General features: G+C 39.7%; 56 protein-coding genes and 1 pseudogene (2 of these 57 running past the window's edge). 24 read left to right on the forward strand and 33 right to left on the reverse strand.

Annotation, left to right across the window (positions count from 1 at the left end):
* Positions 1–712, forward strand: partial view of a translocation and assembly module lipoprotein TamL gene (gene tamL / locus ACOV1Q_RS06575; protein WP_424493598.1) — the final stretch only. The gene continues 1,592 nt to the left of window position 1, outside the view; the window shows 712 of its 2,304 coding nt (coding positions 1,593–2,304); its start codon lies off the left edge, out of view; the stop codon is at positions 710–712.
* 73 nt (positions 713–785) lie between these two features.
* Here the strand turns inward: tamL and upp are convergent, their stop codons facing one another.
* On the reverse strand, positions 786–1,445 hold the full coding sequence (gene upp / locus ACOV1Q_RS06580; protein ID WP_424493599.1) for a uracil phosphoribosyltransferase: 660 nt from the start codon (positions 1,443–1,445) through the stop codon (positions 786–788).
* Between the two features lie 143 nt (positions 1,446–1,588).
* Positions 1,589–1,984, reverse strand: coding sequence for a hypothetical protein (locus ACOV1Q_RS06585; protein WP_424493600.1), 396 nt, complete (start codon positions 1,982–1,984; stop codon positions 1,589–1,591).
* 200 nt (positions 1,985–2,184) lie between these two features.
* Here ACOV1Q_RS06585 and ACOV1Q_RS06590 point away from each other — a divergent pair, with 200 nt between their 5' ends.
* Entirely contained in the window at positions 2,185–2,838 is a 654-nt protein-coding gene (locus ACOV1Q_RS06590; protein ID WP_424493601.1) for a hypothetical protein, read from the forward strand.
* Positions 2,839–2,874: 36 nt separating this feature from the next.
* On the opposite strand, the gene ACOV1Q_RS06595 is transcribed toward ACOV1Q_RS06590, so the two are convergent.
* Complete coding sequence (locus ACOV1Q_RS06595) at positions 2,875–4,116, reverse strand: APC family permease (protein ID WP_424493602.1); 1,242 nt, start codon at positions 4,114–4,116, stop codon at positions 2,875–2,877.
* A 322-nt stretch (positions 4,117–4,438) separates the two neighbouring features.
* On the opposite strand from ACOV1Q_RS06595, the gene ACOV1Q_RS06600 reads away from it, so the two are divergent.
* Both ACOV1Q_RS06600 and ACOV1Q_RS06605 read left to right on the forward strand, forming a co-directional pair.
* On the forward strand, positions 4,439–4,894 hold the full coding sequence (locus ACOV1Q_RS06600) for a universal stress protein (protein ID WP_424493603.1): 456 nt from the start codon (positions 4,439–4,441) through the stop codon (positions 4,892–4,894).
* A 134-nt stretch (positions 4,895–5,028) separates the two neighbouring features.
* The gene (locus ACOV1Q_RS06605; RefSeq protein WP_424493604.1) at positions 5,029–6,348 is read left to right on the forward strand and encodes a DEAD/DEAH box helicase; all 1,320 of its coding nucleotides are present in this window, start codon (positions 5,029–5,031) and stop codon (positions 6,346–6,348) included.
* A 79-nt stretch (positions 6,349–6,427) separates the two neighbouring features.
* Here the strand turns inward: ACOV1Q_RS06605 and ACOV1Q_RS06610 are convergent, their stop codons facing one another.
* Positions 6,428–7,441, reverse strand: a complete 1,014-nt coding sequence (locus ACOV1Q_RS06610) for a zinc-binding alcohol dehydrogenase family protein (protein WP_424493605.1) — start codon at positions 7,439–7,441, stop codon at positions 6,428–6,430.
* A 415-nt stretch (positions 7,442–7,856) separates the two neighbouring features.
* Here ACOV1Q_RS06610 and ACOV1Q_RS06615 point away from each other — a divergent pair, with 415 nt between their 5' ends.
* The 3 genes from ACOV1Q_RS06615 to ACOV1Q_RS06625 all read left to right on the forward strand — a co-directional run bounded on the left by ACOV1Q_RS06615 (position 7,857) and on the right by ACOV1Q_RS06625 (position 9,017).
* On the forward strand, positions 7,857–8,219 hold the full coding sequence (locus ACOV1Q_RS06615; protein WP_424493606.1) for a hypothetical protein: 363 nt from the start codon (positions 7,857–7,859) through the stop codon (positions 8,217–8,219).
* A gap of 130 nt (positions 8,220–8,349) precedes the next feature.
* A complete protein-coding gene (locus tag ACOV1Q_RS06620; protein WP_424493607.1) occupies positions 8,350–8,829 on the forward strand; it encodes a DUF1569 domain-containing protein in 480 nt (159 codons plus the stop codon).
* Between the two features lie 5 nt (positions 8,830–8,834).
* Positions 8,835–9,017: a hypothetical protein gene (locus tag ACOV1Q_RS06625; protein ID WP_424493608.1), complete on the forward strand. Its 183-nt coding sequence runs from the start codon at positions 8,835–8,837 to the stop codon at positions 9,015–9,017.
* 26 nt (positions 9,018–9,043) lie between these two features.
* On the opposite strand, the gene ACOV1Q_RS06630 is transcribed toward ACOV1Q_RS06625, so the two are convergent.
* Positions 9,044–11,350 (reverse strand): S9 family peptidase, encoded by a 2,307-nt coding sequence (locus ACOV1Q_RS06630; RefSeq protein WP_424493609.1) that lies wholly within the window; start codon positions 11,348–11,350, stop codon positions 9,044–9,046.
* A gap of 346 nt (positions 11,351–11,696) precedes the next feature.
* Here ACOV1Q_RS06630 and ACOV1Q_RS06635 point away from each other — a divergent pair, with 346 nt between their 5' ends.
* Complete coding sequence (locus tag ACOV1Q_RS06635; RefSeq protein ID WP_424493610.1) at positions 11,697–12,416, forward strand: DUF3667 domain-containing protein; 720 nt, start codon at positions 11,697–11,699, stop codon at positions 12,414–12,416.
* 62 nt (positions 12,417–12,478) lie between these two features.
* On the opposite strand, the gene ACOV1Q_RS06640 is transcribed toward ACOV1Q_RS06635, so the two are convergent.
* Entirely contained in the window at positions 12,479–13,213 is a 735-nt protein-coding gene (locus ACOV1Q_RS06640; RefSeq protein WP_424493611.1) for a peptidase associated/transthyretin-like domain-containing protein, read from the reverse strand.
* Positions 13,214–13,511: 298 nt separating this feature from the next.
* On the opposite strand from ACOV1Q_RS06640, the gene ACOV1Q_RS06645 reads away from it, so the two are divergent.
* The 5 genes from ACOV1Q_RS06645 to ACOV1Q_RS06665 all read left to right on the forward strand — a co-directional run bounded on the left by ACOV1Q_RS06645 (position 13,512) and on the right by ACOV1Q_RS06665 (position 18,349).
* Entirely contained in the window at positions 13,512–15,104 is a 1,593-nt protein-coding gene (locus tag ACOV1Q_RS06645) for a Ppx/GppA phosphatase family protein (RefSeq protein WP_424493612.1), read from the forward strand.
* Between the two features lie 856 nt (positions 15,105–15,960).
* The gene (locus ACOV1Q_RS06650; protein WP_424493613.1) at positions 15,961–16,470 is read left to right on the forward strand and encodes a hypothetical protein; all 510 of its coding nucleotides are present in this window, start codon (positions 15,961–15,963) and stop codon (positions 16,468–16,470) included.
* Between the two features lie 461 nt (positions 16,471–16,931).
* Positions 16,932–17,348 carry a hypothetical protein gene (locus ACOV1Q_RS06655; RefSeq protein WP_424493614.1) on the forward strand — a complete coding sequence of 139 codons (417 nt, stop codon included), beginning with the start codon at positions 16,932–16,934 and terminating at the stop codon, positions 17,346–17,348.
* 134 nt (positions 17,349–17,482) lie between these two features.
* On the forward strand, positions 17,483–17,920 hold the full coding sequence (locus ACOV1Q_RS06660; protein WP_424493615.1) for a hypothetical protein: 438 nt from the start codon (positions 17,483–17,485) through the stop codon (positions 17,918–17,920).
* 54 nt (positions 17,921–17,974) lie between these two features.
* A complete protein-coding gene (locus ACOV1Q_RS06665) occupies positions 17,975–18,349 on the forward strand; it encodes a hypothetical protein (protein ID WP_424493616.1) in 375 nt (124 codons plus the stop codon).
* Positions 18,350–18,577: 228 nt separating this feature from the next.
* On the opposite strand, the gene ACOV1Q_RS06670 is transcribed toward ACOV1Q_RS06665, so the two are convergent.
* Positions 18,578–19,123, reverse strand: coding sequence for a DUF4251 domain-containing protein (locus ACOV1Q_RS06670; RefSeq protein ID WP_424493617.1), 546 nt, complete (start codon positions 19,121–19,123; stop codon positions 18,578–18,580).
* A 134-nt stretch (positions 19,124–19,257) separates the two neighbouring features.
* A complete protein-coding gene (locus ACOV1Q_RS06675) occupies positions 19,258–21,294 on the reverse strand; it encodes an aconitate hydratase (RefSeq protein ID WP_424493618.1) in 2,037 nt (678 codons plus the stop codon).
* A 142-nt stretch (positions 21,295–21,436) separates the two neighbouring features.
* On the opposite strand from ACOV1Q_RS06675, the gene ACOV1Q_RS06680 reads away from it, so the two are divergent.
* Complete coding sequence (locus ACOV1Q_RS06680) at positions 21,437–22,000, forward strand: hypothetical protein (RefSeq protein WP_424493619.1); 564 nt, start codon at positions 21,437–21,439, stop codon at positions 21,998–22,000.
* Between the two features lie 172 nt (positions 22,001–22,172).
* Here the strand turns inward: ACOV1Q_RS06680 and ACOV1Q_RS06685 are convergent, their stop codons facing one another.
* From ACOV1Q_RS06685 to ACOV1Q_RS06745, 13 genes are all read right to left on the reverse strand, one after another.
* Complete coding sequence (locus tag ACOV1Q_RS06685) at positions 22,173–22,907, reverse strand: MBL fold metallo-hydrolase (RefSeq protein ID WP_424493620.1); 735 nt, start codon at positions 22,905–22,907, stop codon at positions 22,173–22,175.
* A gap of 81 nt (positions 22,908–22,988) precedes the next feature.
* Positions 22,989–23,570: a 4'-phosphopantetheinyl transferase family protein gene (locus tag ACOV1Q_RS06690; protein ID WP_424493621.1), complete on the reverse strand. Its 582-nt coding sequence runs from the start codon at positions 23,568–23,570 to the stop codon at positions 22,989–22,991.
* Positions 23,567–23,821, reverse strand: coding sequence for an acyl carrier protein (locus ACOV1Q_RS06695; protein ID WP_424493622.1), 255 nt, complete (start codon positions 23,819–23,821; stop codon positions 23,567–23,569). Before ACOV1Q_RS06695 ends, ACOV1Q_RS06690 begins: the two co-directional genes overlap by 4 nt.
* A 68-nt stretch (positions 23,822–23,889) precedes the next feature.
* Positions 23,890–25,158, reverse strand: coding sequence for a beta-ketoacyl-[acyl-carrier-protein] synthase family protein (locus ACOV1Q_RS06700; protein ID WP_424493623.1), 1,269 nt, complete (start codon positions 25,156–25,158; stop codon positions 23,890–23,892).
* Complete coding sequence (locus ACOV1Q_RS06705; protein ID WP_424493624.1) at positions 25,151–25,588, reverse strand: 3-hydroxyacyl-ACP dehydratase FabZ family protein; 438 nt, start codon at positions 25,586–25,588, stop codon at positions 25,151–25,153. Before ACOV1Q_RS06705 ends, ACOV1Q_RS06700 begins: the two co-directional genes overlap by 8 nt.
* Before the next feature lie 68 nt (positions 25,589–25,656).
* Positions 25,657–26,451, reverse strand: a complete 795-nt coding sequence (locus ACOV1Q_RS06710; protein ID WP_424493625.1) for an enoyl-ACP reductase FabI — start codon at positions 26,449–26,451, stop codon at positions 25,657–25,659.
* Complete coding sequence (locus ACOV1Q_RS06715; protein WP_424493626.1) at positions 26,445–27,497, reverse strand: type III polyketide synthase; 1,053 nt, start codon at positions 27,495–27,497, stop codon at positions 26,445–26,447. The genes ACOV1Q_RS06710 and ACOV1Q_RS06715 overlap by 7 nt, the downstream gene beginning before the upstream one ends.
* Positions 27,498–27,510: 13 nt before the next feature.
* A complete protein-coding gene (locus tag ACOV1Q_RS06720; protein WP_424493627.1) occupies positions 27,511–28,236 on the reverse strand; it encodes a methyltransferase domain-containing protein in 726 nt (241 codons plus the stop codon).
* Positions 28,233–29,357 (reverse strand): NAD(P)/FAD-dependent oxidoreductase, encoded by a 1,125-nt coding sequence (locus ACOV1Q_RS06725; RefSeq protein WP_424493628.1) that lies wholly within the window; start codon positions 29,355–29,357, stop codon positions 28,233–28,235. Before ACOV1Q_RS06725 ends, ACOV1Q_RS06720 begins: the two co-directional genes overlap by 4 nt.
* 69 nt (positions 29,358–29,426) lie before the next feature.
* A complete protein-coding gene (locus ACOV1Q_RS06730) occupies positions 29,427–30,122 on the reverse strand; it encodes a YiaD family glycine zipper/OmpA-like lipoprotein (protein WP_424493629.1) in 696 nt (231 codons plus the stop codon).
* Positions 30,123–30,142: 20 nt separating this feature from the next.
* A complete protein-coding gene (locus tag ACOV1Q_RS06735) occupies positions 30,143–30,619 on the reverse strand; it encodes a membrane lipoprotein lipid attachment site-containing protein (RefSeq protein WP_424493630.1) in 477 nt (158 codons plus the stop codon).
* An 83-nt stretch (positions 30,620–30,702) separates the two neighbouring features.
* Positions 30,703–30,864, reverse strand: a complete 162-nt coding sequence (locus ACOV1Q_RS06740; RefSeq protein WP_424493631.1) for a DUF1328 domain-containing protein — start codon at positions 30,862–30,864, stop codon at positions 30,703–30,705.
* 130 nt (positions 30,865–30,994) lie between these two features.
* Entirely contained in the window at positions 30,995–32,995 is a 2,001-nt protein-coding gene (locus ACOV1Q_RS06745; protein WP_424493632.1) for an alpha-ketoacid dehydrogenase subunit alpha/beta, read from the reverse strand.
* 135 nt (positions 32,996–33,130) lie between these two features.
* Between ACOV1Q_RS06745 and ACOV1Q_RS06750 the strand changes: the two genes are divergently transcribed.
* The 7 genes from ACOV1Q_RS06750 to ACOV1Q_RS06780 all read left to right on the forward strand — a co-directional run bounded on the left by ACOV1Q_RS06750 (position 33,131) and on the right by ACOV1Q_RS06780 (position 39,869).
* Complete coding sequence (locus ACOV1Q_RS06750; RefSeq protein ID WP_424494310.1) at positions 33,131–34,078, forward strand: isopenicillin N synthase family dioxygenase; 948 nt, start codon at positions 33,131–33,133, stop codon at positions 34,076–34,078.
* A 6-nt stretch (positions 34,079–34,084) separates the two neighbouring features.
* On the forward strand, positions 34,085–34,438 hold the full coding sequence (locus ACOV1Q_RS06755) for a translation initiation factor (RefSeq protein ID WP_424493633.1): 354 nt from the start codon (positions 34,085–34,087) through the stop codon (positions 34,436–34,438).
* Positions 34,439–34,466: 28 nt separating this feature from the next.
* Positions 34,467–35,402: a DUF1835 domain-containing protein gene (locus ACOV1Q_RS06760; RefSeq protein WP_424493634.1), complete on the forward strand. Its 936-nt coding sequence runs from the start codon at positions 34,467–34,469 to the stop codon at positions 35,400–35,402.
* A gap of 1 nt (position 35,403) precedes the next feature.
* Complete coding sequence (locus ACOV1Q_RS06765; protein WP_424493635.1) at positions 35,404–36,276, forward strand: nucleoside phosphorylase; 873 nt, start codon at positions 35,404–35,406, stop codon at positions 36,274–36,276.
* 68 nt (positions 36,277–36,344) lie between these two features.
* Positions 36,345–38,396 carry a polyphosphate kinase 1 gene (gene ppk1, locus ACOV1Q_RS06770; protein WP_424493636.1) on the forward strand — a complete coding sequence of 684 codons (2,052 nt, stop codon included), beginning with the start codon at positions 36,345–36,347 and terminating at the stop codon, positions 38,394–38,396.
* Positions 38,393–39,244, forward strand: a complete 852-nt coding sequence (locus ACOV1Q_RS06775) for a substrate-binding domain-containing protein (protein ID WP_424493637.1) — start codon at positions 38,393–38,395, stop codon at positions 39,242–39,244. Before ppk1 ends, ACOV1Q_RS06775 begins: the two co-directional genes overlap by 4 nt.
* 31 nt (positions 39,245–39,275) lie before the next feature.
* Complete coding sequence (locus ACOV1Q_RS06780; RefSeq protein WP_424493638.1) at positions 39,276–39,869, forward strand: hypothetical protein; 594 nt, start codon at positions 39,276–39,278, stop codon at positions 39,867–39,869.
* A 25-nt stretch (positions 39,870–39,894) separates the two neighbouring features.
* Here ACOV1Q_RS06780 and ung read toward each other — a convergent pair whose 3' ends face one another.
* The gene (ung, locus tag ACOV1Q_RS06785; RefSeq protein ID WP_424493639.1) at positions 39,895–40,560 is read right to left on the reverse strand and encodes a uracil-DNA glycosylase; all 666 of its coding nucleotides are present in this window, start codon (positions 40,558–40,560) and stop codon (positions 39,895–39,897) included.
* A 46-nt stretch (positions 40,561–40,606) separates the two neighbouring features.
* On the opposite strand from ung, the gene ACOV1Q_RS06790 reads away from it, so the two are divergent.
* Complete coding sequence (locus ACOV1Q_RS06790; protein ID WP_424493640.1) at positions 40,607–42,778, forward strand: endonuclease MutS2; 2,172 nt, start codon at positions 40,607–40,609, stop codon at positions 42,776–42,778.
* A 13-nt stretch (positions 42,779–42,791) separates the two neighbouring features.
* A pseudogene (locus ACOV1Q_RS06795) lies at positions 42,792–43,203 on the forward strand (thiol-disulfide oxidoreductase DCC family protein).
* A gap of 131 nt (positions 43,204–43,334) precedes the next feature.
* On the opposite strand, the gene ACOV1Q_RS06800 reads toward ACOV1Q_RS06795, so the two are convergent.
* The 6 genes from ACOV1Q_RS06800 to ACOV1Q_RS06825 all read right to left on the reverse strand — a co-directional run bounded on the left by ACOV1Q_RS06800 (position 43,335) and on the right by ACOV1Q_RS06825 (position 51,259).
* A complete protein-coding gene (locus ACOV1Q_RS06800; RefSeq protein ID WP_424493641.1) occupies positions 43,335–43,691 on the reverse strand; it encodes a SpoIIAA family protein in 357 nt (118 codons plus the stop codon).
* A gap of 116 nt (positions 43,692–43,807) precedes the next feature.
* Entirely contained in the window at positions 43,808–44,968 is a 1,161-nt protein-coding gene (locus tag ACOV1Q_RS06805; RefSeq protein ID WP_424493642.1) for a peptidase MATCAP family protein, read from the reverse strand.
* A gap of 103 nt (positions 44,969–45,071) precedes the next feature.
* A complete protein-coding gene (locus ACOV1Q_RS06810; protein ID WP_424493643.1) occupies positions 45,072–45,698 on the reverse strand; it encodes a class I SAM-dependent DNA methyltransferase in 627 nt (208 codons plus the stop codon).
* Between the two features lie 185 nt (positions 45,699–45,883).
* Positions 45,884–47,194, reverse strand: coding sequence for a dicarboxylate/amino acid:cation symporter (locus tag ACOV1Q_RS06815; protein WP_424493644.1), 1,311 nt, complete (start codon positions 47,192–47,194; stop codon positions 45,884–45,886).
* 24 nt (positions 47,195–47,218) lie between these two features.
* Entirely contained in the window at positions 47,219–48,283 is a 1,065-nt protein-coding gene (gene aroC / locus ACOV1Q_RS06820; protein WP_424494311.1) for a chorismate synthase, read from the reverse strand.
* Between the two features lie 63 nt (positions 48,284–48,346).
* The gene (locus ACOV1Q_RS06825; RefSeq protein ID WP_424493645.1) at positions 48,347–51,259 is read right to left on the reverse strand and encodes an FAD-binding and (Fe-S)-binding domain-containing protein; all 2,913 of its coding nucleotides are present in this window, start codon (positions 51,257–51,259) and stop codon (positions 48,347–48,349) included.
* Positions 51,260–51,379: 120 nt separating this feature from the next.
* Between ACOV1Q_RS06825 and ACOV1Q_RS06830 the strand changes: the two genes are divergently transcribed.
* Positions 51,380–51,850: a hypothetical protein gene (locus ACOV1Q_RS06830; RefSeq protein ID WP_424493646.1), complete on the forward strand. Its 471-nt coding sequence runs from the start codon at positions 51,380–51,382 to the stop codon at positions 51,848–51,850.
* 46 nt (positions 51,851–51,896) lie between these two features.
* Here ACOV1Q_RS06830 and bshA read toward each other — a convergent pair whose 3' ends face one another.
* The 5 genes from bshA to ACOV1Q_RS06855 form a co-directional block, all read right to left on the reverse strand.
* The gene (bshA, locus tag ACOV1Q_RS06835) at positions 51,897–53,024 is read right to left on the reverse strand and encodes an N-acetyl-alpha-D-glucosaminyl L-malate synthase BshA (RefSeq protein ID WP_424493647.1); all 1,128 of its coding nucleotides are present in this window, start codon (positions 53,022–53,024) and stop codon (positions 51,897–51,899) included.
* A gap of 3 nt (positions 53,025–53,027) precedes the next feature.
* On the reverse strand, positions 53,028–55,961 hold the full coding sequence (locus tag ACOV1Q_RS06840) for a serine hydrolase domain-containing protein (protein WP_424493648.1): 2,934 nt from the start codon (positions 55,959–55,961) through the stop codon (positions 53,028–53,030).
* Positions 55,961–56,446: an ABC transporter ATPase gene (locus ACOV1Q_RS06845; protein WP_424493649.1), complete on the reverse strand. Its 486-nt coding sequence runs from the start codon at positions 56,444–56,446 to the stop codon at positions 55,961–55,963. Before ACOV1Q_RS06845 ends, ACOV1Q_RS06840 begins: the two co-directional genes overlap by 1 nt.
* A gap of 147 nt (positions 56,447–56,593) precedes the next feature.
* Positions 56,594–57,385 (reverse strand): (Fe-S)-binding protein, encoded by a 792-nt coding sequence (locus ACOV1Q_RS06850; RefSeq protein WP_424493650.1) that lies wholly within the window; start codon positions 57,383–57,385, stop codon positions 56,594–56,596.
* Positions 57,386–57,469: 84 nt separating this feature from the next.
* Positions 57,470–57,671, reverse strand: the end of a protein-coding gene (locus ACOV1Q_RS06855) for a 4Fe-4S dicluster domain-containing protein (RefSeq protein ID WP_424493651.1). 1,151 nt of this gene lie beyond the right edge of the window; the window shows 202 of its 1,353 coding nt (coding positions 1,152–1,353); its start codon lies off the right edge, out of view; the stop codon is at positions 57,470–57,472.

A 57,671-nucleotide genomic window follows, 5' to 3' on the forward strand; every position in this document is an offset into this window, starting at 1 on the left:
AATGGTTGATGAGTCTGATACTCATCAGTTCTTCCTTAATACTAACCTAGATCTCGCAGGGAACCTTTTGGGCTTGTTGAGTGGGGGAGGCAGCGCAAATGAACCCAGTACTTTCTTAGGTTTACAATACTCGCAATATGCCCGCATTGACGGAGACTTCAGGTATCATTTTAAGACGGGATCAGATCAAAAAATTGCCACCCGTTTATTTGCCGGCTACGGAATTCCTTATGGAAATTCTGAAACCATGCCTTTCTCGAGGCAGTATTTTTCAGGAGGGCCGTACAGTGTAAGAGCATTTAAAATAAGAGGTCTTGGGCCAGGTACTTTTAACCCTGAAGATTCCGGGCAAAATACATACTTTGATCAGGCTGGTAATGTGCGCCTGGAAGCAAATATTGAATACAGATTTCCGCTTTTTTCTTTCTTTAAAGGCGCCGTTTTTGCAGATGCAGGTAACGTATGGCATACCTACGGTGCCAATGATGTTGAAGACGATTCTGAATACCGCAGTGAAGGAAAATTTGATTCAGATTTTCTCAAGGAGCTGGGAGCTGGGGTAGGTTTTGGAGTACGCGTGGAGATTCAGAGCTTTGTGATAAGATTCGACCTTGCGGCTCCTGTTAGAACTCCCTGGTTGCCTGAAGGTGAACGCTGGAACTTCGAATATGACCAGCCTGTATTCAACTTCGGAATTGGTTATCCATTCTAATAGAAACAATATAATTCAAAAATGACACTTTTATATTATGTTCTGAAGATGCTAAAGAAATTAAGGGTGTTAATTAATGCTGAAGTTTTGGGCCAAAGGCAAGATCTCCGGCATCCCCAAGACCAGGTACAATATACCCACGATCATTGAGCATTTCATCAATAGTAGCGATCCATAAAGTTGCATTTTCAGGGAAATTTTTAGTCACGTATTCAATACCTTCCTGCGCACCAATTACCGAAACTAAATGGATCTTTTTAGGTTTGCCCAATCTTTCCAGGGCTTGCAATACATTCACAAAAGAACGTCCTGTTGCCATCATAGGATCTGCGAGAACGAGGGTTTTACCTTCCAGGGAAGGAGAAGCAATATATTCTACCAGGATTTCAAATTCTTCATCATCATTAGGGTGGTGGCGATAAGCCGAAATAAATGAATTTTCAGCTTTGTCAAAGTAATTTAAAAGTCCGTTATGAAGTGGGATTCCGGCTCTTAAAATAGAGCAAACCACGATCTCGTCCTCAGGAAGATCTATTTTAGCCTTTCCCAAAGGTGTTTTTACTTCCTTTGATCGATACTCTAAGCTTTTACTTAGCTCATAACCCAAAATTTCACCTATTCTTTCAATGTTTCGGCGAAAACGGAGGCGATCCCCCTGCACAGAAACATCCCGCAACTCTGCGAGAAAAGTATTTAGAACAGAATTATTTTCAGAAAGGTGGTGAACGGTCATAAAGCTCAAAATTTTGGGAGCCCAAGTTAGTCAGAAATGGCATTTTATTCAAGCTTTCCCGCTGGAATATTGCTCATAAAAAAAAGCTTCAGAATAGGTTTCATTTTCTGAAGCTCTTTTTAGAATAAATCTTGGCTTATTTCTTAATGACGATTTTCGTCTGGATTCTTCTTATCGTCAATATATTTTTCTGCTTTTTCTCCTTTGTAAATCGTTTCTGTATTTTCGCGCGCATCATCATTGGAATTAGCCGATTCTTTGGGCTTTCTGTTCCTTTCCACATCGTCGGCTTCATTCCGGGTTTGATTGAATTTTTTATCATCCATTTCAGGGAGATCAAGGTCTGCACCGGCGTAATCAATAGGCTCATCTCTGTCTTTGAAATAATCATCCTCACCATCAGCTCTTTTCTCATCCTTACTCTGGTTGTTCAGGATCTTCTTGTCATCAGGAGTAATATCAGGATTATAATCAATATCTTTTGAAGCTTGTTCTCTTTCTTCTCTGTTGCCCTTTGGCATTTGTTCTTTCTTTGTCATAACCTGTGGTTTTTCATTTTATATTCAAATTACGTAATAGGCGGGGTAAACACAATAATTTGCTGGTTAAATCTGCGTTAAAGAAGAGTAGGAGTGGGGTTCGAAAAAGGAGCTTTTACAGCTTAATTATTTATTTTTTAAATTTGGGAAGGGTTTTTGATTATATCAAATACCTGAAGTTTCAGGATAGACCTATAATTATGAGGAAATTTATCTTTACAGTTGCGCTGGCTTGTTTCTCGTTGCAGGTTTCTGCGCAAATCGACCGCAGTACTAAAACAAATACTGTAAAAGGAATGAGCATTCCTGCGGAAAAAACTAATTCTTTATCTATTCCGAAGAGTACGGGACTCTCAATTCCAAGTGCCAACGGACTTTTACCGGCACCAAAAGATCCTTTTTATAATCCCGATGAAAAAAAGCCCATCAGTATGAAAACCGATAATGGACTGATGGAGTACAAGCAGGAAAATTTTAAGCCAAAAGCCTTTAAAGACAAGGATGTTAAGGATGCGCATAAAAAGGACCAGTATTTAGGAGATGTTAAAACCGGCGGAAAGTTTGTTGAAGTATATTGTCGTGATCATGAATTTGTAGATGGTGATCGTGTACGAATTCTTCTGAATGGAGAAGTTCTATATGAAAATTTGGTTTTAGGAGCTTCTTATGCGCCTATTCTGGTAAAACTGAAAGATGGATTAAATACCATTGAATTTGAAGCCTTGAATCAGGGAATGTCTGGGCCTAATACGGCTGAACTGAAGATCCTTGATGAAATGGGTCAGCCTTTAACAAAAAACGAATGGAACCTTTTAACAGGGGCCAAAGCAAATGTTATCGTGCTAAAGGAATAGAAAAACTCCATTTTGAATTGGCATGGCGGTATCTTGTCATAAATTTCCCTGTGTTATATTGTATATGTTATACCCAAACATGATGAGAATTGTAATTAAAGCAATTACCGTAGGAACAGGTATGTTGTTTACGTTCAAGGGGATATGAAAAGCAGGTTTTTCTGAGGGATTTTTGCGGTTCTTATATCTGAAAGTGAGAAGGGCAACATTAACCAGTCCAAAAACTATAAAAATAAAAATGTTGCTTATACTCGCAACAAGTTTAAGATTTCCCAAAAGGCCAAAACCTATAGCCAGAATGGCGATAAGAAGAATGGCGTAATTTGGGGTATTTCCCATTCCCGAAAGGGTTGTGAATTTTTTTAACCAGTCTACGCCACTATCTCGTGCAACATCATAAAGTAATCTTGAGGTGCCCAAAATATTGCTTAAGATGGTTTTACTCGTAGCAAAAAGTGCTACTATCACAAGTCCTGTAGCTCCTATTTGTCCTATACGTGTTTCCACAACCGCAGCCAACGGGCCGTTTGTAGATGAAAGTTCTTCATAATCCATGACACTTATCGCACTAATTGCTATCAGAACATAAATAAGCAGTACTGCGAGTCCGCTATAGAGAACTCCTTTTGGCATGTTCTTCTCAGGATTCTTCGTTTCCTCTGCCATCTTTACAAGATCTTCAAAACCAATATAGCTGAAGAAAATAAGCGCCCCTCCAGAGAGAATTCCGTTCCAGCCTTTATCGCTTAGGGCAGTAAGATCTGTAGTTCCAAATTCAGGGATACATACAGCTACGACTACAGCAAGGCCTAAAAGTGTAATAGTAGTGGCTACAGTGTTGTAATAAGAACTGTATTTTGCACCAATAATATTGAAAAATGCCATTAATGCAACCACGCCAATGACGATGATCCATGAGGGAATTGACACAAGTCTGCTTAAATAATCTGCGAAACTTATAGCTATGGCAGCCGCTGCCACAATTCCTGTAAAAGCCATGAAAACAGCCATGGAGAAAGCGGCTTTGGGCCCAAGACCTTGTTTAATATATTCAAAACTTCCGCCAGAGTCGGGAAAGCGGCTTACAAATTCTGCATAAGAAAGACCGGTAAGTAACGCGACCACCGCAGCAATAATAAAACTTGCCCATAACATATTTCCACTAAGCCCCGCGGCCTGTCCTATAATGGCATAAATCCCGGCACCAACAATACCTCCAACTCCAAACATTAAAACATCCCATAGTCCAAGCGTTCTTTTAAGTTCCTTTTTTCCCATGCCTATGCGTTTATCCTTTTATCCTTTTATTTCTTTGGTAATAGACAAACTGGTTCACGGAAGAAAAGAAGTTCCTGGAATAATGTTGCAGCATAGTTCGATTGGTTTTTTTCAAGATACTTTTTAGAAATTTAAATGCCATAGGATTTAACAAGGCCTAAGGAAAGTATAACAATTTTTAAAATTTACCTTTAAAAATGGGATTCCAGACAAAGTTTTTCCGAAGGTGTAAACGATATTATGAAGATCAAAAATTTCCTTCCGGAATAGAAAACCTAGTTCAGTTTTCGTAACTTTAATTAGGTATCAAAAACAGGAAGTCATGGAAAAAGTATTAATTGCCATAGATTATAACCCGGTTTCAGAAAAAGTAGCCGAAGAAGGGCATAAACTGGCAAAAAAGCTGGGAGCTGAAATTTGCCTGCTTCACGTGGTGACCGATCTTGGATACTATACCACCCAATATCCCACTTTTATGGGATATGATGGCTATGCCGTAACCGCCGATCTTGCTGTTGCTTCAGAAATGAGAAAATATACCGAAGATTTTCTGCAAAGCGCGGCAAAGCATTTAAATGATCCCTCAGTGATCACCCACCTGGCGAATGGAGATACCCCCAATGCTATTTTGCGATATGCGAAGGAATGGGGAGCAGATCTTATTGTAATGGGAACCCATAGTCATTCTACGCTTGAAAAACTTTTTCTGGGAACAGTGGCCTCAAAAGTGCTTGAGAAAACGCATGTTCCCGTGCATTTGATCCCGGTAAGTAAGTGATCATTAATATTCTGCTTATTTAAAGATTTAACAAATGCTAAGAATCCAAAAAGGGCATTTCCGCGGAAGATTTTAAATTTGAAAGTGTAGTAACTACCGGATTTCCTTCGGAAAAATAGCCGTACTTTTGCAGAATGTCACAAAATATTAAAACCGAATCTGAAATTCTTGCAAAGCTGAATATCCTTCAGCTGAATGAAATGCAAAAAGCTGCCGAAAAAGCCATTTCTGAGAACCGGGATACTATTCTCCTTTCGCCCACGGGAAGCGGCAAAACTCTCGCATTTTTATTACCGCTACTAAAGGAACTGCAAGCATCTTGTGAAAATGTGCAGGCACTCATTCTGGTTCCCTCCAGAGAACTGGCGATCCAGATAGAGCAGGTGTTTCGGGAAATGGGTTCAGGGTTTAAGGCTAATGCAGTTTACGGAGGTCGTGCATTTTCCAAAGATAAGATTGAACTTCAGCATGCACCCACGGTTCTAATTGGCACACCGGGAAGGGTCGCAGATCATCTTAGAAGGCAAACTTTTTCTGTAGAAGACCTTCAATTTCTTATTCTGGATGAATTTGATAAATCCCTTGAAACCGGGTTTGAAGCTGAAATGTCTGAAATTATTCAAAGTCTGCCGCAACTTCAAAAAAGGGTTCTCACTTCGGCCACTCAGGGTGTAAAGGTGCCGGATTTTGCCGGAGTTAAAGATCCGGAAATTGTTGATTTTCTCCATCAGGGAAAACCTGAACTCCAAATTAAAACCCTGGTTTCCGGTTCCCGGGATAAACTTGACATTCTGTTGAAAGTGCTTCGTGAAGCAGGGGACGAGCCGGGAATTATTTTTTGTAATTTTAAAGAAAGCCTGGGCGAACTCAGTACATTTTTAGAAAAAAATAGAATTGCCCACAGCTGTTTTTTTGGCGGATTAGACCAAAAGGACAGGGAAAGAGCTCTTATCAAATTCCGGAATGGAACGCACCGTCTTCTTCTTGCAACCGATCTGGCTGCCAGGGGAATCGATGTTCCAGAAATCAATTTTATTATTCATTATGAGCTGCCGTTAAAATATGAAGAATTTACCCACAGGAACGGCCGCACGGCGAGAATGCACAGGAGTGGTACTGCCTATGTTCTTAAATATGAAAAGCAGTCTTTGCCAGAGTTTATAGATCCTATCACTATTGTTGATGAGATTGGCAACGGCAAAAAATCAATTCCAAAGAAAACTCCTAATGCAACTCTGTTCATTTCCGGGGGACGTAAAGACAAGATATCAAAAGGGGATATTGCCGGTCTTTTTCTGAAGCAGGGAAATTTGCAAAATGAGGAACTGGGAAATATTGAATTAAAACAGGATTGTGCGTTTGTAGCCGTTCCTGCAAATAAAGCCCAGCAACTCATCGAATCTTTGAACAATAGCCGTCTTAAAAAGAAGAAAGTCCGCATTAGTAAGATCTGATTTTTTTCAGCCCTTCTACCAAAGACTTTCTTCTAAAACCGCTATTTAAAACCTTATTTTTATAAGTAGAAATTTCAGTTTAAAAACTGATCACGTTCTTACCAATAGATTTACCAGACTCCTGTAGTTGATGCGCTTCCCGGAAGCTTTCAGGAGTAAGACCTTTAAAAGTTTTGTTCAGCGTTGATTTAATAGTTCCCTGGTTAAGAAGTACCCCAAGATTTTCCAGTATTTCGTGCTGTCTTTCCATGTCTTCCGTTTGGTAAAGCGCACGGGTAAACATCAATTCCCAGTGAAGGGAAACACTTTTGTTCTTAAACTTGTTAAGATCAACAGGCCCTTTGGTTTCAACAATCATACAAATGCTACCCTGCGGTTTTATTAAATCGGCCATAGCATCCAAATGAGCATCGGTATCAATAAAATTGAGGATGAAATCTACCTGTTCAAAGCCCTTCTCCTTCATGCTCTCTACAAGGTTTTCATGATTCACCACAACATCGGCGCCATGGTCAAGACACCATTTTTCGGTTTCTTTTCTGGAAGCTGTAGCTATCACTTTTAGCTTTGTTAATTTGCTTAATAACTGTATTCCTATAGAACCCACACCACCGGCACCACCAATTACCAAAACGGTTTGGTTACGACCTTCATTTTCCCTGAAATTGAATCTGTCAAAAATTGCTTCCCCTGCAGTTAAGGAAGTGAGAGGCATTGCCGCTGCCTCTTCAAAAGAAAGATTTTTAGGTTTATGGCCTACCAGTCGCTCGTCCACCACTTGATATTCGGCATTGGTGCCGGGACGTTTTAGGTCACCTGCATAATAGACCTCATCACCTTCTCTAAACAGCTGAACCTTACTACCTACAGCTTCAACAACTCCCGCAGCATCCCATCCTAATATTTTGGGCTCACCCAGTTCTTTTTCTTTAGCTGCACTTTGGCGGACCTTAAAATCTACAGGATTTATGGAGACAGCTTTCACTTTTACAAGAATATCATGGTCGCCGGGTTCAGGTTTTGGAGTTTCAAACGCAATGAAACTATCCTTTTCTTCTATGGGTAATGATCTTTTTATGCCTACAGCTTTCATAAATAATTGATTTTTTATTTTTCAAAATACTAATAAATGCAAGAATGAAGATGAAGAAACTTATAAACTTATGCTAATGTCTCATAGTAATGTACGGGACATTTTATAACACAAAAGGTAAAATCTCCAATCTTTTAAACTGAATTTTTTCCTAGTTATATCCAGAAAAAATCATTCTGAATCGTTCTTTTCGACATCTATGCCGGAGTTCATGCATAGAATTAATCCCTCCGATTTGTGAAATCCACAAAAATTGTATTACCAAAAAATTGATTTGTCTTCATTACCACATCTGTTTTATTTATTTCATAATAATCTCATTTTTAACACTTTAAGATGTAATAATTTAATGGTTAATTTATACTTTAGGTTCATCAGCAGAGAAATTTATACTTATTAACCAAAAAACCGTATCATGTCTATTTATCTAAAAACAGAGGAAGTGAGAGCTTCTTTGGGAGCAGTAGTTAAATATTACCTTCAGGATTGCGTGCAAAAAAATGAGATTCCGCAGGAACTGGTCGAGCTCATTAAGCATAATTTCCTGGCCAAATATGTGAGCTACAATAAAAAAGATGAAACTATTGAAATAGGGATCAATATTTCCAAAGACAATTCTGTAATGTATCCCACGATCGAGGTGTTTACATTTTCGGTCAATTCTGCAGAAAAATGGCTGGAGAATTCTTTTAAATCTGGAAAAGCAGATCTGGAGTTTTATGCTAAAATAATTAATAAGAATGTACAGTTGAGCAGGGAAGATGTTGTAGTAGTATAAAACCAGCAACTACTAATCATCCAAAAATGGCTTTTTCATCCCCATTTTTACGCTTTCTTGATCTTTCTGTTTTTCTTTTTGTGATAAAGGATTAAGCCCTAATTTGTAGGAATCTTATATCTGTAACTTTATGAAAGAAGACACACAAGTGCTGCAAGAACAGCTTAAAGAGATGGAACTTTACATTAAGGACAGGGAAGTTTTGCGCACAAATGTTTCCAAAGCTCCTGTAGGTTGGCATTTAAGCCATAGCCTCAAGGTTTTTAATAATATTTTAGACGCATTAAAGGCTTCCGACCCTGAAGAATACAAAAGCTCCTTCAATTTCTTGAAAATCCTCGTTCTTACTACAGGACACATTCCGCGCGGAAAAGCCAAATCGCCTAAAGCCGTTCTCCCGCCGCAGGAGATTAGCAAAGAACACCTGGAAATGCAGTTAAAGGAGGCCCTGGGCAAAATTGGCTATTTCACAGAAGTAGATGAAAATGCCCATTTTGAACACCCGTATTTCAACAAACTCAACAGGAAAGAAACCAAAAGATTTCTCGCCATTCACACGCGGCACCACCTCAAGATCATAAGGGATATTCTAGATGCTGAAAAGAAATAGATTTTTTGCATAAGGATAATGTAATAACAAAAGTTCAGGCCACTTTCATTGCCAAAAAAGCTAAACCAAAAACTGCCATTGAAACTTTTCCTGATTTCCTGGTAATAGAAAAGCTACTTAGGAATGCGTCCATTAGCTTCAACAATACTGCAGGTTTTCAGCAGTTAAGAGTGATGTACGTTTCCTAAGTAGCTTCTTGTATGAGAAATTGTGTTTAACCTTTAATTTGCGGCTCTTCCAAAACTTCCTTTTTTAAATGTTTTGCAAAAAAGCCCAGCATGGCTTTGTAAAGTTCTATTGAGTTTTCTTCCTTGGCAAAACCGTGGCCTTCATCATACTTCACCATGTAAGGGACATCTACTCCTTTTTCGCGAAGAGAAGAAACAATCTGGTCAGATTCGTCAATGTTCACCCTTGGGTCGTTTGCACCTTGTACTACGAATAACGGCTTTTTGATCTTATCTATATGATAAACAGGAGAAACCTCTTCCATGATCATTTTTTCTTCGGGCACGTCTTCATCGTACCATATTTCCTTCAGGATAGATTCGTATGGCTTCCAGTATGGCGGAATAGTTTGCATAAATGTAAACAGGTTAGACACTCCCACATAATCCACACCACAGGCATAAAGGTCGGGAGTCTTTGTGAGTCCGCGTAAAACAGCATAGCCACCGTGACTACCACCGTAAATAGCTGCTTTATCTTTGTCTACCCAGCCTTGATCGATCACATATTGAAGTCCGTCCTCCACATCATCCATGGCTTTTCTGCCAATTTCCTTAAAACCAGATTCAAGGAACTCTTTTCCATATCCTCCCGAAATCCTGAAGTTTACCTGCAAAGTTGCATAACCCCTGCTGGCAAATAATTGTGCTTCAGGATTGAAGCCCCAGGAATCCCTGATACCTTGTGGCCCGCCGTGAGGATTTACGATCACCGGAACTTTTTTGCCTTCCAGTGCCTCTTTCGGAAGGGTTATATAACCATGCAGCGTAACCCCATCACGGCTCTTGAAAGTGATTGGCCGCATTTCGGCCATGTCTTCTTCTTTTAACTGAGGCATTAAGTTATACACCAGCTGGAAATCATCTTTTGAAGGATCATACGAGTAGTATTCGCCATATAATTTATCACTTTGGACAAAGATCAAGAATTTGCTTTCGTCGTCGGTTTTGTCGGCTATAGAATAATTTTTCCCCGGAAATTTACTGGTAATGCTGGCATGTAGTTTTTTAAAGTAATCGCTTACCGGAACAATTTCCTGTTTCTCTCCTTCATAAGAATAGTAATCAAGTTCGTAATCCCTGTTTCGTGATTGCGAAACGCCGGAGATATCGTAATTCTCATTTGAAAACAGCCTTTTCAGGATCTTATCTTCTTTTAGATCATAAAGATATACTTCGGTTTTGTCACTGTCTAAATTGGAGATCACATAAGCTTCATGTGGATTTTCGGGATTGTAGGTGAATTGAGGAGAAAATGTATCTTTCCAGCTGGTTTGTTTCATCAGCTCATAATTCACTCCGTCTAGTGTATAATAAAGATCCATATTTACGCCATCCCTAAGTTTGGAAAACCCTCTAAGTTTTCCGTCTTTATCAAAGATGTATCCCATAATTGGGTTGGCTACATCTTCGTTTTCATATAGTTGCTCAAGCTCTCCATTATTAATATTGATCTTGTAAGGCTCAAAAACCTGCGGATTATTCTTATTCATGGAAATGATAAGATGATCCTTATCTTCTTTTAACTGATTGAGAATGCTCACCTGTACATCATCATACGGGGTTAGTTCCTTTTCATTGGTTCCGTCAAGATCTGCAGCGAACAAATGATAATTTTCATTTCCGCCTTTGTCCATCACGTAGATAAGCCTGGTTTCATTTGCCCAGCCATAGCCTCTTATAAGCTCTTCTTCCTCTTCAATAGCCCTCGTAATCTCTTCTGTCTCCAGATTTTTAACATACACGTGGTTCTTGCCATTCTCATCCTTTTCCCTGTAAGAAATGTATTTCCCGTTGGGCGAAAACTGGAAACTCCTGGCTTTTGGTTTGGCAAAATAATCTTCTACCTGGTACTTGTATTTTCCTGAATCCCAGTTTGCAAGTTCTTCCAGGTCCTCGTCGGAAGAAGGAAGGGAAGTATTTCCCGGTAATTTGTTTTCTACCTTATTTAAAACCAGTGGAAGTTCCTGACCACTCTGGAAAAAAGTACCTGTAATGGTTTCACCTTCCAGTTGTCCTGAATAACGCGCACCAATTTGTGCATAGCTCATGTTTAGCTCATCATTTTCCAGGCTTACCTGGTCCATTGCCAGGCCGAAGGCGCCCTGGTTTGGGCTGTCCATTGTAGCTGTATAAGAGTCTTCCTCTTTGCTAATGTGAAATTTTAAGGGCAGTTCCATTCCCTGTACCGATAGTTTTCCTTCCCAGGTTCCTTCAATTTCCTGAGCCTTTGTAGTGGTACTGCTAAATAATATCACCATGAATGCTGAAATCTTTAAAAGTGAATTTTTCATTACTATTTATAATTAGGTTGATAAGCTATAAATGCCGAGTTATCTAAAGTGTTTAAAATTAGGATTTTATTTTAATTTTTTTCCTGTTTGTAAAAACTTTTCAATTCGGAAATTTTCTTCTCTCTTTTTTATAAAGCCGAAGACAAGAAAATTGTTTCGAAGCCCAGTTGTACCTGGATTCTTAAGCCGCAAATGAGCTTTAAACATCTCAAAAAAATTTTTAAATAAATAGATATGATATTCACTAATTCACCAGATAACTTAAAATTTTAAGAAAAATGAGGTTGACTGTGATGAATAAATAAGGTACTTTTCAAAAATATTCTTCCGTTTAATCTAAAAAGTTATGGAAAATACACTACCAACCAACCCGCACAATAGGCTCACAGTCAAGGAAATAAAAAATGAAGTGTTAAGTCACTTTTATTTTGAAAAAGGTTTGCTTTTCACTTTTTATAATATGTTGCGGCAGCCAGGAAAACTCGTGTCTGTTTACCTTGATGAAAACCGAAAAAAGGTATTTAACCCTTTCAGGTACTTACTTTTTGGAGTTGCCACCAGTACTTTGATCCTTTTGGCACACCCCAGTTTCACCAATATGATAGCGACCATTCAAAATGGGAGTATGGACGATTACCAGGTTTTGGAACAGCAAACAAACCTTCCGCTTTGGGAACTTATGACCCGTATGCAGGAAATCTATATGTCATATCAAAACATCATCATCATACTATCCATTCCCTTTGTAAGCTGGGTTACCTGGCTTTTCTTTGGTAAACAGAAATTTAACTACGCCGAAAATATGGCGATCAACTCTTTTGTTTTTGGAACTACTTACTGGATAAGTGCTATCCTTGGCCTATTAACCTATGGCACAGATTCTGTGATCATCATGTACATGGCCACAGCCGTTACCTTTGTGGCAGCCACTTACTTCTATAAAATGATCTTTAAAAATGGCATTTTCAAATCATTTTTTGGAATTGTACTCGGTTATATTCCCATTCTTCTAATTGGAATCCTGTCACAATTTCTAATTTTCATCGCTTTATTGCTCACTTTGTAACGTGAGAGGAACAGACTTCAGGTAATAGCAAGAAAATACGATCCTTCAAAAAGGCATTTGTTCTATAACTTCTGAAGTTTGATCCAGGTATCTTGCAGAAAGAATTTCACCTGTTCTTCATTTCCGGAGTCAATGACCACTTGCGCATTTTCTTCACCTATGGCAAAATTGGTGAGTTTAAGGATATCTTCTTCAGATAGTCCCATGTTTTCCCGCATGTATTCTGAAAATCTGTTGCGCAAAAATGCAATATTAACTTCTTTGTTTTCATAACGAATATTCCGCTTTAGCCTTTTTGTTCTTCCGTTTATGGCGTTCAGAATAGGATCAACCTGTAAAGAACCACCTAAAAGGCCCAGTAAATGAATAGGCTTGAAATCGCCGGCGGTATGAAGCCTTCTTTCATTAAGCGTCGGCGTTTCAATTTCGTGCGGAATAATTCCCAGGCTAACCGCATTAATATCGGAATATTCATTTAATACGACCTCGTCCAGTTCGTTGGAGCGCTCCTGCATCACAATCATCAGAGGTTTCTGCTGCATTTCTGCATTTGAAAAGGTCTTGATATAATCCATCGTGCTTACGTGAGAAAGTACAAGCGTATCACCGGCCATAGCATGAATGCTGAATTCGCCCTTTTTATTGGTGACAGAATATTTCCCGAAAGAAACATTCCTGACATGCACATTCTGAACTACCGAATCGTTCTTCACTACCACAGCGGTAATGAGTTCTCTTTCCTGCCCGTAAATTCCGCAGGAGAACATGCCCAAAAGAAAAAGAAGAAGAAATCTCATTATTGAATTATCTGCGGATAAAAGTAGCCTATTTATTCCCAAAGAAGGGATCCATTTGACAGGCAGTATTGAAAAATGGTATTATAAGCCATGTTTAAAAGCTAGAACTTTTGAAAGGAAAATTTTCTGAAACAATTAATTAGGTTTAAAAATAGCATTTTTGAATGCATTTTTTCCTCTATTCCTTTGCTTGCAATTTTAATCACCTGAAGAAATAGCGCCTTCCTGAAATGCATGCACATAATATTGTTTCAAATTTTCTATTTTAGAGGTTCCGGGAAACAGAACCCGAACTTTTATGACAGAACCTCCGGCACACCCGACTCCCACAAAACGAATTGCGGCAATAGACCTGGGAACGAATTCTTTTCATGCCGTCATGGTAGATATTTATCCCGACGGCAGTTTTCGAACAATCGATAAACTCAAGGAAATGGTCATTCTTGCAGAAACCGGAATGGACAATCACCTCAGTGAAGCCGCAATGGATAGGGGAGTGGAAGCCTTAAAAAGGATTAAGTTCCTTTGTGACAGCCACCAGGTGGAGCAAATTCTCGCCTACGCCACAAGTGCCATAAGGGAAGCAGACAATGGCGGAGATTTTATTCAGCGAACCATTGATGAAGTGGGGATCAAAGCCCGTGCAATATCTGGTAAAATGGAAGCCGAACTCATTGGTTTGGCCGTGCGCCATAGTATTGCCTTAAACCAGGAAAATGTGCTTATGGTGGATATTGGCGGCGGAAGTGTGGAATTTATTCTGGGAAACAGGGAAAATTTTAAATACGTTACCAGCTTAAAACTGGGAGTAGCTCGAATGGCGGCCAATTTTGTCAAGGAAGATCCCATTAGCAAAGAGGAAAAAAAAGCGCTGAAAAAGCATTTTGAAAAAGAACTGAAAGAACTTCGCGAAGTACTTCAAAAATATCCTGTAAAAACGATGATTGGCTCTTCCGGCACCATGGAGAACATCGCATCCATGATCGCAAACAGGAACTCGATTTCATCTAGCAGGTCTCTAAATGAGCTGGTTTTCAGCAGTACCGAATTCGACTCTTTTTACAAGAAATTTATCAAGCTGAATAAAAAGGAGCGTACAAAAGAGAAGGCACTGGAAGAGAAGAGGGTAGATATCATAAATCCAGGAATGGTCTTGCTAAAGTATCTTGTCGAGGAATTTCATATTGAAAATGTAAAGATTTCTGAAGCAGCCTTGCGTGACGGGATGATCCTTAATTATATCAATGCACAACAGAAGTCGCCGGGGCCGGAACCAAGTACGTCTTTCCCCGATCCCCGGAAAAAAAGCGTGTATGAGCTCCTGCGCAAGTGCCACTGGCAAAAGGAGCATTCCCTGCATGTCACAAAGTTGGCGATACAACTTTTTGACGCCTTTAAGGAGGATCTTGAACTTTCGGCCAATGATCGTGAGTTATTGGAATATGCCAGCCTTATGCATGATATAGGTTATCATATCTCACACCGGAAACATCACAAACACGCTTTGTATCTCATCAGGAATTCAGATTTGCGCGGGTTCACGGAAGATGAAATTAATATTATGGCCAATGTTGCCAGGTATCATCGCAGGTCAACGCCACATAAGCGGCATCTGCCTTATAAAGAACTGGATAAATCCCTTCGGAAACGTGTAAAAAGACTATCAGGTATCTTGCGGGTGGCAGACGGACTGGATCGCAGTCATTACCAGAATGTACGTGAGCTGGAGATCGTAAAAGAGCCGGAAAAGATCCTTCTTCGCATTACTACTGAAGGTGATCCTGAACTGGAAATTTGGGGCGCAATGCGCAAGTGCAGATTGTTTGAGAAAGTAACGGGTAGGTCGTTAAAGATCTTGGCAGGGAAGGAAAAAATAGAAACTATAGGGTAGAGTTCATGCTTTATTTTTTATTTTATCCAATATGTTTAACAGGAGAAAAGAATAGAACATTTTATAGCTTTATTGCTCAGAAATTTTTCCTTTCTAGATCATAAAGGCTTGAAAAATAAAAATATAACCTTTCAGAAATTAAATTACATAATAGTAAAATGTTCATACAGGAGCAGTATCAGAAATGCAATTATATTCATATCTCAGTTCAAAACTTACAATAAAATAAGAACAATCTTGAATTTTTGAAAATAATTTGAAATAAATCCTCTTTTTTATTTGTATTCTGAATTTAAAGACGAATTGAAGTGAAAGTTGAATATAGCAAGTTATAGAATTGCTCAATAAATTCTGAAATTAAAAATAATTAAATATGAAAAATCTAACAAAGAAAAAATTTGTTCTACTCGTAATGGTAATTCTTGCCCTTGCAGAAATTGGTTCATCTTTCATTACAGGGATATTATCTCCTTTTATAAATAATTAAAAGACAAAATAAATCGTAATTCCTGAATTACTAAATGAAGGAAAATAAAACAAGCGAAGTAACCGTAAAAACCAACATTAGTTATAGGAAATAGCGGGTTTTGCCGAAGAATTAGAATCTTGAAACTAAAGGTTAAGCCGACAAAATCGTGTACCTATTCCCGCGATTCGTCCATGACCATAACCTTTGGCAAAAATATGAAACAAGAAAAGTCATACTAAATACTAATTAAGATGAGCGAATCTTACCAATAGTTCGATTTTTATTCTGGTACTGAAATCGAGGTACTCCGAATAAAAGATATTAGAAAGGTGTTTTCCTAATAAATAAAAGCGGAATCATTGCGCACGACGAAAACAAGAAATAAAATTGACAGAAGCGGATTTAGATAAAGAATTGAACCAACTATTGATTAAGGTTAGAAAGATCTATCGAGAAGATAGCAGGATGATTCATTTTCGCTCTCTTTCAAATTTCATTCATACATTGACCTCTGAACAGGAAACCATACCGGTTAAAAAAAACTATTCAAATCGAGTTGCTTTAGGCCGATTAAGGAAAAAAGAACTGATTCTGGAATATCTTGAACGATTGTTAATAGAAAGCGAAGTGACCGAGGAAGTATCCGATAAATACTTTAGCGACTTTATTAAACCGTTGGGCATCTACATGTCTTCTTATCATAAGTTTTCGTATGCCGGTGGCGGTGCATTATTTCTAAAGTTTGCCTCATTCCTCACTACAGGAATTTTCCTTGATTACCTTCTTCTACTAATTACAGGTAGATGGGTGTATTTAACTATCCTTATTTTAATTTTATTTTCTTTGAGGTACTATGGAAAGTACAAGCAAAAGAGAGTTTTCGGATACAGATATTAATTCAATATAATAAGTGAACAATATTTAGCAATACAAAGCGAGGAATACCTTTCAAAAATGACATTTTTGACTATCGATTAAAAACAAAGTTTATTGATTAATCTATGGCTCTTTGAGGTCAAAGTATCAGTAACTTATGAACAAAAAAAAATACATTACTAAGGAATCCGTCGAAGAAGCAACTTCAATCATTTTTTATATTGTGGTTGGTTGGATTTGGCCTATCAATTTTGTGGTTAACCAATTTCTTCAGCGAATTAATCTTTAAGAAACAGCACCTCTTGATTTATATCCTCCTGATTTTTACATCCTGGAGAATGATAAAAATATTCAGAGCATATTTACGGAGTAAAGCCAAATCAAATTGATTAAAGCTGCAGCTAAAAAAGATGATTTTAAAGCTAATTTATGAAACATCTGATTTTTCAGTGAAAACTCGTAAAACTTAAAAGAACATACAGATGAAAAAAATATACTTCGACAATATGAAAAATTGGATTTGGATTTCCATTTTAATCCTTGGCCTCGTTCTTATTCTAACAGGAACTTTTAAAGTTTTTGATTTTGAGAATCCTAAACTAAACGATTATATAAGTGCCAGCGGATTTTTACTTCAAGTGACTTATTTCACACGGATATTTTGGTTTAAGAATTATTTTCAATGGAATAGAAGGGGAGCGTATATCCGGGTTAATTCCTTTATAGGTAAAACATTGAAATTTGATGATATTAAAGCTACGGAAATGAACGAAGGAAAATTCACAATAACGAAAGTTGATGGTAAAATGGTAACTTTTAAATTAAATGAAATAGCAGAATCTGATTCTCAAAAAATGAATGAGATCATTGTCAAAAATACCATTACCAGCAGGATATAGGATATGGGATATAAATGATATCTAGAATACTTAAACAATTAATTAAAACCGGCCGCGAGATTAGTCTAAATCATTGAAAATAATTGTGATTGGCCCATCACACACAACATTGTAATTTAATAAAAAGACCTGCCATGAAAAAGATCTTTGCATCTACAATATTAGTTGGAACGCTATTCATTTCCTGTTCCAAAGATGATGACAATTCGCCTAACGAATTCACCTGCGACTCTTTAGCTGAAGTTATTGAAGAGGAAGATTTCAGTGAAATTAATACATCTAATTACACTTTAAATGAAATTCAACTAAGTGGGAATTGTTTAGAAGTAACCGTCAGTTCAAGCGGTTGCGACCCCACACCTTGGGAAATGCATTTATACAGTGTAAATGCTTTTTATACAGCTGACCCTTATGCGAGAGCCGTTAAAATAGAACTGATAAATAACCAAGCTTGTTTAGCTGTTTTTCAAAAGACCATTTCTTTTGAATTAACACCCTTTCAACTTGATGGACAAGACGAATTATTGCTAAACATAGAAGGTTGGGACCAAAGAATAATATATGAATATTGAATTAACAAATTAAAAAATAAACTACGGGAATCCCGGTAAAAAATCATTTTAAACTTGAAAATTTTCATCCAAATACTCATCTTAATTTGTCCGTTGCTGGCCTGGAATCAACATGTCTATGATTCACCGGTTACACAAACCTGGCCGTCAATTTTTAAATCAAATTATCAGGAGATCAAAAGGACGATAGCTATTGAGGAAAATGCAATTATTTTGAGTACTGAAAATTCTAAAGGAAAAGAATTTGAAATTCTATATATCAGGAAAATTGAACGTTCCAATGAGGAAATCATATACAAATGCAGAACATCAGGTAATAAAGATGCGACGGTTATAATTCCTGCTGTTGGAACGGTAAATCGGATTGACCTGTACAAAGCTTCCGCAAAGACCGGAGAAGAAATCCAGTACAGATTTCATATCTTCTAAGTAAATTCACCTCCGTATATTTGAACTATAATTTATATTATGTAAAATAGAAAATTTTGGATCCTGCACAGCTAGCAAGAAATTTGACCTTTTAAAAAGATCCCAATAAACCCCTTTTTTGAAAATCACCTTTTCCCTCTCGAATTTTTGAAAATACGCTATTGAAATATTTTCTAGACCAGGGTTAACCGTAAACTCTTTCCATATTAATAAGCTTCCCCAAAATTACTATTTTTTCTCACTCTGGGTTCTTTCTCTTATTTCTCCCTGATAATTGATGGACTGTCGTTGCGAACTTGTAACCGAAGTACGCGCTTTACCATTTGGATATAAAGTCACTGTAAAATTCAAATCTTCATTTCCCTGGTCTCCTCCAAAATTCAATAAAAGCCTGTTCTCATTTTGTCCTTTTACAACTTCAAGATCTTCGGCTACACCTTTAAATTTAATTCCGCCTTCTGTACCGTATCCTCCGCCACTGTGACGTACTCCAAAATAAGGTAAGAAAACATTCACACTATCTCCTTCAAAACGGATATAATTGGGATTACCAATAAGATTAATGTTGCCGCCGCTCAAAGGGTAAGCCCATTCATTCTGAATTTCGAATTGTCTACTTTCAACAAGATTCCGAAGTTGATCCATCTTCTCTACATCTTCGCTGTTCTTTGTACTTCCGCAGGAAACCGCCGTAAAAAACATTAGGATCATGAGCATTAGCGTATTCCAGCGGTTATAATTCAGCAGTGAATTTGATGCTCTAAAATGTCTCATAAGTTCTATTTAATTGTTATCCTCTACATCATCAATTTTTAAACCAGAATACTTTCTTATGTTCTTTTTCTGAAAAAGAAAACCCTTAAAAAATGTCATTTTCCAAGGGTTTTCTACGGAGCTTTTGCTAATAATTATTTTATTTGTTTACGCTCGTTTCCGGTAACTGTATTTTCACTCACTGAATTTACTTCTTCATTACTCAGCTGTTCCTTGAATTCATTAATAATTCCTCCTTTTAAAAGGATTTGGATCTGCCGGTCACTTAGAGAATGTTTGGTCTCAAATTCTACTGCTTTTGCTCCTTTCTCGGCCTTCTGAACCTTGACTCTGATATTCTTTCGGTTTCTGATATCTTCAGTAAGGTTGGTAAAACTCACCACATCCCCCTGCTCTATTTTATCGTAATCTTCAATATTAATGAAGTCTAGCGGGAGAATGCCGAAATTAACCAGGTTCTGCCAAGCGATTCTCGCATAAGAATTAGCGATTACGGCAACCTGTCCCAGGTATTTTGGTGCCAGTGCGGCGTGTTCCCGGCTGGACCCCTGTGCATAATTGTCTTTGGCTACCACGATATGGCCTCCAAAATCTTTTTTTGCCTGCTGCGCACGATCGTAAAAAGAATCATCAATTACAGAATAGGAAAACTTACTGATTTCTGGTAAATTACTTCTGAAAGGCAATACTTCTGCCCCTGCCCGCAGGATTTCATCTGTAGATATGTTATCGCCCATTTTAAGCAAAACAGGAACATCATAAGAATCTTGTAAAGGATCTATTGTAGGTAAAGTTTTAATATTAGGCCCTTTTTTAAGCTCCACGTTTTCATTGTCTTCCGGAGGCGCAACCAGCATCATCGTATTGATCAATTCCTTCTCGGGATACTCGTACTTCGGATATTTCATATCGTACAACTTCTCAAGGTCCCTAGGATCTGTAATTTTTCCTGTTAATGCGGAAGCGGCTGCAGTCTCAGGGCTACACAAATGTACGCGGTCATCTTCTGTACCCGAACGACTTGGAAAGTTTCGTGGCATCGTTCTCAGACTAATTGTATCTGAAGCCGGTGCCTGCCCCATGCCTATACAGCCCATACATCCTGACTGGTGGAACCTCGCTCCTGCTGCTATAAGTTTTTCAAAGCCTTTATTAGCGATAAGATTCTGAATGACCTGCCGTGAAGTTGGGTTTATATCAAAAGAAACTTCTTCCTTGGTGGACTTTCCATCTACAATAGCACCTGCCACCCAGAAATCACGCACCCCTGGATTTGCGGAAGAACCTATCACCACCTGTCCAATTTCCTGTCCTGCAACTTCACTTACAGGAACTACATTCCCCGGACTTGTAGGCAGAGCGATTAAAGGTACAAGATCATCAAGAATAATTTCGTCCTCAAGATCATAGGTACAACCTTCATCAGGAAGCAATTCTATCCAATCCTCTTCCCTATGCTGGGATCTTAAATATTTTTTGGTTTCCTCATCACTCGGGAAAACGGTTGTGGTAGCTCCAAGCTCTGCACCCATGTTGGCTATAACATGCCTGTCCATGGCACTAAGTTCTTTTAGCCCTTCACCATAATATTCTATTACTTTACCAACGCCACCTTTTACATCATAGCGTCTCAGCATTTCCAGGATCACATCTTTCGCGCTGACCCAATCCGGCATCTTCCCGGTTAGCTTCACTCCCATTACTTGCGGCATTTTCACAAAATAAGGTTGTCCTGCAATGGCTGCGGCAACGTCCAGTCCTCCTGTTCCAATGGCCAGCATTCCCAGGGAACCTGCAGAAGGCGTATGACTGTCTGAGCCTACCATAGTTTTTCCCGGTTTCCCAAACCTTTCCATATGTACCGGGTGACTTACCCCATTACCGGGACGGCTATACCATATTCCGAATCTTTGTGATGCCGAGAGTAAAAAAGCATGATCATCGGCATTTTTAAAATCGGTTTGCAAAAGGTTATGATCTACGTATTGCACGGCAACTTCAGTCTTTGCTCTATCCAGTCCCATGGCTTCCAGTTCCAGCTGTACCAGCGTACCGGTAGCATCCTGAAGTAAGGCCTGGTCTATTTTAATTCCAATCTCTTTACCTGGAGTCATTTCCCCTTTGATAAGATGGTCTTTAATTAATTTTTGCGTGACATTTAATTTTGACATAGTTGGTATGTTTTCTCTTCAAATTAAAAATTTTACAGGGATTAGTTGATGGGTTTAACAATATCTTAAACGTTGATGCAGCAGAAAACCTGTATTTTAAAATTTAGAAAAGATTTTCAAATTTAAGACAGCACAACAGCGTATGAATTCATTTTTAAAAAAGGCACTTTTTGGAGGAGTTTTTGCCGCTCTTCTCGTGGGCGTAGGAACTTATATTATTGGATTAGTGACGGGATCTGAAGCCATGCACCTTTTTTCCACGACGCTCTCAAGGTTTAAAACACTTTGTAATACCGTCATACTTTCTTCATCAACCATTCTTGCATTGATGCTTACTCTTTTAAGTCTTAGCCGCTCCGCAAATACAAAACTAAATCACGAACACTATCACCGTGTACTTACTCTTGCAAAGTTGGTAAGTATTCTTATTGTAGTTGCCGTGATGGCGCTGCTGTTACTTAATCTTCCTGTAGATGAAAATTCGCAGGTCCCAGATTCGTGGTACAGGATAATATACTATCTCAGCCTTGCGCTTGCCGCAATTATTGGCGGCGGATTTGTTGCTGTAATTTCAATGCTTTATAGTACCATCGCAAACGTAATTCTTATTGTAGGGTACAATAAGGAAGATCATCCTTTGGTGCAAAGAAGCGAAGACAGGAAACAAAGTGAACAGCAGAATAAGGAAAATACTCAACGGGAATAAATTCCCGCGATCAAATTATTCTTCAGCAACTATGCTACGATGATTTATATGTTGCAGATAAATTTCTGCTGAACAAGCCTTTCAAATGTCATTTTAGAATACCTGTAAACCCTTCTGAAACAAAAATACCTGAAGCAAAGCTCCAGGTATTTTTCTAAATATTGTTACAATCCTATAAATTTGGATTTCCGCCGCCGGGATAATCTGTAGAACCCAGTCGCAGAATGATATCTTTTTGCTGACCTTCAGAAAGATTAAAACCGGGTTTCCCTTTATACGGAAAGAAGAAACTGAATTCTCCCATATATGATCTCCAGCTTTCCGCCAGGCTAAACTTTTTATTTTCACTTTTTATTTCCGGAAGTCGGAATCCTTCCTTGTCAGAATCATAATATGCACCCTCGGCTGAACATCCAGAAAAGACCATTCCTTCATTAATTTCACTATGAATTACAACCGCTTCACCTGAAACTGCTGGGAAATCCCGAACTGAAATTGAAAAATGCCCAAAAATCTTGTTCTTGTCATTGATGTCCTTCACTTCAAAATCAGAATTTTTATTGTTGATAGGATGCGTAAAAATTGGCGCGCCGCCTGCATCTTCAGAAACCGTTTTAAGAGGTGCGTAAGTGTTGTCAAGTGCTGCCTTATGTGTCACAAGAATAGCTTTGATTTTATAACCTTCTTCCACGAGATGTTTCACTCCTTTTTGTGCTCCTTTCCCCACTGTATCAATGAGGATCATATCCTGCCGGTTTAAATGCCTAATAGCATATCCCTGGCTTCCGTCCTCCATTTTTATAACAAAAGTATCGGGAACAAGGTTCACAAACTTTCCGGTTTCGGTTTGCTTAATAAATTCAGCTGATTCTCGGTTTATAACCTCTTTCTTATCTACGGTCTTCATTTAAATCTGTTTTTGAGTTCAATTTAAATATACAATCACAGCAAAATCCTTCCAAAGCTTTTAGGAGTGTTTAACGGGTATTTAGGAGTTCGTTAACGCCAGCGAAAAAGCAGCGTATGAACCGTGGCCACTAAAGGAAAATGAGGTAGAAAGTTCTTGATCATGAAGTGTCAAAAAGGGGATTCCGAAGCCATTTTTTTGAAGCTGAATATTTCCTGCCGTAGCCCCTGAATTTTCAGAAACTAACTTTAGAAATGTTTGCTTCATCTCTTCTGAAGAAGCTTTAAAAATGCCATTTTTAAATGCTGTTTCATATCTATTTACAGCCGTGGTATGAATTGCTTCCAGAGTAATTCTGGAAGTAGTAAAATAAGATTTACCTTCAATTTTTACCTCTCCCGAAGCTTGCTCTTCAGAAAATTCCGAAAGTCTGCATTCCAAAATCTTCCAGTTTAGCCTTCTGTCAAGCTCAAAATGCCTCTGATGTGCCTTATAAGCAGCTTCTTTCATGCTCCATAAAAGCCAGACAGCCACGGTAGGCTTTTCTGTGTTCCAGATAAGTTCCTGCTCTGCTTCCAAAAAGACTTTTTGCTGCCATCCTTTCCGCTTCCAATTGCTTTGAATTGCCGCAAGCTGCAGGTCCACCACATCATTGCCAATCATGCTCCTGCCCTTTTCTCTTTGATGATTGCAACCGCATCTTTTACCGTTAACATATTGTCCATAGAATCATTGTCTATGGCAATATCAAATTCATCCTCCACATCGAGCACGATATCCACCAGGTTGGCCGAATTGATTTCCAGATCCTTCAAAAAATCTGTTTTTAAATTAAAATCCTGAAAAGCAGGTTCGTTCTGAACGTAAGGAGATACGATCTTTTTAAGGCAGTGCATTATTTCATTTGTTTCCATTGGCTGATGTAATTTGTTCAACTTAAATGTATTTCTAAAATAAGGTTTTTAATTGTTCATTTCTTTCTCTAAACAGATCTAAAAAGAACGACAGCATTGACATCTCCAAATCCAAAACTTGCTTTGGCAATTGTGGTAAGTTTAAGCTCCTGCGTCTTTTCCGGAACTTTTCTTCGCCCAATGAGTTTTAGAATTTGTGGATGAAGATCTTCAGAATTTATATTTCCAAAGAAAAACGCCTTTTTCAGCTGCAGCAGACTTGCCACACATTCAATACTTCCGGCCGCGCTCAGGCAATGTCCTGTCATTCCCTTTAGAGAATTAATAAGCGGAAAATTTTCTCCTTTTCTTCCTAACGCCTGACTCCAGTTTTCAATTTCTGTTGGGTCCATAGCCGTTGCCGTTAGATGTCCGTTTATTCCATCTATTTCTTCCGGCTTTATACCGGTTTCCTGCAGCGCTTTTTTTATGCAGCGCTGTACGGCTTTTGAATTTGGTGCGGTCATGCTTCCGCCGCCGGTTTGTCCGCCGCTGTTGATATGGCCGCCCAAAACTTCAGCATAAATTTTAGCGCCTCTTTCCTGGGCACTTTCCATATCTTCCAAAAGCAGTGCTCCTGCCCCACTACCGGGTACAAATCCGGTGGCTGACTCGCTCATGGGCCGCGAAGCATCTTCTGGTTTATCGTTGTACTTGTGCGGCAGAATCCTCATGGCATCAAATCCGCCCCAGATGTATGGGCCTGAATCTCCGCAACTTCCCGCCAGCATTCTTTTTGCCTTGCCCGATTTGATACGGTCGTAAGCCATTAAAACAGCTTCTGTTCCCGTAGAACATGCCGATGAATTGGTGGTCACTTGGTTTCCGCAGCCAAGAATCGTGTTGAGATAGGTGCTGACTCCGCTGGCCATGGTTTGCAGAACGCTTGTACTGCCAAGTCTACGGGTCTTTCCCGCATCAATTAGATGTATGGCTTCCCGAAATTTATCTGCACCCAAAAGCCCGGTGCCAAAAATAATTCCGCTGTCAAAATCTGGTTCTTCAGGATTCTTAAGAGGTAAACCGGCATCTTTCCAGGCGTCTGTTCCGGCAATGGTGCCGTAGACGATTCCGCTGCAGTTAAGTCCGCGGAGCTGTAATGGTGAAAAATACTGCTCCAGCATTTCCTGTGGAATTTCAGGTTCCCCGGCAATCTGGCAGCTAAAATTAAGTTCCTTCAGCTTTTCTTGAAACTTGATTCCACTTTTTCCGGTACGAATGGCCTGTTCGAAATTTTCCAAACCCACGCCATTTGGCGCAGCAACTCCCATTCCCGTGATAACAACTCTTTTACTCATCTTCCTTGATCATTCCTGAAATTTCTCCTCTGCAGACCAATTTTTCTGCTGCATTGAACATTTTGACTTTGCACTTCAATTTGTTGAACCTGAAAAATTGCTTTTCTGACACCACTTTTACCTCTTCCCCGGGATACACCGGAAGATAAAAATCCACATCGGTTTTTGTCATCGCAACTTTTCCCGACTCACTAAACTTCCCAGCCATCAGGTAAATTCCGAGGGAAACCACTCCAATTTGTGCCATACATTCTGTAAGGATGACTCCCGGTGTAACTGGAAAATTCTTAAAATGTCCTTCGTAAAAAAAGGAATCCTGTGGAAAAAAATAGGTGCCCGTTATACCATTTTCAGAAACTTCTTTTAATTCATCAACAAACAGGAAAGGTTTGGAATGAGGTAAAAGTGAAATAATTTCAGAAGAATTCATTTTTTGGGCACTGCACATCAGTTTCTAATTTTTCCTGCTGAACTTGATTATTATTATTATTATTATTATTATTTTATATGTTCTCCTCCATTTACGGGAATGATTGCGCCGGTAATCCAACTGGCTTCGTCTTTACTTAAAAGATACACCACATTTCCAACGTCTGCCGGAGTTGTTAATCTCTTAAACGGATTACGTTTTACCGCATGCTCATGAAGCGTCTCGTAGCCCGGAATCATTTGAAATGAACGCGTAAAAGTCATTCCTGCCTGAATGCAATTCGCCCGTATACCTTTGGGAGCAAACTCCAAAGCCATGCTTCTCGTAATCGCCTCTAACGCCACTTTCGAGGCCGAAACTGCTGCATAATTTTTCCATGCTTTAGAATTCCCTTCGCTTGTAAAAGATAGAATTCGCGCATCTTTGGCAAATAGGCCTGCGTTAAAAAGAATCTTGGACCAATCATAGAGTGTGATGGCCATGGCATCTATGGTTTGATGAAAATCATCATTTTGCAAAGTGGATTCTGCGCCAAACATGGGCTTTAAATTCCCTTTTGCGATACTGTGCAGCAGGGTTCTTAGTTTCCCCTTTTCACCAAGAATGGTTGTGATCTCTGCGACCATTTCTTCCCGGCGTTCCTTTCTTGTAGCATCTACATTGAAGGTACGCAGCTCCACTTCATGCTTTCTTATTTCTTCAAAAGATTCTTTGATTTCAGCCATGTTCTCCCTGCGGTCGCGATGAATGACAATAATATTCATGCCATGAGCAGCAAGCTTCTTCGCCGAGGCTAATCCCAATCCGCTGCTCCCTCCCAGGATAAGTGCCCAGTAATTCTTATTTTCAAAATCCTTTACCATTGTAACAATACTCTTTGTGCAGAAAATCCGGGGCCAAAGCTTAGCATAAGCCCCTGCTCCCCTTTTTCTACCGGTTTATCAAAAAATCTTTCCAGTACATAAAGAACGGTCGCACTGCTCATATTCCCGTACAACCTCAAAACTTCTTTAGTTTCATCTATATTCTTCCCTAAGTTACCAAAAAGATTTTCAACCGTTTGCACAATTTTCTTTCCGCCGGGGTGAAAAATGAAATGATCTACCTGCTCAATATTACTGTTATGTTCTTCAAGAAAGGGATGAATAATTCGTGGAAAGTGATCTGAAATATTCTGAGGAACTTTAGGGTCCAGGATCATTTTAAGTCCGCTGTCCACAAGATCAAAACCCATCATGTGGGTCGCATCATAAAAATGGTACATTCCTTCGCCTAGAATTTCAGGTCCTGTGGCTTCTTCTTCCGAAGAAAGCAATGCACAGGCCGCTCCATCTCCAAAAATTGCAGCACTTACCATGTTTGCCATAGAAAAATCATCTAACTGAAGCGTAGCCGTGGGACTTTCAACCGCAATCACCGCTGCCCTCTTTCCCGGATTAGATTTCAGAAAATTCCTGGCATAAATAATACCTGAAATTCCTGCGGCGCATCCCATCTCTGTCACGGGAAGACGTACCACGTCCTGTTTCAGTTTTAGTTCATTTATGAGGTAGGCATCCAGCGACGGGATCATGATCCCGGTGCAGCTCACAGTAATGATATAATCAATAGATTCGGCTTTCCAGGAGGCTTTTTCAAGTGCTTTCTGCAGCACCTTTTTCCCCAGTTTTTTAGCTTCGCGGGCATAGATCCTGTTCTTTTGTTCAAAAGAAGTAGCGGTAAAAACTTCCAAAGGTTCCATGATGGAATATCTTTTATCTACGGCAGCTCCTTCAAATATCTTGATGACCTTGCGCCTAAAACGCTCTTCCTGCCCACTAAGCCAGGTTTCCACAAAAGGAATAACCTGTGTAGTTTCCTTCGAATACTGCGGAAGTTGTTTCGCGACTGTCGTTATTTTTACACTCATAGGTTTTGCTAAGCTATTTAGGTTGAGGCTTTATAAGAATCCACTGGTACCGAAAAGCCCATTTCCAGCGAATTTTTTGATGTTTTACCATCAGGTCTTCAGAAAATTTCTCCAGATCTCGTTTCCTGAAACCTCTTAAAATAGAAGTAAGTCCATCTTCACGGGCAATCGGGTTATTAATAAAAACCGCGCAAAAAGCCTGAAAAAGGTAATATGCGGTCCTGCTTCGCTGCAAGTCATTAATTACAATTCCCAAATTTGCAGAGTTCAGGAATACTTCCAGAAGGTGCTTTATCCTTACATCTTCAAAATGGTGCAGTGTTAGCGTGCACAACACAATATCGTATTTTTTTTCTGCAAAAGATGTAGAGAAAATGTTAAGGGCTTCAAACTTTATTTCAGGATAATCCTGGGAAAGATCTTCCGCTATTTCAATGGCATAAGGATTTGCATCAATTCCTAAAAGCTCCAGGTTAAGATTGTTTTTTCTTCCGTAGTTGGCGATTTCCCTAAGAATAGTACCATTCCCACAACCCACATCTACTATTTTTACAGGAGCTTGAGGTTTAGTTTGCGAAATGATCTTTTTAATACCTTCAATCGTGATCTTGTTTCCACCAAGCCATTTATTGACCTTGTCGAGATCCTTGAGGGTTTTGGCAAGTTCAGGACCTTTAAGCTCAAAGTCATCCATGACTTCACTCTCACGAGTGCGGTATTTCGTGTTTACCAGTTTCATAAGATTAAATTTCCGTGGGTTCTTTGAATAAGATGGGGCAGCAAAAATGGCATTTTTGACACCACAGTTTGTGAAACTTCTGCAAGCGAGGGATTAAGTAATATCTTTTGAAGAAATTTCCCGGTGCGCAACCTGCTACTAAAGGTTTGATGCCATTTTTGGGCATATTCTTTTTCCATTTCTTTTCGATCAATGTTGATTTTAGCCAGGTGCTTTAGAACAGTTTCCGAAGCCAGTTTCGCACTATGTATAGCCATGGCCATTCCATTCCCGCACAGCGGATGCAGTAATCCTGCGGCGTCGCCCATCATTAGGATATGATCTTTAATTATTTCCTTTTTACTGAAAGAAATCTGTGCTATGGTCAATGGTTTTTTAAACAGAGGTTTTGCATCTTCAAAAAAAGCATCCAATAATGGGTTTTTCCGAAGCACTTTTTCCTTGAATACTTCAGGATCCTTGTATTCTTTAAAACTTTCAAAAGTGGCCAGATAGCACACGTTTACAGCGCCTGTTTCTGTTTTTGAAAGTCCGCAATAGCCGCCATTGAAATTATGGAGCCCAACAATGTTTTCAGGAAAATCTGGGGAATCATAATGTGCTTTGACAGCCAGCCACGGCGCTTGTGCACCAAAAAATGGCCTCTCCAGCTTCTTATCCAAGAGCGATCTTTTCCCAAAAGCTCCCAGCACAATTTCCGACGCATAATGATTTCCCGGCGAAGTGCTAAGGTTCATTTTGTCTCCGGAATAATGCACAGAAATGACATTTTCGGGTACTATATGTACCCCACATTTTTTGGCCTCCTGAAAAAGATAATGATCAAAAGAAAATCGGCTCAAACCTAATCCTCCCAGGGGCAATTCTGTTTCAGTCATTTTACCTTGCGCGGTACTAAACTGGAGACGGGAAATTTCCACAGGTTCGAGGTGTTCCAACGAAAGTCCGAGTGCTGCAAAATAAGGCTTTATCTCGCGAGAGACATACTCACCACAGACTTTATGATGCGGAAAATTCTCTTTTTCAAAAAGTCTCACTGAAATGCCCTTTTTGGCCAGGTGAATAGCAGCAGTTAAACCTGCCAGACCTCCTCCCACAATGATCACGGTTTTTTCTTTCAATATTTTTGGGCTTTAGCAATAAAAAAACCCGGAAGAACACCCGGGTTTTCACACTTAAAGCCTGAGAGACTAGTTTTGTGCCTGTCTCTCGGCCTCCTCGATTAATTCCTCATTTGCAACAATGGCAAGTTCCACTCTCCTGTTTTTAGATCTTCCTTCGACAGTAGAGTTGTCATATTTAGGCTGACTTTCACCATACCATTTGGTTTCTATTCTTCCCTTGGAAATTCCACCTTCATTTACCAGGTAATTTGTTACCGCCTGTGCTCTATTTTTTGAAAGCGTTAGGTTGTAAGCGTCACCACCAGTACTATCTGTATGTCCTTCTACCAAAATATTGGTGTCTGGATATTCCTGTAGAATATTTGCAAGGGAATTCAATGCCTGCTCAGATTGTTGGTTGATATTATATCTTTCGGTATCAAAATACACACCGCTGGTTTCATCAAAAGTGACGTTTATTCCTTCTCCTACACGTTCCACTTCGGCACCAGGAATTTCCTGTTCAATTTGCTGAGCCTGCTTGTCCATTCGGTTACCAATATATGCACCGGCAGCACCACCAACAACACCACCTATAATGGCACCAAGGGCAGTATTCCCGTCACCAACATTGTTTCCAACCACACCGCCAATTACTGCTCCTCCCGAAGCTCCAATGACGGTTCCTTTTTGTTTATTGTTTGCATTTCTAGTCGCATCACAACCTACTAATAGGATTGCTGCAAAAAGTACCGCGAACATTTTGTTTGCTATTGTTTTCATTTTCTCTTTCTTTTTTCTTTTTATTCTTTATTAAAATTCATTCTAATAGTAAAGGGCTCTCCTTCAAACCTCACTGTATGTTCCCATACCATTTGATTGCCTGTTAATGTAATAAGATCAATTCGATAACCTTCATTTCCTCGTGTAGATTCATGTTCCTCATTCGTGGGCTTCAGCATGAAGTCATAATTACCTGTTTCTTTATTCACTTCATTAATGGACCAAATAAAGAACCTGGTATCTGAATTACACTGCGTTTTTATGGGAACATAAGAGCCAGTGTTGTTATTAGAAATAAAATTCCACTGGCTGCCTTCTAGGCAAGTTGCAGAAGTATCATCAAAAAGTTGCACATTAAAATCTCCCGTGCTTCCGGGATAGGTGATACTGGTAAGAAGCCAGTCACCCTTAAATGTTTTTCTGGCTTCCCTAACTTTTCCTGAGCCACAGGAGGCCAGGAACAGAATAGCGACCAGAACACTTAGAATTTTCTTCATTTTAGGGCATTTTAGGGGTTAAAAAATCCGGTAAAAGCATGATTTTTATCACCATGCAAACACCGGATTATTTTTTTTTGAAATTATCTTCTGAATAATCTACTTATAAGTGCGATCACAAGAAGAACAAGGAATATATAAAAAATGATCTTCGCTATGTCTGCAGCACCTTCAGCAATTCCACCGAAGCCGAAAATGGCTGCTACTAAAGCAATAATTAAAAAGATAATGATTAAACGTATCATGCTTAAAGATTTTAATTGATTAGTTAATCTAAATTACATTTCGCATTCCCGGCCAACAAAACATTATTAATATTTTAACAGGATAAACCTAAAGAAATTATAAAAAACTAAAATTTATTAAAAATAATTCTCAATAAGCTAACAATTCCATTAAAGCAGATCTAAATCTTTCTTTTGGAAGGTATTGGTTTTCGAGGGATGTATTAAATGGAATGGGCGTTTCAAGGCTCCCCACTCTTTTTACCGGTGCATCCAAAAATTGGAAACAATCATCGGCAATCAACGCAGCAATGTCTGATGCTATTCCTCCAAAAAGACTATCCTCCTGTAGGATGATTACTTTCCCTGTTTTTTTTACCGAATCAAAAATCGCCTCCTTATCCAGCGGTTGCAATGTTCTTAGATCCAGCAAATTTGCATTAATCTGGCTGTTCTCTTCCAGCACTTCCATTGCCCAATGAACACCCGCGCCGTAACTAATGATAGTTACATCTTTTCCTTCTTTTAAAACTGCGGCTTTTCCAAAAGGAAGCGTATAATAACCGGAAGGCACCTCTTGTCTCACACTTCGGTATAAAGCCTTATGTTCGAAAAACAGCACAGGATTAGGATCATTAATTGCTGTATTCAGCAAACCTTTGGCGTCATAAGGAAAAGCGGGATAAATGACTTTCAAGCCAGGTGTTTTTGTAAACCAGGCTTCATTCGTCTGGCTGTGAAAAGGCCCGGCTCCAACTCCGCCGCCACAGGGCATTCTTATAACCACATCAGCATTTTGATTCCATCGATAATGTACTTTTGCAAGGTAATTTACAATAGGATTAAAACCTGAAGCCACAAAATCTGAAAATTGCATTTCAACGACCGCCTTCATGCCTTTTATGGATAATCCCATTGCAGCTTCCACAATACCCGATTCACAAATAGGCGTATTCCGCACTCTTGCCCTGCCAAATTTTTCCACAAAGCCTTCTGTAATTTTAAAGACGCCTCCGTACTCGGCAATGTCCTGTCCCATAATTACCAGGTTGTCGTGGCGCTCCATGGACTGTCTTAAGCCTTGAGAAACAGCATCAATAAAACGGATGTTTTCATTTTTAGAATTATGGTTAACCTCTTGGTAATCAAAACATTCAAAAATGTCATTTAACTCAGTAGTTTCATCAGCTTCAATGGGAGGTTCATCAGAGGCTTTTTGCAGGTGCGCATCAATTTCAGCTTTTATTTCCTGCTTTAAATTTTCATCCTCCTTTGAAGTTATAATACTTTCAGAAAGAAGATATCTGCGAAAGTTATCTATAGGATCTTTTTTCGCCCATTCCTCCATAAGCTCATTCGGCACATACTTGGTACCGCTTGCTTCTTCGTGACCACGCATTCTAAAGGTCTTAAATTCCACCAGTACAGGCCGGGGATTTTCTCTCATGTCACGGGCAAGGGAAGAAACTTTTTGAAAAACTTCCACGATGTTATTTCCATCTATAATGTGACCTTCCATACCGTAGCCTTTGGCGCGATCTGCAAGATGTTCACAATTGAACTGTTCCGAAACAGGCGTGGAAAGTCCGTAGCCATTATTTTCTATACAGAACAACACCGGCAGTTGCCAAACGGAAGCGATGTTTAAGGCTTCATGAAAATCTCCTTCACTGGTGCCGCCCTCACCGGTAAAAACAGCAGTAATATTCTTTTCATTTTTCAGTTTATGGGCCAAGGCAATTCCATTGGCAACCCCCAATTGAGGTCCTAAATGTGAGATCATCCCAACGATCTTGAATTTTTGGGTTCCGAAGTGAAAACTGCGATCTCTTCCCTTAGTAAATCCTGCTGCTTTGCCCTGCCACTGGGAAAAAAGCCGATATAAAGGGATATTTCTTCCCGTAAAGACACCCAGGTTCCTGTGCATGGGAAGTATATATTCATCTTCCTGCATTGCTGCCGTAACTCCAACGGCAATGGCTTCCTGGCCTATTCCACTAAACCATTTTGAGATCCTTCCCTGCCTAAGTAGGATAAGCATTTTTTCCTCTATTAATCTTGGCTTTAGCATGGCGCGGTAAAGATTTTTCAGCTCTCCTGGATTCAATTCCGTAGGTTGGAAGCTGAGCGCCTGATCCTGAGATATTCTCATTTGCATATGACTCATTTGTTTCTCAAATGTACTTAAAATTAGAGCTTTCTTTACTAAGAAAAGTATAAACAGCCTTTCACTCCATGGAATTTATTTAACTTTGTGATGATAATTACATTTATTCATCTTATGGAAATGAAGAATATTCCCAGCGTGGACCTGGCCGATTTTTTGTCAGACGATCCACAACGTAAACAGAAATTTGTAAACGAAATAGGCAAGGCCTATGAGGAAATAGGTTTTGTGGCTTTAAAAAATCACTTTTTGAGCGAAAACCTTGTAGATGAACTATACAAGGAAGTAAAAGCATTTTTCGACCTGCCACTGGAAACTAAAAAGAAATATGAAATTGAAGGACTTGCAGGACAACGCGGTTATATATCCTTCGGAAAAGAGCATGCGAAAGGTAAAAAAGAAGGAGATTTAAAGGAATTTTGGCATTTTGGGCAGGAGCCTTCTGAAGATGCAAATTTAACCGAAGAATATCCTGAAAATGTAAAGGTAGAAGAGCTGAAGGATTTCAATCACGTAGGAATGGAAGCCTACCGCATGCTTGAGAAGACAGGAATTTTCGTATTACGTGCACTGGCACTTTACATTGGTGTTGATGAACATTATTTTGATCATTGGGCAAGCAACGGAAACAGTATTTTGCGTCCTATCCACTACCCTCCTATCACCGAAGAACCTAAAGGGGCCGTACGCGCCGGGGCGCATGGAGATATTAATCTTATCACTCTTTTAATGGGTGCTTCCACCGGCGGCTTGCAGGTACTTCGAAAAGACGGGGAATGGATTGACGCTATTCCAAATGAAGATGAATTGGTGATCAATGTAGGAGATATGCTGGAAAGGCATACGAACAATAAATTGCGTTCCACCATACACCGTGTGATCAACCCTCCCAAAGAGGAATGGTCAAAACCAAGATATTCTATTCCATTTTTCATGCACCCAAGAAGCGAAATGCCGTTGAACTGTATGGAAGAATGTATTGATGAAAACAATCCAAAAGCATATCCAGATATCACTGCTGGTGAATTTCTACACCAGCGACTGATAGAAATTGGCTTGAAAAAATAAATCATCATGGCTAAGAAGAAAATGGGACTTGAAGATTTGGGCGGATTTGTTTTCTCAACTGATGAAGATTTTGATCTCGATCAGGATTCTGGAGAGCAACAGGAAACCCCAGCACCTTCTAACCAGTATCTTGAAGCCCATTACAGCTCAAAAGGCAGAGCGGGCAAAACCGTTACCGTTATAACCGGCTTTGTGGGAACCGAAGATGATCTTAATTCTCTGGGAAAGCAATTGAAGAAGAAATGTGGAGTTGGCGGCTCGGTAAAGGATGGAGAAATTCTCATCCAGGGAGATGTAAGAGATAAAATAATGACTTTTTTAAAGAAAAAAGGTTATAATGTAAAACGTGTTGGAGGCTAATCTTCAACACGTTTTCTTATGATGTGCCATGGAAGAAAAGAAGTTACTACATATCACGAATGGTGATGACCTTACAGATAAACTTCAGGAATTACATATTCCAGGTGATGTCATTGTTTGGAGAGAGATGCTTTGTGAAGGGCCTACAGTACAGGAAGTTGGTAACGAGGATTTCTTAAAAATCAGGAAAAATTTTCTATGGGAAAATTATAAAATATCAAAAAAAGAATACCAGGAGAAATTTATTGATGAACTTGACAAACTGGCCGCAATCAATGGCTACGATGAAGTAATTCTATGGTTTGAGTTTGATTTGTTCTCTCATATGAACATGCTGGCGGTAATCAGTTTTTTAAAACAAAAGCGAAAAAATAATCCGCTATACCTTGTTTGCAGTGGAAGACTAAAAGGAGATCATGAACTTGCTCCCTTGTCTGAACTTTCTATTAAACAGTTACAACGGCACTACGATTGCAAAATTCATCTTACAGAAGATGATCTTCATATGGCCGAGCTTATTTGGGACCTCTATTGCAGCAAGAATCCTAAACGTTTAAAAGCAAAGATCAAAAAAACATCCAATTTTGAATATTTGTCCAGCTGCATTCGGGCGCATATTGAACGTTTCCCAAATGTAAAATCGGGTCTCAATTCATTGGAGATAAATGTCCTGAAACTCATTCAAAATCACCAAATAATTTCTTTACATCACCTGCTGGGTTATGCCTTGAAGTACCAGGGATATTATGGTTATGGTGATATACAAATGCAAAGGGTAATAGAAAAGTTAAATCCTTTTTATGCTGAAAATGGCAGCGAGGTAAAGCTAAACGAGGCCGGGCTACAGGCTATTTCCGCTTCTAAAAATTATTACCAGGATCTTAAAGATAATGATCATTATGGCGGAGTGGCGAAATATGATTTTTTATATGACCCCGATTCCCACAACCTACTAAAATTATAATATGAATAGCTTAGCAGCTTCAGAATTAATTCTGAATCAAGACGGCAGTATTTATCATCTCAATTTACTTCCAGAAAATTTAGCCGATACCATTATCCTGGTCGGCGACCCCGAAAGAGTTGAAAAAGTAACCCGATACTTTGATAAAGTAGATGTAATAATCCGCAAGCGGGAATTTCATACCCAAACCGGCTTTTATAAAGGAAAACGCATTAGCGTAGTATCTACGGGAATTGGTACAGACAATATAGATATTGTACTCAATGAACTTGACGCGCTTGTAAATATTAATTTTAAAGAACGAAAGATCAAAGAAGAGCAGACAAGTCTTGAAATTGTAAGAATTGGGACTTCGGGTTCCATTCAGCCCGAAATCCCTGTAGATGCCTTTCTCTTAAGTGAACTGGCTGTAGGCTTTGACTCTCTGCTACACTTTTATAAAAGTGAAGAGTTCCAGCTTCTGGATTTTAACCAGGCAATTAAAGAGCACCTTCAACTAAGTAAAGAGAAAAGTAGCCCTTATGTCGTTCCCTGCGATGAAGACCTTTCAAAAATGTTGTTTTCATCGAACCTTTTTAAAGGGTTTACAGGAACGAACGAAGGTTTTTATGGACCACAGGGAAGGGTGCTTCGCCTGGCACTCCAGGACAAAGATTTAAATGATAAACTAGCCAGTTTCTCTTTTAAGGGTAAGAAAGTGACCAATCTCGAGATGGAAACATCAGCCATTTATGGACTTTCTGCACTTTTAGGGCATCGTGCCGTCTCCATGAATGCTATTATTGCGAATCGCGCCACCGGGACTTTTAGTCAGGACCCAGCAAATACCATTGATAAGCTTATTCAATATACACTCGACAAGCTCTCATCCTAAGGCTTCATTTAACACAAAATTAGATTAGGGAGTACACCATCTTTGTATTTTTGACTAAATAGTAATCTATGTTAAAGCCTGAAGAAATACGACTAAGGCATCGTGATTTAAATTGGTTAAGTTTTAATGGCAGAGTTTTACAAGAAGCGAAAGACAAGCGCAACCCGCTTTTTGAAAGAATAAAATTTCTTGCTATTTTTTCTATGAACCTTGATGAGTATTTTAGGGTTCGGGTTTCGCAGTTGCGACAAATGAAGAGGATAAAAAAAAGCCTACGGAAGCAACTGGCCTTAAAACCAAACAAAAAAGTAAAGGAAATTCTTCAGAAAGTCGGGCTTCAGCAGCAGGAATTCGGGCGCATTTTTTATGAAGAAATTATTCCGGAGCTTGAAGAAAACGAGATTTTCCTGGTAAGTTATCGGGATTTTAGCTCTTCAGAAAAGAAGTTCGCAAAAGCTTATTTTGAGAAAGCTTCCTGCCATGTGAAATCCAAACTCATTTCCTTTACAGAAGATGACCACCTGTTTCTTGAGAATAATGTGCTTTACCTTCTTGTGACATTTGAAAATACAGAAGATTTTGGAATCATTAATCTACCTGTAGATGAATGTGGCCGGTTTATTACACTTAAAACAGAAAATGGAAAGAACAGATTAACTTTTTTAGATGATCTCGTAAAATCCCAGATTCCTGATATTTTTTCTAAACAGGAAATAAAAGGAATTTATGAAATTAAACTATCCCGGGACGCCGAACTGTATATTGATGATGAACTGGAAGGAGCTTTGGCTGAAAAGATCTATGAATCCCTGGAGCAGCGAACAGAGGGTCAGCCAACCCGTTTGCTCTATGATTCTCAAATGCCTCCCGAGGATCAAAAGAAACTTAGAAACCTTCTCAATCTTGGAAAAATAGATATGATGCCGGGCGGAGAATATCACAATTTTAGTGACTTCTTTTCTTTTCCAGATCCCACGAAAAAACCCGAATTACATTTCGAACCTTTGCCACCGGTCAAACACAAGGTTTTGGAACATTCTGGCAATTATTTTGAGGCTATTGCCAAAAAGGACCTCGCGCTTCATTTTCCATACATGTCTTTCGATTATGTGGAAAGGTTTATAGAACAAGCAGCTTCCGACGCTCAGGTTGAATCGATCAAAATTTCGATTTACAGGGTCGCCGATGAATCAGATTTAACGACCACTCTTTTAAAGGCTCTCAAAAATGGCAAAAAACTCACTGTTTTTATCGAAGCCAAAGCCCGTTTTGATGAGAAGAATAACATAGACTGGGGAAGGAAGTTTGAAGATGCAGGTGCCAAAGTGATCTACAGTTACCCAAAAATTAAGGTGCATTCTAAAATCCTTCTAGTTACCAGGAAAGAAGGAGAACGGCTTCAGGAATACGCTTATGTTGGCACGGGCAATTTTAACAGCAAAACCTCCAAGATTTATTGTGACCACGCGATTTTTACAGCACGAGACACAGTTACCAGGGAACTTTCGCGGGTATTTAATGTTTTGGAAGGTGAATTAATTATTCCGCGGGCAAAAAATCTTCTCATCTCGCCATTTTCTACGCGAAAGGCTTTTAGTGATATGATCGTTCGGGAAACGGAAAATGCCCAACAGGGCAAGAAAGCAGGAATTACGGCAAAAATGAACAGTCTCGAGGACAGGGAAATTATCGAATTGTTATACAAGGCCAGCAACGCCGGAGTGAAAATAAGATTGCTCGTAAGAGGATTCACCTGTCTCGTTCCCGGTATTGAAGGATTGAGTGAGAATATTTACATTACCAGTATTGTAGACCGCTATTTGGAACATGGCAGAATTTACATTTTTGAGAACGACGGAAATCCTGAGATCTACTTTGGAAGCGCCGATTGGATGACACGTAACCTTGACCGAAGAATTGAAGTAATCACACCTGTTTATGACCAGGATATAGCAGCAGAATTTACAGATATTCTGCAGATACAACTTCAGGACAATGTAAAAGCCAGGATTCAGGATGCTTCTGAAAAAAATGAATATGTTCCTGTAAGTTCCGGAGCGAAAAAAATTCGGTCGCAATATGCCATTTATGAATACCTGAAAGAAAAATACGAGAAATGAAAAAATTAAAAATGGGTGGTGTCCCCGAACATTTTAATCTTCCGTGGCACCTGGCAATAGAGAACGAAGACTTTAAGAATGCGGAACTTGAAGTTTCATGGAAAGATTTTCCTGACGGCACCGGCGCAATGTGCAAGGCGCTTAGGAATAACGAAATTGACGTTGCCGTAATTTTAACCGAAGGAATTATCAAGGATATTATTGCGGGAAACCCAGCAAAAATTGTACAGGAGTACATAGGAAGTCCGCTTATTTGGGGAATTCATGTAGCATCAGGATCTGAATTCAAAAAAATTGAAGATCTTAAAAATGCTAAAGTTGCGATAAGTAGATATGGCTCCGGTTCTCACTTAATGGCTTATGTAAATGCAAAACGCCTGGGATGGAACCCGGCAGAGCTCGAATTTGAAGTGGTAGGCGATATTGATGGAGCAATAAATGCGTTAAAAGATGGAAAAGCAGGTTATTTTATGTGGGAGCATTTTACCACAAAACCTTTGGTGGACAACGGCACCTTCCGCAGACTCGGCGACTGCCCTACCCCATGGTCTTGTTTTGTCATTGCGGTGCGGAAAGAAGTATTACAAAATAATTCGCAAGCTGTAAATAATATGCTGGAAGTTCTTAATAAAACTAGTAAAGATTTCAGGAACATTCCGGGTATCCATAAACAGCTCTCCAAAAGATATGAGCAGCAGGAACAAGATATTGCCGAATGGTTAAAAATTACCCGCTGGAGCAGTGAGATGATTTCTGCAGAAGAATTACAACGTGTACAGGAGCAACTTTTTGAACTCGACCTAATTCCTCAAAAAGTGAATAATTCCGCTCTTATACATCAATTTTAGAAAAACCTATTTCACATTAAAATCGTAAAAAATGACGAAGATTTACTTTAGTTTATTATGCTTATTGTTTGCTTCAGGCGTGTTCGCCCAGCAAACCGATTATTATGAAGAACCAACAGCACGAGAAACCGCGCAAAATGAGTTAAGTGCAAACGCTTTTAACGTGTTGGTTTTTGGAGCCCTCGATCTAGGTTATGAGCGAATTCTTTCAGACCATAATTCAATTTCCGTAGACCTGTTTACCAAACTTCTCAATAAAAATGAGGGAGAGGATTTTGATCTTTCTGAAGCATATGCGAAAGATTTTTCTCTAACTACCAGATTCAAATTTTTCTTTAACGAGGATTATAGCGCCTGGGGTTTCTATGCTGAAGGTTTCGCAATGCTTTCTAGCGGTGAGAATAAGAAAAAAGTAGAATTGACAGATACTGAAGGCGAAACCTATACCGAAGAAAGGTATCTTGATTACACAGACTTTGCTATTGGTGTTGGCGCAGGATACAAATATGCTGCAAAACAGGGTTTTGTGATTGATCTCTCCTTTGGCCTTGGAAGAAATCTTTTTCATAAAGACTCACCAGATCTTGTCATTCTTCCTGCCGTAAATGTGGGCTACAGGTTTTAAAAATGAGGTTTTAGAATCATTTTTTTTACCACTCTATTGGTTCTTTCCCATGAGAAAGAAGGTATTCATTGGTTTTGCTAAAATGCCTGTTCCCAAACCAGTGGCCTCTGTTAGCCGCTAAAGGAGAAGGATGCCCACAGGTAAGCACCAAATGTTTTGAGGTGTCCACTTTTGCGCCTTTCTTTTTGGCAGGCCCGCCCCACAATAAAAAAACCAGTCCTTCCTTTCCATCAGATAATTTTTGAATCACAGCATCCGTAAATTTCTCCCAGCCCTTCTTTTGATGTGATCCTGCCTGCCCAGCTCTAACCGTTAGCGTGGCGTTCAGCATTAAAACGCCCTGCTCTGCCCAACGCTCCAGGTTGCCTGTTTTTGGAATTGGTTTCCCAATATCTTCCTTTATTTCTTTAAAAATATTTACCAGCGATGGCGGCACTTTAACCTGTGGCTGTACAGAGAAGCATAACCCATGAGCCTGCCCGTAACCGTGGTATGGATCTTGCCCAATAATTATCACTTTTGTTTTATCAAATGGAGAGAGATCAAATGCATTAAAAATATTTGAAGCCTTTGGAAAGCATTCTGTAGTTGCATATTCCTTCTTTACAAACTTTACAAGCTCCTTAAAATAGGGCTTTTCAAATTCATCATTTAACTTTATTTTCCAATTCGATTCAATAGAGACCTCCATAATAATATTTAAATTTGCTGCACCCCAAAAGTAGGGAAAATCACATATGATTAAAATTACACAGAAAACACTTTCAGATCTTGAATTTCCATCAGTTTGCGAGCAGGTAAGCGAATATACCATCACGGCTCCGGGAAAAGTCAAAGCCCTGGAAATCTCCCCTTTTTCAACACCTCAGGAAACTTTATTTTCTCTAAATCAAACCAATGAATATGTTTCTTCTTTTCAGCAGGAAAGTCGTATCCCGAATCATGGTTTTGATTCCATAGATAACGAGATCAAACTCCTCAAAATTGAGGATACTATGCTGGAGGCATCCAGCTTCAGGAAAATTAGTTCCATTTCTGAAACTGTTAATACCCAGATCAAATTCTTTCAGAAATTTGAGGAGCTGTATCCTGCTCTTCACGAAACCACCTCAGAAGTTGAATTTACCACCATTCTCGTTGAAAAAATTCAGAAGGTGATTGACAGGTTTGGTGAAGTGAAAGATGACGCTTCTCCCCTGCTACAAACCTTAAGGCGAAAAATTAACCAGGTGAAGGGAAGCATCAATTCAAGTTTTGGAAGCGCCCTCACCCACTATAACAATCTTGGTTATCTTGATGAAATACGGGAAACCGTTGTAGAGAATGTGCGGGTACTTGCTGTCTCGGCCATGCACCGGAGAAAGGTGAAAGGCGGAATTTTAGGCAATTCCAAGACAGGAAGCATTGTTTACATTCAGCCGGAAGCTACTTACACCTATACCAGAGAACTGAACAACCTGGAATACGAGGAAAAAGAAGAAATCAAAAGAATTCTGAAGGAACTCACCAATTTTATGAGGCCTTTTAGACCACTTCTAAAGGAATATCAGGAATTATTAAGTGACATAGATGTGGTCGCAGCAAAAGCAAAGTATGCTATTGAGCTGAATGCAATCCTTCCAAAAATAGTGAAAGAGAGGGAAATTCAGTTAAAGGATGCATATCACCCGCTGCTGCTTTTGAATAACCGAAAAGAGAAGAAAAAAACGTATCCACAGAGCATTGATCTTGATAAAGAGAAACGGATCATTGTAATATCCGGTCCCAATGCCGGCGGAAAAAGTATCACCTTAAAAACGGTGGGTTTATTACAGGTAATGCTACAAAGCGGAATGCTTTTACCAGTACACGAGTACAGCCGCATGTGCCTTTTCACGAAAATCCTTACAGATATTGGCGATAATCAATCTATTGAAAATCATTTAAGCACCTACAGTTACCGACTGAAGAACATGAATTACTTTCTTCGGAAATGTGACGATAAAACCCTCTTTTTAATAGATGAGTTTGGAACCGGAAGCGACCCCGAGCTGGGAGGTGCGCTGGCAGAAACATTCCTCGAGGTATTTTATGAAAAAGAATCCTTCGGAATTTTAACCACGCATTATGCCAATTTAAAAATGCTGGCGAACGAACTGCCGCATATCACCAACGCAAATATGTTGTTTGATTCCCGCACGCTGGAACCACTTTTTAAGCTCCACATGGGTGAAGCCGGAAGTTCTTTTACGTTTGAAGTCGCCCAGAAAAACGGAATTCCATACAGTTTGATCAACAGGTCAAAAAAGAAGGTGGAAAGAGGTAAAATACGGTTTGATAAAAGTATTGCGAACCTTCAGAAGGAGCGTTCAAAACTTCAGAAAACAACTACTTCTTTAAAAACAAAAGAACAAAAAGCGGAAACTGAAAAGAAAAAGCTGGAAGAGACAAATGCGCGAATTCAGCAGAAACTGGAAGGTTTTCAGGAGTTGTATGACAGCAATCAACGGCTCATTTATCTCGGAAACAAGATCAACGATATTAGCGAAAAGTACTTTTCCAATAAGCGCAAAAAAGAGCTAATTGCCGAATTTTTGAAGATCGTGGAAGTCGAAAATTCCAAACGCAAAAAGCAAACTGCCCAGCAGAAAAAAGCAGAGAAAGCCAGACAGGAAAAACTTCAGAAAGAAGCCGAGAAGAAAGTGAAAGTAATTCGCGAAAAGAAAAAAGAAAAAAAGAAAGCAGAAGAAAAAATAGAAGAAGCAAAGCCGAAACCAGTTTTAAAAGTGGGCGACAGAGTGCGTTTACAGGATGGAAAAGCAGTTGGTTCTATTGACAGTATTGAAAAAGGCAATGCCAAAGTCAATTACGGAATGTTTACTACCTCTGTATCTGTCGATCAACTGGAATTGGTACAGCGAAAAAAATAAAAGAAAAAGAAAAATGATAAATTTCCCAAAAGATAAAAAGATTATCCTCTTTGACGGAGTGTGCAATTTGTGCAATAAAACCATCCAAACCATTATTGAGAGAGATACAGAAGATAAATTCAGGTTTGCGCCGCTTCAAAGCGATATTGGACTTCAAATTGTCAATGAACGGGGCATAGATACAGAAGCGCTGGACTCTGTAGTACTTATAGAACCCGGCGGCCTATTATGAAAAGTCTACGGCAGCTATAGAAATCGCTAAACACCTGAAGGGATACCGCTGGTTAAAATTTGCAAAACCCGTACCTCAGGGATTGCGTGACAGCATATATGATCTCATTGCTCGTAACCGTTACAAGTGGTGGGGCAAACAAAATAGTTGTATGATTCCTACTCCCGAACTGGAAGCGCTTTTTCTAAAGTAGCCAATTTAAAAGGAGGTTTTTTGTTTACCAAAACCCGCAATAAAAAAGGTTCGACTGAGGAAATCATGTCGAACCTTTTTCCTTTTATCTTATATTTAAAAAAGAAGATGATAGTACCTGTTTACTGATTACTAATCTTCAATCCATCTAAGAGCTTCCTGCTTTTCTGATATTTCAAAATATTTGATTTCTGCCGAAGTAAAGGGTTTCATAATTTGGGTTAAGTATTCTTCCCATTTTTTAGCACCAACCATTGCTACTTTCTCAAGATTACTGGAATTTTGAAAATCAAATTTCATGTCCTTCCAGGCCGCTTTCGGTTCCCAGCCTTCAAATTTGTCCATTTCAAAATACCAGCGTATGTTTTGATGTTCTTTTACCTTCTGTCGCAATAATGGTAAAAGCTGGTCGTAATCTTCTTTGCTGAGCTTACCCACTGCTTTTGTGGAAACCACATCATCTCTTGTGCCTTCTAATATCTGAATCATAGCTTTTTTCTTTTAAATTAGCTTAGTTTCAGGAATTAAAGAAATTTTTCTGCTGCTCTAACAAAACTTTAGTGTGGCAGCAGCCGCGTTTGTTATAGAAACATTAAAAGCCGGTACTATTTTAGATTACTGAGCATAAACACCAGCTTTTCATTGGTATTCTTATTTTCATGAAAAGAATCTGTATAGAATATATTTTTCCTTGCCAGTCCTAAATCCTGAAGTTTACTAATCAATTGCGAGTCTTCAAGAGAAACTTTTCCCGATAGTAAAACACCCAGATCTTTTCCTGAAGAATAATAATCATAGATCCTTTTAAGTCCGCTTAAATAGAGATAATCTTTTGTAAAGCCTCCTCCTCTGTGGGCTCTAAGGGTGATGGACCAGGCTCTTTCCTTATCGAGTTTATACTGGCTGTACAAAAGATCAAACGTATCGCTGAAGGAATATCCTTTAATAAGACTATCTGCCGCCAGCACGCGATAAGCCAGCTCCTTCATTCTTTTTAGACTTAAACTGTCAGACATATATTCGCTAAAAACGGCCAGCCCGTCCTGGGTGAGATTATTATTGGAAAATCCGTGGGAGAAAATGCGTAAAGGCTGAATTTCTGCATTAAACGTAGTTACCATATGAACCCCTATCTCATGATTAGCAAGAATCTTTAGATCATTGTTACTATACTTCCTGTTTTTCTTTAAAACAAGCATTTTAGAGGCGTTTAAGGCCATGGCAGCCGCCGTAATACTATTGGTCTGCTTGATTTTAAATTTTAATTTATATTTCTCTCCAAAGGCATGAAAAAACGCCTGCGCCTGATCTGCATTGTAGCGCGGAACCATTTCTTCTGCGTCTTCCTCTTTGTGAAAATGCAGGATAAATTTAGCATTTTTGACATCCCGTTCTTTAGGAGTTCCAAAAACCCGCAGCGAATTATAAAAAAAGGTTTTGTCCTGTCCTACCGTAGCAATACACTGCACCAATCCCGAATATTCATAAATAGTATCATGATAGAGCTTCCGGATTTCTTCATCTTTAATATCTTCCAACCGCTGACTGTAGAACTGTCGTTGGAGCTGAAATGGATTAAATTTGATCTTCCGGTACTTAAAAACAGGATCTTCTGTAAACTTTGAAGTAAAAAACCGCTTTTTTTCCTGTTCAATGTTCAGCGGATTGAGATAGTTCAAAAGATCTATATCACGAACTAACCTATCGAGGTTTTGATCTATTTCAAACAGGCTGGCAAATTCTTTATGTACTTCCTGATGCTGCATTTTTATTGAGTATAAGAGGTCCTTCAGAAAAATTAATGGCAAATACAGTAAAATAATATGTGCCCCACAAGTTTTGAGGAAGGAAAAAATTAAAGATATCCAATTAGTGCTTTTGGAATAGCAGCGTCAATATTCGGGGCAGGCTTTTACGGTCGTTATTATCAAAATGTTCTTTTACTTCCAATAATCTAAACCCATTGCTTTTAGCTGCTTCAAGGTAATCTGAAAGATGATGTGTGAAACAGGTAAGTACCTGCTCACCTTCCGCAGTATTGAACCGGGCTTTACTTCCGGAGTATTGCTTGAACGGATGTAATTCCCCAACGTACAAATACCCGTTAAAAATGACATTTTTTGAAGCCTCTTTAAAAACCTGGTGTAAATTTTCTATATGCTCAAGTACGAGGCTACAACTAATAAGCTCATATAATGTAGATGCAAAATGCCATTTTTGAGTAACATCTGCTTGTTGAAAGTTTACTTTTTCAGAAGATATTTTTTGCCTTGCCTGTGCAAGCATTTTTTCAGAAAAGTCAACGGCAGTTAATTTTTCAACTTTTTCAATAAGCCATTTAGTATTTTTTCCGGTTCCGCAGCCAATTTCAAGACATGTCCTAAACTGAATATTTTCGAGGCAGGCTCTAAAAGCAATAGCTTCGAGATCACGAGTTTTATTAATGCCAGAATCATATTGCGACGCCCAAAGATTATATGCCTTTTCAATTTCCATAGATCATTATCAATTTATTGTTCTGAAAAAGAGCAACCAGATATTCAATTTTAGAAGAGTTAAATATTCATCAGAAATAAAAAACTGATTCAGAAATGTCCTAAAAGTAAGTGATGAAACCACACTTTAGTAAATCCTGAATCAGTTTCTGTAAAAGAGTCCCAACCCTTTTCTGAATTTTATTCTTATCCTTTTACCTGGTTAAGATTATCATCCCAATCTTTTGCATGGGGATCTCCAAGTTTATCTACAGATTTTGCTACCATCATGGAAACGGCAGCATCACCGGTAATATTTACCGTCGTACGGCACATATCCAACGGCCTGTCTACTGCAAAAATGAGAGCTAGGCCTGCTTCCGGAATCCCTGCCTGCGCCAATACGATCACCAGCATTACCATTCCTGCACCCGGCACTGCAGCCGAACCGATGGAAGCGAGCGTTGCAGTGGCAATGATTCCCAGTTGCGCACCAAAAGAAAGATCCATACCAAAAGCCTGGGCAATAAAAACCGCAGCCACAGCCTGGTAAAGGCTCGTACCATCCATATTAATGGTTGCTCCAATGGGCAGTACAAAACTGGTTACTTCCTCGTGCACACCAAGATGTTCTTCTGTTCTTTCCATTGTGACCGGTAAGGTTGCTGCACTTGAACTGGTTGAAAAACCGAGTAATTGGGCAGGTGCAATTCCATTAATGAAAAATGCCGGTGTTTTTCCCGTAAAGATCCAAACCAGTAGTATATAAACTCCAATCATTAACAATAATCCAATGATAACCGTGATTCCGTACATCGCAAGTGCTGCAAATAAATCGGAACTCGGGGATTCCACCACCAGCGCTGCCAGTAATGCAAAAACTCCATATGGAGCTGCAAGCATAATAAGGTCTATCAATTTGAGGATAACCTCATTGAAGCCGTCGAAAAAGGCCTTTACCGGTCGGGCGGTTTCTTCAGGAATAAGAATAAGTCCCAATCCGAAGAAAATTGCAAAGAAAATAACCTGCAGCATGTTGGCATTGTCTCCAGCAGCTGCAAAAATGTTGCTTGGCACAATATCTTCCAGCGCCTGCAGTGGCCCTGCTTCTTTTTGGCGTTGTGCATCGGCGATCCTTGTGTTGGCATCGCCTTCGTAATTTGTGATTAATTCGGTACGGGTTTCCTCAGAAATAGCACTCCCTGGGCGAATTAGATTTACGACTCCCAAACCAATAGAAACTGCCACTACTGTAGTACAGATATAGATCAGGATCGTTCTGGTACCCATCTGGGACAGCTTCGAAATATCCTTTAAATCTGAAATCCCTTTAATAAGGGAAGCCAGGATTAAAGGAACTGCAATAAGCTTTAAAGCATTGATAAAAATGTTTCCAAAAGGTTTGATCCAGTCGCTAATAAATTCTGCTCCCCAGGAAAAATTGGTCATTAGGAGTGCAAAAATTACCCCGGCGGCCATTCCGAGAAGTATCTGCCAATGCAGTGCAAGTTTTTTCATGTATTATAGTTCTCTGTTAGAAAATTAAATCTTGGTAACTTTATTCAGAAGGAAAAAATCGGCTAGGACTAGTGCAGCCATAGCCTCTACGATAGGTACGGCACGCGGTACCACACAAGGATCGTGTCTTCCTTTTCCCTGCATTTCCACTTTTTCTCCTTTTGCATCTATAGTCTCCTGTTTTTGCATAATGGTCGCTACAGGTTTAAAGGCCACTCTAAAGTAAATATCCATTCCGTTAGAAATTCCACCTTGTATTCCACCACTATAGTTTGTTTTCGTGCTTCCGTCCTTGTTGAAAAGATCATTATGTTCACTTCCTTTAAGAGCAGAACCACTAAAGCCGCTGCCATACTCAAATCCTTTTACTGCATTTATGGACAGCATGGCTTTCCCGAGCTGGGCGTGCAATTTATCAAAAACCGGTTCTCCGAGGCCTGCCGGAACATTTTCGATTACGCATTCCACGATACCGCCCACAGTATCTCCCTGAGAACGAATTTCCTTGATGAAGGATTCCATCTTTTCAGCAGTAGCAGGATCTGGGCAGCGTACGGGATTTCTTTCTATATTATCGAAATTCAGTTCGTGATATTTCCTGTCAAGCTGAATATCACCAACTGCCGAAGTGTAGGCCGTAATTTTTATTGAAGAAATCACCTGTTTTGCAACAGCGCCCGCTACTACCCTGCATGCAGTTTCACGAGCCGATGAGCGCCCACCACCGCGATAGTCACGGTTCCCATACTTTTTATCGTATGTATAATCTGCGTGCGATGGCCGGTAAGTATTCTTGATGTGGGAATAATCTTTGGATTTTTGGTTTGAATTCTCAATGATAAACCCAATGGGTGTTCCTGTAGTTTTGCCTTCAAAAATTCCAGAGAGGAATTTAACCGTATCAGGTTCTTTTCGTTGGGTGACAATGGCTGACTGGCCGGGTTTTCTCCGGTCCATATCCCGTTGAATGAGGTCAAGGTCCAGTTGAATTCCTGCAGGACAACCATCTATAGTTCCACCTATTGCCGCACCATGAGATTCGCCAAAGGTACTGAGTTTAAAAAGAGTCCCGAAGGAATTTCCTGCCATAGAAGTGATTTTGAGCAAATGTAATTTTTTAACCTAATATTTAAAAATATAGGCCGCTATTCTTTATTCCAGCAAAGCAGCGGCCATGATTTCAACTGGGTGAATCGCAGTTCTCCCTGTTCCATCTTTAATTTGATGACGGCAACTGGTTCCCGGCGCAGCAATGACGATCTCGGCCGGTGCTTTTCTCACTGCCGGGAAAAGCGTTTGTTCTCCTATTGCCATACTTACCTCATAATGCTCTTTTTCATATCCAAAGGATCCCGCCATTCCGCAGCAACCCGAAGGGATGATCGTCACCTCAAAGTTCTCCGGAAGGTTGAGCATTGCAAAAGTGTTTTCAATATTTGATAGCGCCTTTTGATGGCAATGCCCGTGTAGTTTGATTTTTTTCTTTTCTGAAGTAAAAGAAGCTGAAGTAATATTTCCTGCTATAATCTCTTTTTTGATGAATTCATCGATCAAAAAGGTGCTTTTTGCAAGCTTTTCTGCTGCCGGTTTATCATCGGCCAGTCGTAAATATTCATCCCGGAAGGTTAAAATAGCCGATGGCTCTATTCCCAGCAGCGGAGTTTCTTCAGAAATGATGTTTTTAAATAGCTTTATGTTTTTATTGGCCAGTTTCTTCGCCTGTTCAAGAAAACCTTTGGAAATGAAGGTTCTTCCACTCTCCGGATGCTCAATAAGCTCCACTTCATAGTTTAAACCTTCCAATAGTTTGATAGCGGCAATGCCAATCTCAGATTCCAGGTAGTTGGTGAACTCATCATTAAAAAGGTAAACCTTTCTTCCTGAAACCGAAGCTTTTTTTGCCCTTTTTGAATGGTAAGCAGTCAGTGTTTTCTTCGAAAGTTGTGGCATGTTCCTCTCAGGAGCAATTCCTAATGATCTTTTTAGAAGCCCTGAACTTATCTTATTGGTGAAAATACCATTAGTAAGCCCCGGAAGAATTCCGCCCATTTTGTTGAGCACAGTATTGTATGCAAAGGTTTTAGTTCTAAGGGAGCTCCCGTTGGATTTCTGATATTGATGTTCAAATTCAGATTTATAGGCAGCCATGTCGACTCCTGAAGGGCATTCGCTCTTGCAGCCTTTACAACTAATACAAAGGTCCAGCGCCTTTTTGATCTCCTCATGGTCAAAACGGTTCTTCTTTTCACTTTTCGTTAAAAATTCCCGTAAAGTATTAGCCCTTGCCCGAGTCGTATCTTTTTCATCTCGGGTTGCCCGGTAACTGGGGCACATGGTCCCTCCAGCTTCCACTGATTTCCTGCAATCACCGCTACCGTTGCAGTTTTCGGCGGCTCGCAAAATCCCCATGGAGTCTGAAAAGTCCATTATTGTAGAAATTTCAGGTTCCTTTCGTCCCGGTTCATATCTTAGGTGTTCATCCATAGGAACAGCAGAGATGATCTTCCCGGGATTCAGGATATTTTCTGGATCAAAAGTGGCTTTTACACGTCGCAGAATTTCATAATTTTCTGTACCAATCATTTGTTCAATAAACTCGGCTCGTAATCGTCCATCTCCATGTTCTCCACTCATGGAGCCGCCGTACTTTTTTACCAGTTTGGCGACATCTTCTGTAATTTTCCTAAAAAGCACTACATCCTCTTCACTTTTAAGGTTTAGGATTGGCCTTAGATGAAGTTCGCCTGCCCCGGCGTGGGCATAGTACACCGCGTTTTGTTTATAACCTTGCATTATTGCTGAAAAGTCATTGATATAATCTGCGAGGTCTTCAACAGCGACCGCGGTATCTTCAATACACGCAACAGATTTTTTGTCGCCAACCATATTTCCAAGCAGTCCAAGTCCTGCCTTTCTAAGCTCCAGCGCCATATTAATGGCTTCGCCCCGTAAAGCAGGAAGCGCATAACATAAACCTGAATCTTCAAGGGTTTTTAAAAGTTCAGCTGTTTGTTGCGTAAGATCATCTTCATCATTGGAGCGTAATTCCAGCATAAGAATTGCGGCAGGATCCTGCTCAATGAAAAAGCGGTTTTCCCGGTATTTTATGCTGCTTTTTGTACAATCCAGGATGACCTTATCCATCATCTCACAAGTGAAGAGAGAATGTCGCATGGCAGGAACAACAGCCTGCAGGCCTTTCTCAACCGAATCGAAATGCGCTGCGATCATCACCGCTTCTTTCGGCGGAAGATCGTCTAATTGCAAGGTAAGTGCTGTCGTGAATGCAAGTGTACCTTCACTTCCTGTGAGCAGTTTGCATAAATTCAGTTTTTCCCCGGAATCTGAAAAGATTTCAGAATTAATGATTTCATCGATGGCGTATCCTGTACTTCGGCGGTGGATGTCCGGCTTGGGAAAATTTTCTTTGATCTGCTGCTGAACTTCTTTAGGTGAAAGTTCTTTATAAAGATTCCGATAGATAGTTCCTTCAAGTGTATCAAGCTGCAGTTTTTCCTGAAATTCCTGTGCTGTAATTTCAGAAAAAGCCGCTTCACTACCATCGCTCAGGATTGTTTTGAGACTTAAAACTTTGTCTCGTGTCACCCCGAATTTGATGGAAGTTGTTCCACTGGAATTATTTCCGGCCATTCCTCCCACCATACAACGGTTTGAGGTAGAGGTGTTGGGGCCAAAGAAGAGGCCGTAAGGCTGCAAATATCTATTGAGATCATCCCTTATCACTCCGGGTTGCAGCGTCACCGTTTTTGCTTCCCTGTTTACAGATATGATATTTGTAAAGTATTTGGAAACATCAACAATAATCCCCTCTCCTACTACCTGGCCTGCGAGAGATGTACCAGCAGTACGCGGAATTAGAGAAGTGCGATTCTTTACCGCAAATTGGATAAGTTTCTTGATATCTCTGTCAGTTTTGGGATAGGCGACTGCCGCTGGCAGTTTCCGGTATACGGAAGCATCTGTTGCATAGATACTTCTCCAGAGATCGTCATAAAAAAGTTCGCCTTCTAGCTCTAAGGCCAGATCTTTTAAAGGAAGTTGCATTTTAAAACAGGGGTATAGTTAGCAATGAAATGTTAAGAATTAACAATAGATTAGCAGGAACAGTATTTTCCACTTCTTAAGATAAACTAATTTTGTGTGAAACTAAATAAAAGAAACGATATGAAGAAATTACTTTTGCTTGCGATTTGCATCCTTGGTACTACTGTACAACTACAGGCACAGGAAATATCCAAAAATGCTCTGGGTTTAAGGTTTGGAGGAAGTAACGGCGTTGGCACTGAAATTACTTATCAACGAGGACTTTCCACCAACAACAGGTTGGAAATTGACTTAGGATGGAACAACCGCGAAGATGTGGATGCATTCCGTTTAACTGGTTTGTATCACTGGGTGTGGCAGCTGGAAGACAGATTTAACTGGTATGCCGGTGTAGGTGCAGGGATTGGCTCTGTAGACTATGTAAGTGGTAGTGAAGTTTTCTTGAGCGCCGCCGGAAATGTGGGAATTGAATATGATTTTGATTTCCCTCTTTTAATATCCCTAGATTTTAGACCGGAAATAGGCCTGGCAAATTATTACGGCGACGATCTTGGATTTGATATTGCCCTTGCGATCAAGTATCAGTTCTAGAAACTATTGCACAGTATTTAGAAAGGGGGATTTTATCCCCCTTTTTCTATTTCGCTTCCAAAGCTTTCTTGTACACCTGCTCATACAAAGGAAGTACGGTGAGGATATCAAAATTACAAGCCTGTTTACGGGCATTTTCCTTGAATTTCTCAAGAACCTGATCATCTTTCAAAATCTTTATGGCATTCTTTGCCATATCCTCCACATCACCTACATTACTCAAATAGCCTGAAAAACCATGAACATTCACCTCCGGAATTCCGCCGGTATTTGTGGAAATGACTGGTACCTTGTTCACCATCGCTTCCAGAGCAGCAAGACCAAAACTTTCACTTTTAGAGGGTAGCAGGAAAAGATCTGAAAAACATAAGATTTTATCCACTTCATTAGAATTGCCCAGGAAAATTACCTTGTCTTCAATTCCCAGCTCCATTACAAGCTCTTCTGCAGGATCTTTTTCAGGACCCTGCCCAACCATAATCAATCGCGCTTTTACCTGCTTTTGAATTTCGTAGAAAACTTTGACTACATCCTGGATGCGTTTTACCGTTCTAAAATTACTTACATGACTAATAATCCTTTCATCTTCCGAAGCCATAAGCGACCGTTGACAATCTGTAAAAGAATTCCTGTACTTCATGACATCTATAAAGTTCGGCACAACCTCAATTTCTTTCTTAACATCGAAGAGCCTGAGAGTATCGGCCTTTAAACTTTGTGAAACCGAAGTTACCACATCACTGTTGTTAATGCTAAAAGTAACGGCAGGTTTGTAAAATGGATGATTTCCTACCAGAGTGATATCGGTCCCGTGGAGCGTAGTAACCATAGGTATATGAATCCCTTCTTCGGCCAGCATTTGCTTTGCCATATATCCTGCATAAGCATGTGGAATGGCGTAATGCACGTGTAAAACTTCAATTTTATGAAGCTTCACCATATTAACCAGTTTACTGCTTAGTGCCAGCTCATATGGCTGATAGTGAAAAAGAGGATATTCGGGAACATCTACTTCATGAAAATGTATATTGGCAGAAAGCTGTTCCAGCCGTACCGGCTGCTTGTAAGTGATAAAATGTACTTCATGTCCTCGTTTGGATAGTGCCATCCCTAACTCCGTGGCCACTACTCCACTACCACCAAAGGTAGGATAACATACTATGGCAATTCTCATGCTTTATTGATCTATAGCTTCGTAAATAACTTCCTGGATCTTGGTTCGTATCCCTTCCTGAATAAGTTTTTTATTCGTTGCAGAAGGATGAATACGATTTGATAAAAATACGTAAACAATTTCTTCCTCAGGGTCTGCCCAGGTTAAAGTTCCTGTAAATCCACTATGACCAAAGCTTTGCATTGAGACACAGCCACACGTAGGGCCGTATTTATCCAATTGCGGCTTATCAAAGCCTACTCCCCTTCTCACATGGTCCTTGCAGTAGTAACAGGTATTGAACTCGTTGATAGTTTCTTCTTTAAAATATTTTTTCCCTCCATAATAACCGCCGTTCAAATACATTTGCATGATCTTCGCCACGTCATTTGCATTACTAAAAATACCTGCATGCCCTCCAATTCCTCCTAAAATAGCGGCTCCTTCATCATGAACATAACCCTGCAACAATTGTTTTCTCCAAAGTTTATCGTTTTCCGTAGGCACAATTTGTTCTTTAGGAAAATGCAATAAAGGCAAATAGGTAGTATAATTGGCGCCAAGGGAATTGTAAAAATGGTCTTTTACGAGATATGAAAGGGAAGTGCCATAAATTCCCTCCAAAAATTCCTTCAGAAGGTAATAAGGCAAATCACTGTACCTGTATTCCAGGTTTCTTTGCAGGTCACTCTCACGGATTACTTTTACAATGGAATCTCGAATATCATTACGTATGTACAATCCTTCTGCAACGGTGGTATTAAATCCTGGAGTATTTTCATTCCGGTAGTATTGAAGAGAAGGCTGATTGGTTTCGTTATCAAATGTCTGTCGGTGGAATGGGATCCATGGTTTTAAGCGGGCATAATGAGAAAGCATCTGTTTAAGGCTAATCCTTTCTTTGTCTGAATTCCGAAGCTGTGGAAGCATTTCCGAAAGCAAAGTATTTAGGTCAAGTTCATCCTCCTCCACCAACTCCATCACCAGCGGAAGCGTCCCAAGAATCTTCGTGAGGGAAGCAATATCGTAAATATCTGTGGCCTTTACAGCTTTTTCTTTTTCGTACGTATGGTATCCTGCGTTACGTTCATAGATTACTTTCCCTTTTCTCGCGACCAGTACCTGCACTCCCGGTGACATTTTCTGTTCAATGGTTTCGCGGATTAGAGAATCAATCTTAGCCAGTTTGTAGGAATTCATCCCAACACTCTCGGGCAAGCCGTAGGCAAGTCGCTCCAAATTTTCCGTTCGAAAACCTGTTCCTTCCGGAAATTTCTTACCTGCACTTACCGGCAGCACTCCTTTGGCTTCAATGGCGCCAAAAAGAAGCTGTGCTGCTTTATTTTGCGCTACCTCACTATTTTGATAAGCCACCATGATTCCTTCAAAATTGGAATTAGATTCAAGATCGAGTAATGCATACGGCCGCGTGAAAACATTTAAAATAACCTTATTATTCCGGGCTACTTCATAAAGCCATACAAGTTCTTTTTCTGAAAATTGATAAGAACCCCAGGGGGAGTCATTAGATTTATGATAACCAAGGATGACGAGGTTGTAATTCTTAAGTTTATCATTTAATTCATTTAAATGCTCCGCTTCTACCTTATCTACCTGCGTATATCGATTTAACTGATTGTAGAATTCTTCTCCACTTGCATCTCCATAATGTACATAAGCGATCTTTTTCTTTTCTAAGTCTTTAATTGGAATAAGCGCTCTGTCATTTTTGATAACCGTAAGTGCATTCTCTATAAGTTCCTGTTCCAAAACATCATTTGTGATGCTATTGAGTTCGCCATAGAGATAGCTTTCACTTACAGGTTTATAGTGGACCAAACCTGCTTTATACTTCGCAAAAAGGATCTTTCTAACCGAATGCCTGAGTCGCTCTTCAGTTATTAATCCGTTGTTGTAGGCTTCTGTAATTTTAGAACTTGCTTTCGAAACATCTTCAGACATAAGCAGAATATCGTTTCCGGCTAAAAAAGCGGCCAGATCAATTTCTCCGATTTCATTGTAGTTCGAAACCCCTTTCATGTTGAGAGCATCTGTGATCACCAATCCTTTAAAATCCAGGTATTCTTTTAAAACATCGGTTACAATTGCCTTAGATAATGAAGAGGGAAGATTTCTATTTTTCTCGAGCGCAGGTACATTAAGATGCCCCACCATTACGCCAGAAAGTCCTTCCTCTATTAGTTTTCTGTAAGGATATAATTCAATGCTGTCAATCCTGCTTTTTTCAAAACCAATGGTGGGAAGTGTTTTATGAGAATCGGAATCTGTGTCGCCATGGCCGGGGAAGTGTTTCGCACTTGCCAATACATTCTCCCGCTGCATTCCCTTCATAAAGGCCAGTGCTTTTTGAGTAACATTGTCGCGGTCTTCTCCAAATGAACGATTTCCAATAATGGGATTATCAGGATTTGTATTAATATCTACCACAGGTGCGAAATTCATATGTACCCCCATCCTTTTGGCATGCTTGGCAATGGCTGCACCTGTTTCTTCCACCAATTTCTCATCCCGAATGGCACCTAAGGTCATATTCCACGGAAAAGCAAAAGTAGAATCCAGCCGCATGGCAAGCCCCCACTCTGCATCCATTCCCACAAGCAGCGGAGTTTTTGCTATTTCCTGGTATATATTGGAAAGTTTTGCCTGCCGCAGCGGGCCACCTTTAGAAAATACAATCCCGCCAATATGATACTCCTCAATGAGCTTCCTGATTTTTGCAGTATCGGCCTGATTTTCTTCGGAATATGCAGCCACCATAAACAACTGCCCCACTTTTTCTTCCAGGGACATTTGGTTATAGATACTATCTACCCACTCCTTTTGCAGCTCAAAATCTTCCGTTATGAGCGGATTGACATTTTGCTGTGCAAAAGATTTTCCGAAGAATGTAAAAATTAAAAGAAGGAAACCGGGAATCGAAATTTTTGGGGACGTCATTAATTTAAAAAGCGGTTGTGCCAGCTCTCTGAGGCTGGAACTTCCCAGTCCTCAAGATATTCGGCCTTGTTATTTACCAGGTTATTAAAAACAATTGTCTTAGGAGAAACGGCACGATCTTTTGCCATTTTTCGGAAATCTGTAAGTGATTTATAGGCGACGAATTCTCCCTGTTTATAGGAGACATTCATTTTATCTAATAAATCTATATCGTATTCTTTTTCAAGCTGTTGAATAAAGTTAACTGAAGCATCAATTGAGCATCCTGTGGCCGCATTTACTTCTTGGTCAAGGGCAATAACTATAAACCGATTGTATCTGATCTCGTAAGCAGCATTTAGATTTGCTCCATGAGCTGTCCATTGCTCCAAAAAATTTTCAAGTTTGGCAGTGATCTCCTGAAGTTCCTGTTCAGAAAAGGAACGATTGGCCTGATATATCCAGACACGGGATGAATCTGGCAGATTTTTAAAAGGGACTAACATTTATGGGAATTTAAATTTATACAAAAATAAATCTTTAGAGCTGTGTCTCAAAAATAGTACCGTTAAAGTTGCAGTACGTAAACCACAGAAAATACGAAACCCCTGCAAAAAACAGGGGCTTCAAAAATGTGCTTTGGAGTATCTTTTTTAAAGATCCTGTGCGCTGGCGATCATTTCGGCTATGTCCATCACAGCGATGTCGTCTTCTTTGTCTTTGCTCTTCACCCCATCGGTCATCATAGTGTTACAAAAAGGGCATCCGGCAGCAATAACTTCGGGTTGTACTTCAACCGCCTGCTCCGTTCGCTCTGTATTGACATCTTTATTACCAGGTTCGGGTTCCTTGAACATTTGGGCTCCCCCGGCGCCACAACACATGGCATTTCTTTTGCATCTTTTCATTTCTACCAGCTCCACTTCCAGCTTTCTTAAAAGATCCCGTGGTGCTTCGTAAATGCCATTACCACGCCCAAGGTAACATGGGTCGTGAAAAGTGATCTTTTTGCCTTTAAATTTTCCGCCTTCCACGGTAAGCCTTCCTTCGTCAAGTAAAGATTTTAAAAAGGTGGTATGATGCATCACTTCATAGTTGCCGCCAAGGCCAGGGTATTCATTCTTGATAATATTGAAACAATGCGGACAGGTAGTTACTACTTTTTTGATCTCATAGCCGTTTAGGACTTCAATATTTGCAGCGGCCTGCATTTGATACAAGAATTCATTTCCGGCGCGTTTTGCAGGGTCACCTGTGCAGCTTTCCTCTGTTCCTAATACTGCAAAATCAACATTTGCGTTATTTAGGAGTCGCACAAAAGCTTTGGTGATCTTTTTTGCCCTGTCGTCAAAACTTCCGGAGCATCCCACCCAGAAAAGGACTTCAGGTTTTTTGCCTTCAGCCATGTATTCTGCCATAGTGGGAACTTTTATATTTTCTGCCATTTTATAAGCTTTTTCCTTTCGGTTATATTCTATTCTGAAATTCGGCTTCTGAAAATTCCTTCAGAAATGCCATTTTTGGAACATCTAGTTTTCGTTTGCCCAGTTAAGGCGGTCCATCTGGTTGTAAGGCCAGGGCGCCCCATTGTTCTCTATGTTACCCATAGCATTATTAAGATCTGCCGGGCCTGCGCTCTGCTCCATCATCAAATAACGACGCATTTCAACAATTATAGAAAGCGGGTCAATTCCCACAGGACAGGCTTCTACGCAAGCCTGGCAAGTAGTA

The sequence above is a fragment of the Salinimicrobium maris genome, from assembly GCF_049680855.1.
Taxonomy (GTDB): Bacteria; Bacteroidota; Bacteroidia; order Flavobacteriales; family Flavobacteriaceae; genus Salinimicrobium.

Excerpts from the sequence above, each read along its gene's own strand:
- upp (WP_424493599.1), bottom strand. The coding sequence starts at position 1,445 with ATGACCGTTCACCACCTTTCTGAAAATAATTCTGTTCTAAATACTTTT.
- ACOV1Q_RS06585 (WP_424493600.1), bottom strand. The coding sequence starts at position 1,984 with ATGACAAAGAAAGAACAAATGCCAAAGGGCAACAGAGAAGAAAGAGAA.
- ACOV1Q_RS06590 (WP_424493601.1), top strand. The coding sequence starts at position 2,185 with ATGAGGAAATTTATCTTTACAGTTGCGCTGGCTTGTTTCTCGTTGCAG.
- ACOV1Q_RS06595 (WP_424493602.1), bottom strand. The coding sequence starts at position 4,116 with ATGGGAAAAAAGGAACTTAAAAGAACGCTTGGACTATGGGATGTTTTA.
- ACOV1Q_RS06600 (WP_424493603.1), top strand. The coding sequence starts at position 4,439 with ATGGAAAAAGTATTAATTGCCATAGATTATAACCCGGTTTCAGAAAAA.
- ACOV1Q_RS06605 (WP_424493604.1), top strand. The coding sequence starts at position 5,029 with ATGTCACAAAATATTAAAACCGAATCTGAAATTCTTGCAAAGCTGAAT.
- ACOV1Q_RS06610 (WP_424493605.1), bottom strand. The coding sequence starts at position 7,441 with ATGAAAGCTGTAGGCATAAAAAGATCATTACCCATAGAAGAAAAGGAT.
- ACOV1Q_RS06615 (WP_424493606.1), top strand. The coding sequence starts at position 7,857 with ATGTCTATTTATCTAAAAACAGAGGAAGTGAGAGCTTCTTTGGGAGCA.
- ACOV1Q_RS06620 (WP_424493607.1), top strand. The coding sequence starts at position 8,350 with ATGAAAGAAGACACACAAGTGCTGCAAGAACAGCTTAAAGAGATGGAA.
- ACOV1Q_RS06630 (WP_424493609.1), bottom strand. The coding sequence starts at position 11,350 with ATGAAAAATTCACTTTTAAAGATTTCAGCATTCATGGTGATATTATTT.
- ACOV1Q_RS06635 (WP_424493610.1), top strand. The coding sequence starts at position 11,697 with ATGGAAAATACACTACCAACCAACCCGCACAATAGGCTCACAGTCAAG.
- ACOV1Q_RS06640 (WP_424493611.1), bottom strand. The coding sequence starts at position 13,213 with ATGAGATTTCTTCTTCTTTTTCTTTTGGGCATGTTCTCCTGCGGAATT.
- ACOV1Q_RS06645 (WP_424493612.1), top strand. The coding sequence starts at position 13,512 with ATGACAGAACCTCCGGCACACCCGACTCCCACAAAACGAATTGCGGCA.
- ACOV1Q_RS06655 (WP_424493614.1), top strand. The coding sequence starts at position 16,932 with ATGAAAAAAATATACTTCGACAATATGAAAAATTGGATTTGGATTTCC.
- ACOV1Q_RS06660 (WP_424493615.1), top strand. The coding sequence starts at position 17,483 with ATGAAAAAGATCTTTGCATCTACAATATTAGTTGGAACGCTATTCATT.
- ACOV1Q_RS06670 (WP_424493617.1), bottom strand. The coding sequence starts at position 19,123 with ATGAGACATTTTAGAGCATCAAATTCACTGCTGAATTATAACCGCTGG.
- ACOV1Q_RS06675 (WP_424493618.1), bottom strand. The coding sequence starts at position 21,294 with ATGTCAAAATTAAATGTCACGCAAAAATTAATTAAAGACCATCTTATC.
- ACOV1Q_RS06680 (WP_424493619.1), top strand. The coding sequence starts at position 21,437 with ATGAATTCATTTTTAAAAAAGGCACTTTTTGGAGGAGTTTTTGCCGCT.
- ACOV1Q_RS06685 (WP_424493620.1), bottom strand. The coding sequence starts at position 22,907 with ATGAAGACCGTAGATAAGAAAGAGGTTATAAACCGAGAATCAGCTGAA.
- ACOV1Q_RS06690 (WP_424493621.1), bottom strand. The coding sequence starts at position 23,570 with ATGATTGGCAATGATGTGGTGGACCTGCAGCTTGCGGCAATTCAAAGC.
- ACOV1Q_RS06695 (WP_424493622.1), bottom strand. The coding sequence starts at position 23,821 with ATGGAAACAAATGAAATAATGCACTGCCTTAAAAAGATCGTATCTCCT.
- ACOV1Q_RS06700 (WP_424493623.1), bottom strand. The coding sequence starts at position 25,158 with ATGAGTAAAAGAGTTGTTATCACGGGAATGGGAGTTGCTGCGCCAAAT.
- ACOV1Q_RS06705 (WP_424493624.1), bottom strand. The coding sequence starts at position 25,588 with ATGAATTCTTCTGAAATTATTTCACTTTTACCTCATTCCAAACCTTTC.
- ACOV1Q_RS06710 (WP_424493625.1), bottom strand. The coding sequence starts at position 26,451 with ATGGTAAAGGATTTTGAAAATAAGAATTACTGGGCACTTATCCTGGGA.
- ACOV1Q_RS06715 (WP_424493626.1), bottom strand. The coding sequence starts at position 27,497 with ATGAGTGTAAAAATAACGACAGTCGCGAAACAACTTCCGCAGTATTCG.
- ACOV1Q_RS06720 (WP_424493627.1), bottom strand. The coding sequence starts at position 28,236 with ATGAAACTGGTAAACACGAAATACCGCACTCGTGAGAGTGAAGTCATG.
- ACOV1Q_RS06730 (WP_424493629.1), bottom strand. The coding sequence starts at position 30,122 with ATGAAAACAATAGCAAACAAAATGTTCGCGGTACTTTTTGCAGCAATC.
- ACOV1Q_RS06735 (WP_424493630.1), bottom strand. The coding sequence starts at position 30,619 with ATGAAGAAAATTCTAAGTGTTCTGGTCGCTATTCTGTTCCTGGCCTCC.
- ACOV1Q_RS06740 (WP_424493631.1), bottom strand. The coding sequence starts at position 30,864 with ATGATACGTTTAATCATTATCTTTTTAATTATTGCTTTAGTAGCAGCC.
- ACOV1Q_RS06745 (WP_424493632.1), bottom strand. The coding sequence starts at position 32,995 with ATGAGAATATCTCAGGATCAGGCGCTCAGCTTCCAACCTACGGAATTG.
- ACOV1Q_RS06750 (WP_424494310.1), top strand. The coding sequence starts at position 33,131 with ATGAAGAATATTCCCAGCGTGGACCTGGCCGATTTTTTGTCAGACGAT.
- ACOV1Q_RS06755 (WP_424493633.1), top strand. The coding sequence starts at position 34,085 with ATGGCTAAGAAGAAAATGGGACTTGAAGATTTGGGCGGATTTGTTTTC.
- ACOV1Q_RS06760 (WP_424493634.1), top strand. The coding sequence starts at position 34,467 with ATGGAAGAAAAGAAGTTACTACATATCACGAATGGTGATGACCTTACA.
- ACOV1Q_RS06765 (WP_424493635.1), top strand. The coding sequence starts at position 35,404 with ATGAATAGCTTAGCAGCTTCAGAATTAATTCTGAATCAAGACGGCAGT.
- ppk1 (WP_424493636.1), top strand. The coding sequence starts at position 36,345 with ATGTTAAAGCCTGAAGAAATACGACTAAGGCATCGTGATTTAAATTGG.
- ACOV1Q_RS06775 (WP_424493637.1), top strand. The coding sequence starts at position 38,393 with ATGAAAAAATTAAAAATGGGTGGTGTCCCCGAACATTTTAATCTTCCG.
- ACOV1Q_RS06780 (WP_424493638.1), top strand. The coding sequence starts at position 39,276 with ATGACGAAGATTTACTTTAGTTTATTATGCTTATTGTTTGCTTCAGGC.
- ung (WP_424493639.1), bottom strand. The coding sequence starts at position 40,560 with ATGGAGGTCTCTATTGAATCGAATTGGAAAATAAAGTTAAATGATGAA.
- ACOV1Q_RS06790 (WP_424493640.1), top strand. The coding sequence starts at position 40,607 with ATGATTAAAATTACACAGAAAACACTTTCAGATCTTGAATTTCCATCA.
- ACOV1Q_RS06800 (WP_424493641.1), bottom strand. The coding sequence starts at position 43,691 with ATGATTCAGATATTAGAAGGCACAAGAGATGATGTGGTTTCCACAAAA.
- ACOV1Q_RS06805 (WP_424493642.1), bottom strand. The coding sequence starts at position 44,968 with ATGCAGCATCAGGAAGTACATAAAGAATTTGCCAGCCTGTTTGAAATA.
- ACOV1Q_RS06810 (WP_424493643.1), bottom strand. The coding sequence starts at position 45,698 with ATGGAAATTGAAAAGGCATATAATCTTTGGGCGTCGCAATATGATTCT.
- ACOV1Q_RS06815 (WP_424493644.1), bottom strand. The coding sequence starts at position 47,194 with ATGAAAAAACTTGCACTGCATTGGCAGATACTTCTCGGAATGGCCGCC.
- aroC (WP_424494311.1), bottom strand. The coding sequence starts at position 48,283 with ATGGCAGGAAATTCCTTCGGGACTCTTTTTAAACTCAGTACCTTTGGC.
- ACOV1Q_RS06825 (WP_424493645.1), bottom strand. The coding sequence starts at position 51,259 with ATGCAACTTCCTTTAAAAGATCTGGCCTTAGAGCTAGAAGGCGAACTT.
- ACOV1Q_RS06830 (WP_424493646.1), top strand. The coding sequence starts at position 51,380 with ATGAAGAAATTACTTTTGCTTGCGATTTGCATCCTTGGTACTACTGTA.
- bshA (WP_424493647.1), bottom strand. The coding sequence starts at position 53,024 with ATGAGAATTGCCATAGTATGTTATCCTACCTTTGGTGGTAGTGGAGTA.
- ACOV1Q_RS06840 (WP_424493648.1), bottom strand. The coding sequence starts at position 55,961 with ATGACGTCCCCAAAAATTTCGATTCCCGGTTTCCTTCTTTTAATTTTT.
- ACOV1Q_RS06845 (WP_424493649.1), bottom strand. The coding sequence starts at position 56,446 with ATGTTAGTCCCTTTTAAAAATCTGCCAGATTCATCCCGTGTCTGGATA.
- ACOV1Q_RS06850 (WP_424493650.1), bottom strand. The coding sequence starts at position 57,385 with ATGGCAGAAAATATAAAAGTTCCCACTATGGCAGAATACATGGCTGAA.